A 55,129-nucleotide genomic window follows, 5' to 3' on the forward strand; every position below is an offset into this window, starting at 1 on the left:
CGATCGGCTCGCTGGAGACGGGCAAGCGGGCCGACCTGGTCGTGCTCGACTCCGAGGGCTACGACCTGGTCGCCGTCATGCGCCGCGGCCGCTGGGTCCTCGGCGGCGAGCGCTTCGACGTGGTGAAGCCCGCCTGACGGCCCGCCGGAACGCCGACGGCCGCCCTTCCCCCACGGGGGAAGGGCGGCCGTCTCGCGTTCGGCTCAGCCGGTCGACCGGTCAGCCGGTCGCATTCGGTTCGAGGGTGATCTGGTCGATCAGGATCGAACCCGAGGGCACCGTGAAGGTGATGGTGTTCGCCCCGGCCTGGAGCTGCGGGAGTATCCAGGTGTTGAACCAGGAGGACGCCGGGTCCTTGCCGGACGCGTAGTTCTTGAAGAGCAGCCCGCTCGGCCAGTCCTTGCCGTTCACCGAGGCGGCGCCCTTCAGGTCCCCGCCGGTGTTGTTGTAGTGCACGTTCAGCTTGTAGGTGCCGGCCGCGGCGACCTCGCCGCTCCAGGTCACCGAGCCGCCCGGCTGGAGCGTCAGGTAGCTGCCGTCGGCGGACTTGGTGCCCTTGATGCTGTTGCCGGACGGCGCGTTCTGGGCCTGGAGCTGGCCCGCGTCCACGGTCAACGGGCCGGCCGGGGCGGTGGTGCTCGCCGAGGCCGAGGCGGTCGGGGACGAACTGCCGGTCGCCGGGGTGCTGGGGGGAGCCGCGGCGGTGGTCTGGGCGCCGCCCTTGGCGGTCTTGTCGCCGTCCGGGTCGCCCGTGGAGAGCGCGATCCCCGCGCCGATCGCTATGGCCGCGACCACCGCGACCGCGCCGATCACCGCGCCCTTGCTGCGGCCGCTGCTCGACCGGTCCTCCCCCGGCTGCGGCCGGGAGTGCTCGGCGTAACGGGTCTGCTGGGTGGGCGCGGTGCCGTACTCGGGCTGCTGTTGCTGCGGCGGGTACGGCTGCTGACCACCGGGGTAGCCCTGCTGCGGCCCCGCCTGCTGGCCGTACTGGGGCTGCTGCGGCCGCGGCTGGTAGGGCTGCTGCCCGTACTGGGCCCGGCCGACCTCCATCGGGCGGCTGTACGACGTCCGGGGCACGCCCTGCTGCGGCTCGGCCGGCTGCCCGGAGGCACCCTCCGCCGGGCGGTAGAGGTAGCCGAACGGGTCGTCGTCCTGCGGGGCACCGCCCTCGGGCGCTCCGTTGTTGCCGGCGGTCGTCACGGTGGTCAACTCCCCCATCCGGTTCGCGCCGCCGGGATGCGGGCCGCCGGCGCAGATCATGGACGCTGTCGTACCCGGGAACCCTACCTGTCCTTTGTGACAGCCGGAAAAGAGCCCTTGACAACCCGTGGGTAACCAGGACCGGCGGGCTCAGCCCGCCCGTCGATGCGAACGCTCGCCCCGCGCGCCGCGCACCGCGCCGCCCCGGGCCCGCTTCTCGTCGTACATCCGCTCGTCCGCGGTGTGCAGCACCTCCTCGATGCTCATCCCGCAGCCCGCCCAGCCGACGCCGAGGCTCACCCCCACCCGCATCGCCCGGCCGTCGATCCGCATCGGCGGGATGATCGCGCCCCGTAGCCGGTGGGCCAGGTCCTTGGCCTCCTCGCGGCCGATCCCGTCGGCCAGCACGACGAACTCGTCGCCGCCGAGCCGGGCCACCGTGTCGCCGTCCCGGACGGCCTGGCTCAGCCGCCGGGCGACCTCGACCAGCACCGCGTCGCCCGCGTTGTGGCCGAACCGGTCGTTGATCGACTTGAAGCCGTCCAGGTCGCAGAAGAGCACCGCGAGCCCCTTGTCCAGCGACGCCGCGACGCCGGAGCGGAACGGTGCGGACCACGCCTCGCCGCCCGGGCCCTGGTCGGCCGGGACCACCGCGTGCACGTGCTCCCCGTAGCCCGGGGCGAGACCGTACGGCGGGCCGCCCTCGGGCATCCCGTAGCCGTGCACCGGCCCGCCGTACGGGTCCGCGCCCTCCAGCCGGTCGTACGCGGCGTGCGCGCTGTAGGAGTCGGCCGGGTAGCCGTACGGCGCCGGATAGGCCGGCTCGCCCGACCCGGCGGGGGCCCCGACGGTCTGCGGCTCGGCGCAGAGCCGGCGGCCCAGCCGGGCCTTCAGTTCGGCGCCGTTCGGCAGGCCGGTGAGCGCGTCGTGGCTGGCCCGGTGGGCGAGCTGGAACTCGTGCCGCTTGCGGTCCTCGATGTCCTCGACGTGGGTGAGCAGGAAGCTCGGGCCCTCGGCCGCGTCCGCCACGATCGAGTTGCGCAGGCACACCCACTGGTAGCCGCCGTCCCGCCGGGACAGCCGCAGTTCCGCCCGGCCGCTCTCGGCGCTGGTGCGCTCCAGCAGCGCCCGGTCCTCCGGGTGCACGAGGTCGGCGAAGCTCTGCTGGCGCAGCACCGCGCGGGGGCGGCCGAGCAGGCGACAGAGCGCGTCGTTGACCCTGGTCAGCTGGCCGCGCCCGGCGCCGTGCAGTTCGGTGATGGCCATCCCGCTGGGCGCGTACTCGAAGGCCTGGCGGAAGCTCTCCTCACTGGCCCGCAGGGCCTGCTGCTCCTTCTCCAGGCGGGCCAGCGCGCGCTGCATCTCGGCCCGCAGCCGGGCGTTGCCGATCGCGATGGAGGCCTGCAACGAGAACATCTCCAGTGCCTCGCGGGTCCACGCCCCGGGCCGCTTGCCGCTGCGCGGGCGGTCCACCGAGAGGACGCCGAGCAGGTCGCCGCCGGCGCTGTACATCGGGGCGAGCAGCCCGTCGGCGGGGTGCCAGTCGTTGGCGTAGACGGGCAGCGGGCCGTCCCCGATCCAGCGCGGGATGTCGCTGGCGACGGCCCAGCCGCGGTCGTACGGCAGGAAGCGCAGGGTGCCCCAGTGGTCGCTGACGCCGAGCAGCCGGTCCCAGGACTCCCGGGAGCCGACCTGGCCGAGCAGGACGGAGGGGCCGCCCATGGTGCTCTCCTCCAGCTCCCAGACGGCCGCCACCACGAGGTCCCCGTCCGGGCGGACCAGGCTGACGGCGGCGGCGTCGAAGCCGAGCCCGTGCACCGCACCCTCGACGACGGCCTGCAGCGTGCCCGCCAGGCTGCGGGCAGCGTTGAGGTCCGCCACGACCCGGTGCAAGGTGCGGAGGGTCGCGAGACGGACGTACGGCTCCGACTCGGCTTCCATGCGGGGGCTCCCCGGCTGCTTCGGATAGTTCTTGATTGGTTATCGTCCGATTGCCAGAAGAACTGAATCACAGGGAGCACAGCGTTCGGCACGCTCGGTCAGCAATAGGCCATCACTTGTGACTTAAATCACACGACACTAATGCACCCTTAATCAGCTCATCCGCCCCATAGCGGGACATAAAGCGCTATCGGAATATTTCCCTTGGTCGACCGCATTGGCCTCGCGCTGAAGCCCGCTGCCGCCCGGCAGGCCCCTTGCTTCACTCCTGAGGGTGAGTCCCGGCCCCGGCCGCAACCCCGCCCCGTGCGCCGCTGGTCCTACGACCTCGGCCCGATGCCGATTCCGGCGGCCGCCGACTACCGTGCGGTACGTGTACTCGTCCCCGCAGCCCGAAGCTGCCTCCCACGCCACGCCCGACGAGTTCCGGGCGGCACTCTCCCAGCTCGCCTCCGGCGTGAGCCTGGTGACCGTCCACGACCCGGAGGACGGCGAGGACGTCGGCATGACCGCCACGTCCTTCCTGTCCGTGTCGCTGGAGCCGCCGCTGGTCCTGATCTCGGTCCGCGAGGACTCCCGGATGGACGAGGTGCTCTCCCGCACCGACACCTGGGCGGTCTCGCTGCTCACCGAGGGGCAGAAGGCGCTCGGCTCCCGCTTCGCCATGAAGGGCCGCCTCAGCGACCGGCTGCTGTTCGCGGACACCCCGCACCACCGCGGCCCGCGCTCCGGCGCCCCGCTGATCGACGGCGCGCTCGCCACCGTCGAGTGCCGCACCGAGCAGCGGATACCGGCGGGCGACCACACCCTGCTGCTCGGCCGCGTCCTGGAGGCCGCGGTACCCAGCCCGGCCGGCCGTCCGCTGCTCTACTTCCGCGGCGGCTACCGCGCCCTCGGCTGAACCGCCCCGGCTACTCGCCGCCCCGCGGTGACTGCCGACCCTGCTTCAGCTCGGAGCGGCGCCGCTTGTTGGACAGCCGGCGCTCGACCATCCCCCGGCTCGGCCTGGTCGCCCGGCGGGACTTCGGCGGCGGCGCGCACGCCTCGGTCAGCACCGCCGACAGCCGGGCCGCGGCCGCCTCCCGGTTGCGCCACTGCGAACGGAACTCCGAGGCCTGGATCACCAGCACCCGGCCGTCCACCAGCCGCCCGGCCAGCCGCTCCAGCGCGCGCTCGCGCCACACCTCGGGCAGCGCCTTGGACGCCGCCAGGTCGTAGCGCAGCTCGACCTTGCTGTCGGAGGTGTTGACGTGCTGGCCACCGGGGCCGGAGGAACGCGAGAAGCGCCAGACGAGCTCGGCGTCGGGGACGACCACCGACCCCCGTACGCGGATGGGCTCGGGCATGTGTCCATCATCCCGCGCCCGCACCACCCGGTCACCCGGTTATCCGCGACGGCCGGCGGCCCGGTTCCGCACCACCGCCCGCAGCCCGGACAATGGCGTACGTGATCGAGCTCGGCTACTCCCTCTCCAACCGCTTCCCCGACCCCCCGCAGACGGACTACCGCTCCGCCCCGGTGCGGTCCCTGCGGTACGACCTGTTCTGCGGCGACGTCTACCTGGACGCCGAGGGCGCCGAGCTGTCCACCGGCTGGGGGTGGGTGCCGGTGCTCGACTTCGCCTGGGCGCTGTGCGACATCGTCGAGGAGCTGGACCGCGACCCGGACGGCGGCCGGGCCGCCCGGGTGCAGACCGCGGACCTCGACTTCACCCAGAACACCGAGCTGCTGCGGTTCGCCCGCCGCTTCAACTGGGTCGAGATCACCGCGACCTGGCTGCCGGACGAGCCGCCCGCCGTGGTCCGCCACGGCGAGCTGCGGCGCGAGGCCCGGGACTTCCTCCAGGACACCCTCGCCGATCTCTTCGATATGCACCCCGAGCTGGCCGACAATCCGAACATCTGGTCGCTGCAGGGCCGGTTCCCCCGGATCTGACCAGGACATTGTCCGGCCTTTGCCAGCGGATTGACGTCCACGAAGAATTCACGGACTTCGCGGAACCAACCCACCGGAGTATTGCGTTGTCCCGGAAAAAGCGAACGAAGGGACTGCAATCGCCATGCCAGTGAGCCTCTCCAAGGGTGGAAACGTCTCGCTGACCAAGGAGGCCCCGGGCCTGTCCGCGGTCAGTGTCGGCCTGGGCTGGGACGTCCGGACCACGACCGGCACCGAATTCGACCTCGACGCCAGCGCGATCGTCCTGAACGCGGACGGCAAGGTGCTCTCCAACGGGCACTTCGTCTTCTTCAACAACACCAGCAGCCCGGACAACACCGTCGTGCACACCGGTGACAACCGCACCGGTGAGGGCGCCGGCGACGACGAGTCGATCAACGTCAACCTGGCCGGTCTGCCGGCCGAGGCCGTCAAGATCACCTTCCCCGTCACCATCTACGACGGGGTCGCCCGCGGCCAGAGCTTCGGCCAGGTCCGCAACGCGTACATCCGCGTGGTGAACGCCGCCGGCGGCGCCGAGATCGCCCGCTACGACCTCTCCGAGGACGCCGCCACCGAGACCGCCATGATCTTCGGCGAGCTCTACCGCAACGGCGGCGAGTGGAAGTTCCGCGCCGTCGGCCAGGGCTACGCCTCCGGCCTGGCGGGCATCGCCCAGGACTTCGGCGTCCAGCTCTGACGCCCCGCCGGGCCCCTCCCGGCCCGGCAGACCGCCGGAAACGAAGCGGCGCGGGACATCGGTCACCCGACGTCCCGCGCCGCTTTCGCGTACCCGGCCCGGACTCAGCGCGAGGCGCGCAGCTCCGGCAGCTGGATCAGCTCGGTCTCGTCCTCCGGGGTCAGGTCCACCACCGCGGGCGCGCCCGGCGCCGGCTCGGCCGCCGGCTGCGACGCCTGCGAGTCGGTCACGGCCTCCTGCACCTCACGAGCCTCCTGCGCCTCCTGCGCCTCGGCCTTCGCCTGCGCGGCCACCGCCTCGTCGCCCACCACGTCGGCCAGGTCCGTGCGCTCGCCCAGTTCGGCGACGCTGCCCACCGCCGGCGCCGGGGCCGCCGCCCGCACGGCCGCGCCCGCGCCACGGCCGAAGAAGCTGAAACCCGGCCCGCGCGCCGCTCCGGACTGCGCCGAGCGCGGCCGCTGCCGCTCCACCGGCGCGGGCGCCGGGACCGGAGCGGACGACGCCCCCCCGAGCTGCCCGACCGTGGCGGTCAGCGCCGGGCGCACCGGCGCGGGCCGCACCGGCGCCGGGGCCTGTGCCTGTGCCTGTGCCTGTGCCTGTGCCTGTGCCTGTGCCACCGGAGCCTGCCCCGGAGTGGGCACCGCGGGGGCCACCGGCGCCGGCACCGAGGGCGCCACCGCAGCGGGCGCGGGCGCCGGGGCCGCAGCAGCCGGCGCCGTACGCGCCCGCAGCGCGACCGCCGAGCCCGCCGCCCGCTCCCGCCGCGCCTCCTGCTCCGCCGCCCGCCGCTCCAGCACCCGCAGCACGGACGCGGCACGGACGAACGCGGCCGGGCTGGCCGGGTACTTCGGGCGGCTCGCGGCGAGCGCCCGCTGGGCCGCCTCGGCCTCCTTGAGCGCCTGCTCGGCCACCGTCACGGCCCGCTCCCGCAGCAGCCGGGCGATCTCGGTCTCGGCCTTCGCCAGCCGCGACTTCTCCGCCGTCAGCCGCCGCCCGAACCGGGTGGCCCGCTCCTCGGCGACCTCCGCCGCGTACTCGGCCTCCGCCAGCTGCTCCTCGAAGCGCTCCTCGGCCCGCAGCCGCTGCGCCGCGGCCATCTCGGCGGCCGCCCGGGCCGCCTTGTCCCGCTGCCGCAGCAGCAGCGCGAAGCCGAGCGTCGCGACCACCGCCGCGACACCCACCGAACGCACCAGGACGGCGTCCTGACTGAAGAGCAGAGCGGCCAGCGCGGCGACGAGCAGCACGCCGGCGGCGGTGGGGGGGAAGATCCGGCCGAGGACGGAGGAATGACGGTGGCGTCCGCGAGACATGCCAAGAAACTAGCGTGCGAATTGGGGCCGTGTCAGCCCAGGGTCCTCTTCCGCCCTTGACAGTGCGCAAGTTTTACCGCACGTACCCGGCGTTTCACTCAAGATCACGAAAAAAGACCTGTTCAGCGGGGCGAGGGTGCCGGGCCGCTCGGATCGTCGTGGTTCTCCGGCAGCTTGCACACGTGCTGCAGCCAGAGCGCCGCCGCGATCACCGCGGCCCCCGCCAGCACCGCGAGCCCGGCCGTGACGGCCTGGTCCTTGCGCGCCGACACGTCCAGCTCGCCCAGCAGGAAGATCCCCGCGCCCGCGTAGACGCCGGTGACCACCGCCGAGACCAGCGCGCTGGCCTGCCCCAGCACCACCGCCCGGGCCGCCAGCAGCGGGTCGACGCCCTTCGCGCCGGGCTGCCGCTCGCGCACCGCCTTCAGCCGGGACCGCAGCGAGAGGGCGGTCGCCAGCAGGACCACCGCCACCGCGGCCAGCACCACCGGCGCCGCGACCGGCACGGCCGGCAGCGTGTCCAGGGAGGCCCAGAGCTTGGCACCGGCCCAGGACAGCGCCGTGGTAGCAGCGGTGATGCCGACCAGCAGGCGGAGGCGAAGCAGCTTCACTCGGAGGAGGTCCTTCCCGGGGTTACCAGAGCCGGCCGCCGCCCGGTGGCCCGGCACGGCGGCGCCAGGCCACCGTACCGGGCCCGACCGGGCGGGCACCCGCGCGAACGGCGGACACCTACTCGTACGGCCGGGCCCCCCGGTCGAGTTCCCCGGCCGCCCTCACCGGGCCGCCGGGCCGGGGCCGGTCACTCCGGCAGCGTCAGCCGGATGTCGTCCCGCCGGCGGACGCCCTGCGCGCCCGGGCCGCCGAGCGCGTCCAGCAGTTCGCCGACCTGCCCGTGCCCGGGCACCTCGGCCTCCGGCTGGGCGTCCAGCCAGGGGGCGAGCACGAAGGCCCGCTCGTGCGAGCGCGGGTGCGGCAGCAGCAGCTGCGGGTCGTCGCTGAGCACGCCCTCGTAGGCCAGGATGTCGACGTCCAGGGTCCGCGGACCCCAGTGCACCGTCCGGACCCGCCCGAAGGCGTCCTCGATGGCGTTGCCGCGCTCCAGCAGGTCGCGCGGCGGCAGCGAGGTGCGCAGCACGACGACCGCGTTGTAGTAGTTGGGCTGCTCGCCCGGGCCGCCGACGGCCTCGGTCTCGTAGACCGCGGAGACGGCCTTGATCTTGAGCCCGGGGGTGTCGGCGAGCGCGTCGACGGCGCCCTGGAGGGTGTCCAGGCGGTTGCCCAGGTTGCTGCCGAGTGCGATCACCGCGCAGCGCTGGCTGTGCAGTGTGGTGTCGGCGGAGTCCACCCGGCTCTCCAGGTCGAACGTGGTCGGCGAGGCGGTCGGGTCGCTGGTGCTCATCGAGATCCCTCTGCAACTGGAACGGGGCGCACGGCGGCGGTCATGCGCGGCCCCGGTGAATGGTCACGGTCACGTCGTCGAACGGCACGGTGATCGGGGCGTCGGGCTTGTGCACGGTCACCTCGACCTCCTCGACCGCTTCGTGCTTCAGGCACTGGTCGGCGATGCGCTGGGCCAGGGTCTCGATCAGGTCGACCGGCTCCCCCGCGATGATCGCGGTGACCTCCTCGGCCACGAGGCCGTAGTGCGCCGTGCGGGTGAGGTCGTCGCCGGACGCGGCGGGGCGGGTGTCCAGGTACAGCACGAGGTCGACCACGAAGGTCTGGCCCTCGATGCGCTCGCGCTCGAAGACGCCGTGGTTGCCCCGGGCGCGCAGCCCCCGCAGGGTGACGCGGTCCAGCAAACGAATCACTGCTCCCAGTCGGACGGGCCCCACCCGGAGAATGGCATGGACGAGCGGGGCGAAGGCGGGCAGCACACCCGCCACTCCGTTTCGAATCTACCCGCGGGCGCTGACAACGTCTGACCGTCCTACCCGGCACGAACCGTCGCCACGCGCACCGGAATGGCGATTGACGTGAACGTTCGGTGACCACTCGGGAATTCCCGGGCGACCTCCAGGCCGCGTTTTCCGAAGGCCGCCCGAATCAGTCCTCGTCCTCGTCGTCACCGCTGGTCAGAACGGGTGAACCGTGGTGCGACCAGAGCTTCCACCCGCCCGGGGTACGGCGGAACAGATTCGTCGACACGACCTTTCCGCCGACCAGCGGACCGAGTTCCCCCTCCTCCTCCGCCTCGCCGCCGGAGAGGATGTTCTCGGTGCACGTGACAAGGGCCACATCTCCGTGGACCTCGGCCTCGACATCGGTCAGGAAGAACTGGATGTACTCCGTGTTCATCATGATCAGCATGTACGAGCGGGTCACCTGCGCCCGCCCGCGCAGCACCGGCCAGCCCGGGTGCACGCACACCACGCCGCCCTTGTCGTCCGCGTCCGCGGCGCCCAGCCAGGCGTCCTCGACCGCCTCCAGGTCCCCCTCCTCCAGCGCCTGGTAGAGCGCCTGGTTCGCCGCGAGCACCGCCTCCAGGTCCGCCTCGCGGGCCTGGCCGGCCGTTCCGCCGCTCAGCCTGCCGTCACCTGTCACAGACCCTCCCTCACCCCTTGCCGGGCCGCGTGCTGCCAGGCCGCGACCACTCGGACGGCATCCGCCGTGCCGGACACGTCGTGCACCCGCACCGCCCAGGCGCCGGCCTGGGCCGACAGCACCGACACCGCGGCGGTCGCGTCGTCGCGCTCCCGGGCCGGGCGCAGCGCCCCGGTTTGCGGGTCGGCCAGCAGCGTACCCAGGAACCGCTTGCGCGATGCGGCGACGAGGACGGGACGGCCGAGCGCGGTGAGCGCGTCCAGCCGGCCGAGCAGCGCCCAGTTGTGCTCGGGGGTCTTGGCGAAGCCGAGGCCCGGGTCGAGGATCAGCTGGTCCTCCTTGACCCCGGCCGCCAGCAGCGCGTCCACCCGGACGGCCAGCTCGGCGACGACGTCCGTCACCACGTCCCGGTAGACCGCCAGCCGCTCCATGTCCGCGGACTGGCCGCGCCAGTGCATCACCACGAACGGCGCGCCGGTGTCGGCGACCACCCGGGCCATCGCCGGGTCAGCGAGCCCGCCGGAGACGTCGTTGACGAGCGCGGCACCGGCCGCCACGGCCTGCTCGGCGACGGAGGCCCGCATGGTGTCGACCGACACCACGACCCCGGCGGCGACGAGCTCGCGCACCACCGGCAGCACCCGGCGCAGCTCCTCCTCCTCGGGCACCCGCTGCGAGCCGGGCCTGGTGGACTCGCCCCCGACGTCCACCAGGTCCGCGCCGCGGGCGCGCAGGGCGAGCCCGTGCGCGATCGCCTTGGCGGGGTCGTGCCAGAGGCCGCCGTCCGAGAAGGAGTCGGGCGTGACGTTGACCACACCCATCACGGCGCAGCGGTCGAGCCGCGGCAGTCCGGCCGGCAGCGAGAAGGACGGGGAGTTGCTCATGCGCCCATTATCGAACGGGGCCCCCGCCGAGGATTCTCGGCGGGGGCCCCGTTGGCCGCGGCGGTGCCTCAGGCTGCCTCGGTGACGTCGCGGGCGCCCGGGGTGGGCATCAGGCCCTCCCGCTGGCGCCGCCGGCCGAAGCGCGGCATGCCGAGGGTGATGAAGGCCTCGGCCTGCATCGCGGCGAAGCCGATCCGCGGCAGGTCCCGGGTGTTCGGGAAGACCAGGAAGCGCGGTTCCCACTCGGGCTGGAACTTGGCGTTGAACTTGTACAGCGACTCGATCTGGAACCAGCGCGAGAGGAACACCAGCAGTCCGCGCCAGGCCCGCAGCACCGGGCCGGCACCGATCCGCTCGCCGCGGGCCAGCGCCGAGCGGAACATCGCGAAGTTGAGCGACACCCGGCGCACGCCCATCGCGGACACGGCCTGGAGGGCGGCGACGATCAGCAGCTCGTTCAGGCCCGGGTCGGCCGCGCGGTCGCGGCGCATCAGCTCCAGCGAGATGCCGTCCGGCCCCCAGGGCACGAAGTGCAGCACGGCCTTCAGGTCGTCGCCGCTCTCGCCCTCCTCCGGGGCCTTGTGGGCGGTGACCACCACGCAGTCGTCGTCCAGCGGGTCGCCGAAGCGCCCGAGGGCCATCGAGAAGCCGCGCTCGGTGTCGGTGCCGCGCCAGCGGGCGGCGGCGTCGGCGATCCGGTGCTTCTCCTCCAGGCTGAGGTCGCGGACCCGGCGCACCTGGCAGGAGTAGCCGTTGCGCTCGATCCGCTTGACCATCTGGCGGACGTTGCGCATGGCCCGGCCGGCGAGCGAGAAGGTGGCGGTGTCGACGATCGCCTCGTCGCCCAGCTCCAGCGCGTCCAGGTCCGCCTCGCGGGTCCAGACCTCGCCGCCGACCTCGCTGCAGCCCATCACGGCCGGCACCCAGGCGTGCTCGCGGGCCTCGGCCATGAACACCTTGATCGCGCCGGGCCAGGCCTCGACGTCGCCGACCGGGTCGCCGGAGGCCAGCATCACGCCGGAGACCACCCGGTAGGAGATCGCGGCCTTGCCGGTGGGCGAGAACAGCACGCTCTTGTCGCGGCGCAGCGCGAAGTAGCCGAGCGAGTCGCGCTCGCCGTGGCGGGTGAGCAGCTCGCGGACCTTCTCCTCGTCCTCCGGGGTCAGCTCCGGCTTGGGCTTGCCGGGGCGCAGCGCCAGGTAGGCAGTGGTGAAGGCGGTCAGCAGGCCCAGCCCGCCGAGCAGGTAGGCGACCAGGTCGGACATCCGGACGTTGTTGTACCGGATCGGCCCCTCGAAGCCGAACAGCCCGTACACGACGTGCTGGAGGCGCTCGGGCAGGGCCGGGTAGCCGATCTCGTACTTGGTCCGGGTGCTCACGATCAGCAGGCCGAGCAGCACGCTGACGGCGCCCATCACGATCAGGTTGACCAGCGCCCGCCAGCGGGTGCGCGGGTCGGCCTTGGCGTAGAACTCGCGCTGGTGCACCAGCATCACCACGAAGACCGCCAGCGAGACCACCGCCGGGCCGATCTGGTGCCAGCGCACGATGTGCAGCGCGGCGCCGACCGGCAGCAGCACGCACACCGCCCGCCAGGCCCGCCGCTTGCGCCGGCGCAGCGCGTGCGCGAGCAGCACCAGCAGCAGGCCGACCATCATCGTCCCGACCGCGGCCAGCGAGGTGGTGCCGCCGGGCAGCTGCCCGGTGAAGGTGTGCATCTTGGAGTGCCGGAGCTTGGGGAACACCGCGCTGGCGATGTCGACCAGGCCGATCAGCAGACAGGCGTACCCGACCGCGCGGGGCAGCCAGGCCCTCGGAACGGCCGCCGCCTGGGTGCGAAGCGTCTGCAGGCCGCGTCGGCGACGCGGCTGCTCGGGGCTCGGCTCAACGGACACGGGAACGCTCATGGAAGCTCAGCGTAGAGGCTGCGGGAAGCCGTCCGGTCACTCCGGGGGAGCACGTGTGATGGACCTTCAATGCCTTTTCCTTCATCAGGCAATGCGCATACCAAGGACCCGGAAACGGTCGGTAAACCGGTGCCGTGGGCGCGCTGCGGTGGAGCCGGGGACGGAGCCGAGGGCCTGCCGCCGCGTGGCGCGGCAGGGTCCTCCGGTAGGCCGTACGTACGGTGGACGCCGCATTCTAGGGCGCCGGTTGCCTGCGGTTCCCCCCGCCCTCCCAGCTCGCCCGGGCATCCGGACAGCCTAGCCGCGGTGGCCGGAGCTGACGGACCGCCAGATGATGAGGCGTGCACCGACAGTGTCCCACCGGAAGGCCGACGGCATGGAACTGACCAGCGAAGCGCTGGTGAACTCGCTGCTCGCACTCGGCGCTGCGGCTCTCGTCACCACCCTGTGGCTCTGGCCGCGACTGGCGCGCCAGCGCCCGCTGCCCGTCCTGGGCCGGATCGGCCTGCTGACCGTCACTCAAGTCGCGGTCGTGGCCGTGCTGGCGCTGGCGGTGAACAACTCCTTCGGGTTCTACACCTCGTGGGACGACCTACTCAGCCCCGGCAGCGCCAAGCTCGCGCTGACCAGCAACGAGAACCACGAGGGCGGCGCCCCGGCCTCGGACACGCAGCTCCAGCCGACCGACGAGGGCGGTCTGGAGACCGTCACCGACCTGCCCAAGGGCACGCCCGAGGAGGTCGGCAAGGTCGAGTCGGTCCGGGTCACCGGCAAGGAGACCGGGCTGTCCGACCAGCTGTTCGTCTACCTGCCGCCCGAGTACTTCGACCCGAAGTTCGCCCTGGTCCGCTTCCCCGTCCTGGTCGCCATCTCCGGCTTCCCCGGCACCTCGCTCAACCTGATCAAGGAGCTGCCGCTCCTGCGCACCGCGGCCGACCTGCAGAAGTCCGGCAAGATGCCGCCGACCGTCGTGGTCATGACCCGCCCGACCGTCGCCCCGCCGCGCGACACCGAGTGCGTGGACGTCCCCGGCGGCCCGCGCGCCGAGACCTGGTTCACCAAGGACCTGCCGGAGGCGCTCCGGACCAGCTACCGGACCGGCCGCTCGGCCGCCTCCTGGTCCGTCTTCGGCTACTCCACCGGGGGCAGCTGCGCGCTGCGGCTGGCGATGCGCTTCCCGAACGTCTACGGCATCGGGGTGGGCCTGCACGGCGAGTACAAGGTCAAGGCGGACCAGTTCACCGGCGGTGACCTGTTCGCCGGCGACGCCGCCCTGGCCCAGCAGAGCGACCTCGACTGGCGGCTGGCGAACCTCCCGGCCCCCGCCCTGTCGCTGCTGGTGGTCTCCTCCCGCAAGGAGGGCGACTTCGCGCAGACCCTCCAGTTCGTCGACCACGCCCAGCAGGTCGCCGCGGCCAACCCGCAGTTCAAGATCGACTCGCTCTACCTGGACGACGGCGGCCACAACTTCGACAGCTGGACCCGTGAGCTGCCGTCCTCGCTGGAGTGGATCGGCGAGCGGCTCGGCTGACGCGGACAGGCGACGTGGCCGGGCGACGTGGCCGGGCGACGGCCGACCGGTCCGAGCGGACCGGCCGGCCGTTGCGCTATCGGCCGATGATGAGGCTCATCGCCTCGGCCCGGGTGGCCGGGTCGCGCAGCTGGCCGCGGACGCACGAGGTGATGGTCTTGGCGCCGGGCTTGCGGATGCCGCGCATCGACATGCACATGTGCTCGCACTCGACCACGACGATCGCCCCGCGCGGCTCCAGGATCCGCATCAGCGCGTCGGCCACCTGGCTGGTCAGCCGCTCCTGCACCTGGGGGCGGCGGGCGTAGACGTCGACCAGCCGGGCCAGCTTGGACAGGCCGGTGATCTTGCCGCTGGCGGACGGGATGTACCCGACGTGCGCCACGCCGCGGAACGGCACCAGATGGTGCTCGCAGACGGACGTCAGCTCGATGTCCTTCACGAGCACCATCTCGTCGTGCCCGAGGTCGAAGGTGGTGGTGAGGACGTCCTCGGGCTCCTGCCAGAGGCCCGCGAATATCTCCTTGTAGGCGCGCGCGACCCGGGCCGGGGTCTCCAGCAGCCCCTCGCGGTCCGGATCCTCACCCACCGCGAGCAACAACTCGCGGATGGCGTTCTCGGCCCGCTTCTGGTCGAAGGTCCCGACGGTGGGTGGACCGTCGAGCGTCACCGGGTCGATCATGCGGGCCTCGCTTACTTGGGACGACTTTGCTGTACAGCACGGATGCCGCGTCTCCAGGGTACAAACCCCGGTGACGCGGCATCCATTCCGTACGGTGCGCGGGATCAGCCCTCGGCGGGCGGCTCCGCGGTCGGCAGCGGCGGGAGCTTCACGATGTCCACCGGGGCGGTGTCGATCGCGGCGGCGCCGTTGGTGAGCGCCAGCTCCTTCGGGGACTGCACCGGGGGCCGGGTGGACGGCGTGCGACGGGACGAGCCCGTCCAGGCCGGCCGGGCCGGGCGCTTCACGATCGTGGCGAAGATCTCCGCGATCTGCTCCTTGTTCAGGGTCTCCTTCTCCAGGAGCTCCAGAACCAGGTTGTCGAGCACGTCGCGGTTCTCGACCAGGATCTCCCAGGCCTCGTTGTGCGCGTTCTCGATGAGCTTCTTGACCTCTTCGTCCACCAGCCCGGCGACCTCTTCCGAGTAGTCGCGCTGGTGGCCCATCTCACGGCCCAGGAACGGCTCCGCGTTGTCCGAGCCGAACTTGATGGCGCCGAGCCGCTCGGTCATGCCGTACTGGGTCACCATGGCCCGGGCGGTGGCGGTGGCCTTCTCGATGTCGTTCGACGCCCCGGTGGTCGGGTCGTGGAAGACCAGCTCCTCCGCCGCGCGCCCGCCCAGCATGTAGGCCAGCTGGTCGAGCATCTCGTTGCGGGTGGTGGAGTACTTGTCCTCGTCCGGCAGCACCATGGTGTAGCCGAGGGCCCGGCCGCGCGAGAGGATCGTGATCTTGTGCACCGGGTCGCTGTTGGGGCACGCCGCCGCCACCAGGGCGTGGCCGCCCTCGTGGTACGCGGTGATCTTCTTCTCCCGCTCGGACATGATCCGGGTGCGCTTCTGCGGACCGGCCACGACGCGGTCGATCGCCTCGTCCAGGATGCCGTTGTCGATCAGCTTCTTGTCCGAACGGGCCGTCAGCAGAGCGGCCTCGTTGAGGACGTTCGACAGGTCCGCGCCGGTGAAGCCGGGGGTGCGCTTGGCGACGGCCGAGAGGTCGACGTCGGGCGCGATCGGCTTGCCCTTCTGGTGCACCTTGAGGATGTCCAGCCGGCCCTGGAGGTCGGGGCGCTCGACCGCGATCTGGCGGTCGAAGCGGCCCGGGCGCAGCAGCGCCGGGTCCAGGATGTCGGGGCGGTTGGTGGCCGCGATCAGGATCACGCCACCCTTGACGTCGAAGCCGTCCATCTCGACCAGCAGCTGGTTGAGGGTCTGCTCGCGCTCGTCGTGACCGCCGCCCAGGCCCGCACCGCGGTGCCGGCCGACGGCGTCGATCTCGTCGACGAAGACGATCGCCGGGGCGTTCGCCTTGGCCTGCTCGAAGAGGTCGCGGACGCGGCTGGCGCCGACACCCACGAACATCTCGACGAAGTCCGAGCCGGAGATGGAGTAGAACGGCACCCCGGCCTCGCCCGCGACGGCACGCGCCAGCAGGGTCTTGCCGGTACCGGGCGGGCCGTAGAGCAGCACACCCTTGGGGATCTTGGCGCCGACGGCCTGGAACTTGGCCGGCTCCTGGAGGAACTCCTTGATCTCGTGGAGCTCCTCGACCGCCTCGTCGGCACCCGCGACGTCCGCGAAGGTCGTCTTCGGGGTGTCCTTGGTGAGCAGCTTGGCCTTGGACTTGCCGAACTGCATGACCCGGGAGCCGCCGCCCTGCATCTGATTCATCAGGAACAGGAAGACCAGGACGATGATGACGATCGGGAGCATCGACAGCAGCAGGCTGACGAAGGTGCTCTGCTTCTCGGGGCTGATGGTGTAGCCCTCGGCGAGCGTGCTCTGGTCGTTGTCGTTGATCTGGGCCTGGAGCTTGTCGGCGATCGCAACACCCTGGTCGCCGATGTACGAGGCCTGGAACTTGCTGCCGGACGGCGTCTTGCCGGTACCGGCGTTGGACAGCGTGGCGCCGTCCTTCAGCTGGATCTTGATCGTGTTCGAGTCACCAGTGGTGATCTGCGCCGACTTGACCTGCTTCGCGTCGATCGCCGCGACGACCTGACCGGTGTCCACCGTCTTGTAGCCGTTCGAATCCGAAACGACCTGCATCAAGACGATGACGGCGAGGACGGCCAGCACGATCCACATGATCGGCGCACGGAAGTATCGCTTGACGTCCATCCATGCGGGGCGTTGCCGCCCCGTCCCTCCTGCCACTCAGCGGCGCCGCGGGCTGGGTGCCGCCGGCGCATCCTGGTCGGTGCTCATGTGAAGAGCGGTTTTAATGGACCGTACCGCAGTCGCACCCGCCCTTGGCGGGAGCACAGCGACACGGCCGTCGTTCTTGGTCCCCCCGGTCCAACGGGCGGGAACCGGCTCCTGTTCCCACCCGTAGCCCGAACGGAGCCCTCAGCCCCCGTAGACGTGCGGGGCGAGCGTCCCGATGAAGGGCAGGTTACGCAGCTTCTCCGCGTAGTCCAGGCCGTAGCCGACCACGAACTCGTTCGGAATGTCGAAACCGACGTACTTCACGTCGATCTCGACCTTAGCCGCGTCCGGCTTGCGCAGCAGGGCGCAGACCTCCAGCGAGGCCGGGCCGCGCGAGCTCAGGTTGCCCAGCAGCCAGGACAGGGTCAGACCGGAGTCGATGATGTCCTCGACGATCAGGACGTCCCGGCCGGCGATGTCGGTGTCCAGGTCCTTCAGGATGCGGACCACGCCGGAGGACTTGGTGCCCATGCCGTAGGACGACACCGCCATCCAGTCCATGGTGACCTGCGAGTGCAGGGCCCGGGCGAGGTCGGCCATGACCATCACAGCCCCCTTGAGGACGCCGACGATCAGCAGGTCCTTGCCTGCGTAGTCCCGGTCGATGCGCTCGGCCAGCTCCAGGAGCTTGGCGTCGATCTCGTCCTTGCTGATGAGCACCTTCGCGAGGTCAGCGCCCATGTCGTTCTGGTCCACCGGGGATACGTCCTCAAACGTTCGGGGTCTGTGTGGCCGGCGGCCGACTACCCCGGGACATGCCCGCCCGTCAGTCGCCCTGCCGCCGAAAGACCAGCGTGCCACACCTGCGGGTGGCCTCGACGCCCCCGGGTAGGTGCAGCGGCCCCTGGCCGCGCCATCCGGTGACCAGCAGGTCGATCGTCTCCAGGTGCCGCGCGAACAGGTCCCCGGCCGGGCAGCCCGCCCGCAGCGCGGCCCGGCGCAGCACCCGGCGGCGGACGGCGGGCGGGAGCTCGGCGAGTTTCACCGCGTCCAGGGTGCCCTCACCCGTCCGGAGGTCGCGTTCGGCGAGCGAGGCCCACTGGTCGAGGGCGTCCGCGTCGTCGCGGAACAGCCGGGCTGTGCGGGCCAGCGCCTCGACCACCCCGCCGCCCAGGTGCTTCTCCAGCACCGGCAGCACCTCGTGCCGGACCCGGGAGCGGGTGTAGGCGGGATCACAGTTGTGCGGGTCGTCCCAGACCGGGATCGCCTGGGCGGAGCAGGCCTGCCGGGTGGCCGCCCGGTCCAGCTCCAGCAGCGGGCGGCGGTAGCGGCCCTTCTGCGCCGGCATCCCGGCCAGCGAGCGGGAGCCCGAACCGCGCGCCAGGCCCAGCAGCACCGTCTCGGCCTGGTCGTCCCGGGTGTGGCCGAGCAGCACCGCGACCGCGCCGAGCCGCTCGGCGGCCGCGTCCAGGGCCGCGTAGCGGGCGTCCCGGGCGGCGGCCTCGGGGCCGCCGGACCGGCCGACGCGCACCGGGATCGCCTCGACCGGGTCCAGGCCGAGCGAGCGCAGCCGTTCGGCCACCTGGGCGGCCCGGTCGGCGGAGCCGGGCTGCAGGCCGTGGTCCACGGTGACGGCGCCGACCCGCAGGCCGATCTTGGGGGCTTCGAAGGCGGCGGCGATGGCCAGCGCCATCGAGTCGGCGCCGCCGCTGACGGCGACCAGCACCAGCGGGGAGCCGGGGGCGGCCGGGGTCCGGGGCAGTCCGGACGGGTGCCGGGCGGCGTTGCCGATCAGGGTGGTGCCGACGGCGGCGCCCACCAGGGGCGCCCCGGCCGGGCGCTCGCGGGGCTCGCGCACGGGCGCGGTGAAGGTGGTACCGGCCTCGGCGGCGAGGTCGGTGAGCGTGCGGCGGACGGCCAGGCGTATCGCTGCGACTGCGGGGTGTGGACCCACGGCGGACGACTCCTCGACGGAGGGGACAGGACGGCGGCTCGCGCGGCCGGGCCGCGCGGCTTCATGAGCGCCCTGTTACCGGGCGCTCACAGATGGTGGCAGAAAGGAGCACCCCGCTACGCCACCCGCGCCACCGGTACGACCACCGTCCCACGTTCGGGTGAATGGAGAAACGTATCTTCACCCTCCCCCTGCCCGATTGGACCACTCGTACGAGCGGGTTTGACCACCACCGACCACCGCACGGCACTTGGGGTCCGAGCCCCGTCCGCGCCCGCCTCAGCGAGCGACGCGGGCGACCCAGGCGGCCGGATCGTGGATCTCCTCCTTGGTCGGCAGCGTGTTCGGGGAGGTCCAGACCCGGTTGAAGCCCTCCATGCCGACCTGCTCCACCACCCCGCGCACGAACACCGCGCCGTCCTGGTACTGGCGCAGCTTCGCGTCCATCCCGAGCAGCCGGCGCAACAGCAGGTCGAGCCGGTTCGCCCCGCGGTCCCGGCGCTGCTGGAACTTCTCCCGGATCTCCGCCACCGTCGGCACCACCGCCGGGCCGACCCCGTCCATCACCACGTCCGCGTGGCCCTCCAGCAGCGACATCACCGCCGTCAGCCGGCCCAGGATCTCGCGCTGCGCCGGCGACTGGACGACCTCGATCAGCCCCGCCGACGGCATGCCGTCCCGGCTCCCGGCACCCGGCAGCCCGCCACCGAGCGAACCCGCCGCGTCCCGCAGCCGCTCCAGCAGGGCACCCGGGTCCACGTCCGTCTCCGCCAGGAAGGACTGCACCTCGGACTGGATGTGGTCGCGCAGCCACGGCACCGCGGTGAACTGCGTCCGGTGCGTCTCCTCGTGCAGGCAGACCCAGAGCCGGAAGTCGGACGGGTCGACGTCCAGCTCCCGCTCGACGTGCACGATGTTCGGCGCCACCAGCAGCAGCCTTCCCGGCCCCGGGCCCTCCGGGCCCAGCCGCGGCTTGTCGAAGAGCGCCGCCGGGCTGTCCGGGGCCTCCAGCGAAGGCTCCGCCGGGGCGAAGGTCTCGTACTGGCCGAGCACCTTCCCGGCCAGGAACGCCAGCAGCGCGCCCACCTCGATCCCGGTGGCCTTCTCCCCCACCGCGCCGAACACCCCCGCCGTCGGGCTGCTCGCCCGGCGCGCCTGGAGCTTCTCCACCAGCGGCTGGACCACCGTGCGGAAGCCGGCCACGTTCGCCCGCACCCAGCCCGGGCGGTCCACCACCAGCACCGGCGTCGCGGTGGCCGCCGTCAGACTGCTCGACCGCATCCCCGTGAACACCCGGACGTGCTCCTCGGCCTCCAGCGCGTGCCGGCGCAGTTCGGCGACCACGGCCGCCGCCTCCGCCCGACTCACCTCCGGCCCCGGCCGCACCAACCTGGTCGCGGTTGCGACCGCGAGATTCCAGTCGACCATGCCAGCACCGCCACTCGCGCTCGTCATGCCCTCACCGTACGTGCTCCCACCCACCAGCGGCAGCCACCCGCCACGAACACCCTCACCCCGCCCCCGGCGGGGCGGGGGTCGCGGGCGGGCGGGGGCGGGTCAGTGGCAGCCGCAGGTGGCGAGGCGGGCGGCGACGCGGTCCATGGCGGCGCGTGCGGTGTCGGCGGGGGCGGTGGTGCGGGTCATGACGGCGAAGGCGAGGAGGCGGCCGTCGGCGTCGACGACGGTGCCGGCGAGGGTGTTGACGCCGCTGAGGGTCCCGGTCTTGGCGCGGATCAGGCCGGCCGCGTCGGCGGCGCCCGAGCCGGTGCCGTAGCGCTTGCCGAGGGTGCCGGTGAAGCCGGCGACGGGCAGGCCGGTGAGGACCGGGCGCAGGGCCGGGTGCTGCTCGGAGGCGGCCAGGGCGAGGAGTCGGACGAGGACGGCCGGCGGGACGGCGTTGCCCGGGTGCAGTCCGCTGCCGTCGTTCAGGGACACGCCCGTCATCGGCACGCCCAGCTTGGCGAGTTCACGGGTGACGGCGGTGGCCGCGCCCTCGAAGCCGGCCGGCTGGCCCGCGGCGAGCGCCGCCTGACGGGCGATCGCCTCGGCGAGCTGGTTGTCGGAGGTGGTGAGCATGCGTTCGACCAGCCGGGCGACGGTCGGCGAGTCCACCCGGCCGAGGACGGTGGCGGCGGGGGCGGCCGGGGCGGCGGCGGGCTTGGCCGTGCCGTCGACGGTGACGCCCTGGGCCTTGAGCAGGGCGGCGAAGCTCTCGGCGGCCTTCCCGGCCGGGTCGGCGACCCGGGCCGGCGCCTCGTCGCGGCTTTTCGGGTCCACCCTGCCCTCGTCGGCCATCAGCGGGACGACCAGGGCGATGTTCTGCGCGTCGTGGTTCTTGTGCTGCGGGTTGCCCGTGTACATCGACAGGTCGTAGTCGAGCTTGACGGTGGTGGTGCCGGCGGCCTTGAGGGCGGCGGCGGTCTGCCGGGCCAGGGCGTCGAGCGAGGCGGGGGCGGTGTCGGCGTCGGCCGCCTGGCCGCCGATCTGGACCTGGTCGGCGGGCAGCGCGGTGAGCGTCGGGTCGCCGCCGCCGACCAGGGTGATCGTGCCGGGGTCCGCGCCCCGGACCACCCGGGTGGTCAGCCGGGTGTCGCCGGGGATCAGCGACAGGGCCGCGATCGCGGTGGCCAGTTTGGTGGTGGAGGCGGGGGTGCCCGGGGTGTTCTCGCCGGAGCCGTACAGGAGTTGGCCGCTGGCGGCGTCCGCGACGGCGAAGGTGACGGTGCCGAGGTTCTTGTCGGCGACGGCGGCGGCGAGCGCCTGCTGGAGGCCCTGGGCGCTGGGTGCGGCGGCGGAGCCGCCGACGTCGACGGTGGCCAGGACGGCGCCGGGGGCGGGGGCCGGGCGGGCGCCGCCGCCCGGGGCGGGGGCCGAGCCGGTGGGGCCCGTGGAGCCGGTGCCGGTGGGCGCGGAGCCGGCGGCGGTGCCGAAGGTGGCGGGCTGTTCGCCCGGGCGGGTGGCCGGGGTGTCGCCCGGCCTGGACTTGCCGTCGCCCCTCCCCCGGCCGCCCTTCCCGCCGTCGTGGCCGTCCCGGCCGTCACCCCGGCCGTCGCCCTCGCCGTGCCCGGTGCTGTGGCCGCCGGGGCCCGGGGAGGGCTGCGCGTACGCTCCGCCCGAGGTCAGGACCGTTCCGGCGACCAGCAGGGCCGCTCCGAACAGCCCAGCGGCCGTCCCCCTGCGGCGGCGTGCCGCCCCGACCCCTGCTCCCACCGACCGGCCCCTTTCCTGAGCACTCACTCCCGTAGGAGACACTTGGATTCTGTCAGTCCCTACCTTGGAGGAACCGTTGGAATTCGACGTCCTTATCGAAATCCCGAAGGGCTCTCGTAACAAGTACGAGGTCGACCACGAGAGCGGCCGGCTGCGGCTCGACCGGATGCTCTTCACCTCGACCCGCTACCCGGCCGACTACGGCTACGTGGAGGGCACGCTCGGCGAGGACGGCGACCCGCTGGACGCGCTGGTGATCCTGGACGAGCCGACCTTCCCGGGTTGCCTCATCAAGTGCCGTGCCATCGGCATGTTCCAGATGACCGACGAGGCCGGCGGCGACGACAAGCTGCTGTGCGTCCCGGCCACCGACCCGCGCTGGGAGCACCTGCGGGACATCCACCACGTGTCGGAGTTCGACCGTCTGGAGATCCAGCACTTCTTCGAGGTCTACAAGGACCTGGAGCCCGGCAAGTCCGTCGAGGGCGCCAACTGGGTCGGCCGCGCCGAGGCCGAGGCCGAGGTCACCGCTTCGATCAAGCGTCTGGCGGAGCAGGGCGGTCACTGAGCCGTCGTTCCGATCTCGTTCGATCAGATCGTTCTGAGCAGTTCGAGGTAGGTCGGGGCAGCCGGAGGCCGGGGTTCGCGGATTCGTCCGCGGGCCCCGGCCTTCGCCATGTCCGGGGCCGGGTGCGGCCGGTTTTTCCGACAGCCTGTCGGCAAGACGGAACGTTAGGTTAGGCTAACCAAAACAGTCGGGGCCGAATCCGATCCTGGAGGCCGCATGCCCACGCCCGAACCCGTCCCGTTCTCCACCGCGCTCCGCACCGCCAGCAGCGAGGAGCACGAGGCTGCGGAGCAGTCCTCGTTCATGAGCCACCTGCTGGGCGGACGGCTCGGGGTCGAGGCCTACGCCGACCTCACCGGCCAGCTCTGGTACGTCTACCGGGCCCTGGAGGACCGCGCCGGACACCTGGCGGAGCACCCGCTCGCCGGGCCCTTCATCGACCGGGCGCTGCTGCGCACCGCCGCCATCGAGCGCGACCTGGCGCACCTGCGCGGGCCGGACTGGCGGGACGGCCTGGCGCCGCTGCCCGCCACCGCCGCGTACGTCGCGCGGGTGGAGGAACTGGCCGAGACGTGGCCGGCCGGATACATCGCGCACCACTACACCCGCTACCTGGGCGACCTGTCCGGCGGTCAGATCATCCGCGGCATCGCCGAGAAGACCTGGGGCTTCGAGCGCAAGGGCGACGGCGTGCGGTTCTACGTCTTCGAGGAGGTCGACAACCCGGCCGCCTTCAAGCGCGAGTACCGGGCGCGACTCGACGCCGCCGGGCTGGCGATGGACGAGGTGGAGCGGCGCCGGGTGGTCGAGGAGTGCAAGCGGGCCTTCGTGCTCAACGGCGCGGTCTTCCGGGACCTGGACGCGCGCTACCCGCTGAGCGCCTGAACGTTTCTCCATAGGGCGCACCCACCCGGGTGCGCCAACGGATCGGCCCCGGCGAGCGGTTGCTCGCCGGGGCCGCCGCGCGTCCCGGGGGTGCGTCAGGAGCGCGCGCCGCGACGGTTGCGCACCAGCACGGTGGCGCTGCCGCCGACCAGCAGCAGACCGGCCGCGGTGGCCAGCAGCGGGACCACCGGGGTCTGCGAACCGGTGGCGGCCAGCACGCCGCCCGCACCGCCCGCGCTGCCCGCACCGGTCAGGCCGCCGCCGGTGGTCAGCGAGGCGCCGCCGACCGTGCCGGTGCCCGAACCCTGGCCTCCGGCGGGCTGGTCGGCGCCACCGGCACCGGACCCGGACCCGGAGGTCGGCGGGGTGGCCGGCAGCTTGGCGTCCTTGTCGAACGCCAGGGTGGCGCTGACCGGGTCCAGGGCCGTGCCCGCCGGGTAGTTGGAGAACACCGGGACGCCCTCGGCGGTGAGCGTGGCCGGGACGCCGGAGAGCGTCACCACGCCGTCGACCGGCTTCAGGGCGGAGGCGGGCACGTCCAGCTTGGCGATCCGCGCTCCGCTCAGCGACGTCGCCTTGCCGTCAGGGGACTTGCCGTTCACGTCGGCGGTCAGGAAGGCCCCGCCCTGGTCGATCGTCAGGCCCAGCTTGGAGAGCGTGGTGTCGAGCGCCCAGCCGTCCTTGCCGGGGTGGCCGAGGAAGCGGACCGAGCCGTCGAACGCGGCGGTCAGCGAGTGGTCGGTGGTGTTGTAGCCGCCGGTGGCGTTGCCGAAGCGGTAGTCGGCCGCGCCGCCGCCGAACTCGACCTTGCCGCTCGCCATCGGGGTGGCCAGGTACGCGCGGAAGCTCTCCTTGACCTTCCAGTCCAGGGTGCCGTTCAGCACGGGCAGCCGGCCGGGGGCGCCGGTGGGCGCCGGGGTCCCGGTCGCGGACGGGGTGGAGCTCGCGGACGGCGAGGCGGTGGCGCTCGGCGACTGCGTCGCGGACGGCGTCGAGGTGGCCGACGGCGTGCCGGAGGGCGTGGCCGACGGCGTACCGCTGGCGGACGGCGAGGCGGTCGGCGTGCCCGTGGCGGACGGCGTCGACGTCGGGGTCGGGGCCGTCGGCGAAGCGGTGGCGGTCGCCGTGGCGGTCGGCGACGGCGTCGCCGGGCTCTGCTTCAGCAGCAGCGACAGCGGGTCCATGTCCGTCCCGGCCGCGTAGAAGCCCGCGAAGGCCTTGGCGCCCTGCTCGGTCAGCTTCGCCGCCGTCGGCACCCCGGTGGTGGTGTCCCGCCCGACGGTGAACGTCACCAGCGGCACGTCGTCCCGTCGGGTGACCTCGGTGGCGCCCATCGACTCCTTGGAGGCGGTGTCGGCGGTGAGCGTGCCGGTCGTCCCGGCGGTGGTGACCTTGAGGTCGCTGAGGGCGACGTCCAGCGCGCCGTGGTGGGCGGTGAAGCGGACCCCGCCGGTGAAGGAGGAGCTCAGCGCGTGGGTGGCGAGGTCGTAACTGGCGCCCGCCAGGCCGAAGTGGAAGGTGCCGTCGGCGTTGGTGGTGGCGCCGCCGGTCAGTTCGATGGCGCCGCCCTGGGAGGCCGGGCCGCTGACGTAGCTGCGGAAGCTGGCCTTCACACCCCAGTCCAGCGAGCCGGTGTCGTACGTGACGCTGCCGGGACCGCCCGCGCCGAAGGCCAGTGCGGGGGCGCCGAGGGCGGTCAGGCCGAGGCCGGCGGTGGCGGCCGCGAGGGCGGCCAGCCGGGTGCGGTTGCGGGACATGGTGGGTACTCCGTTCGGATGGGGCGGGGGGAGGGAGCGGGGGGACGCTCCGGGGTGTCAGGCCGCGTCGCCGGGGCCCGGCGCGGCACCGGGGCCGTCGCCGGGACCGCCGTCGACGGCCGCGCCCGACGCGGCGGCCGCGCGGCGGCGCCGCAGGAGCAGGCCGCCGGTCACGGCGAGCGCGGCCACCAGCACGGCGCCGCCGGCCACGGCCGCCACCGGGAAGCCGCCCGGGGAGGAGGCGGCGGCGACGGGCGCGGCGGAGGGGTCGCCGGTGGGGGTCGCGGTGGTGCTCGGCGCGGTGGCCGGGGCGCTGCCGAGGTCGGGCAGCGGGGGCAGCGCGGCGGCCGGGTCGAGCGCGACGGCGAAGCTCAGCGGGTCCATCTCGGTGCCGGCCGGGTAGAGGCCGCCGAAGGCCTTGGCGCCGCCCTCGGTGAGCTTCAGCGGCACCTCGACGGCCTTCAGCAGGCCGCCCTCGGGCTTGAGGCCGGCCGGGTCGAACGCGGCCAGCTCGACGCCGGTGAGCTGCTGGGTGGCGCCGTCCGGGGTCCGGCCGGAGACGTCCGCGACCAGTCGGCCCTGGCCGCCGGCCACGGTGACGCCCGGGTTGGCGAGGGTGAGGTCCAGGCCGTAGCTGTCGCCGCTGCGCAGGCCGGTGAAGCGCACGGTGCCGGTGAAGGCGGCGGTGAGGTCGCCGTTGGCGGGGTCGTAGCCGCCCTTGGCCGGGGTCCAGCGGAAGTAGGCGCCGCCGTCCGCCGCGCCGGCGCCGAGTTCCCAGCGGCCCTGGGCGATCGCGCCGGTGACGTAGTCGCGGAAGGTGCGGCGCACGCCCCAGTCGAGGGCGCCGTTCGCGAACTCGGTCCTGGCGGGGGCCTGGGCGACGGGCGGGGTGGTCGGGGCCTCAGCGGTCGGGGCCTCGGCGGTCGCCGACGGCGTCGGCACGGCGGCCGCCGAGGGGGTGGCCGCGGCGGTCGGCGACGGGGCCTGCGAAGTCGGCTGCGCGGCGGGCAGGTTGACCGAGAGGGTGAGCGGGTCCAGGGCCGTCCCGGCGGGGTAGAAGTTGCCGAAGGCCTTGGCCCCGGCGTCGGTGAGGGTGCCCGGCACGTTGCTGAGCGTCAGGGTGCCGGCCGCGCCGCGCAGGTCGACGCCGGCCAGGGAGAGCTCGGCCAGTTTGGCCTGGCTCGCGCTGCTGACCTGCCCGGTGTCCTTGGACTTGCTGCTGACGTCGGCGTACAGCCCGGCCGCGCCGCCCTGGACGGCCCGGACGGTGAGCCGGCCGAGGCTCAGGTCGAGCGCGTTGGCGCCGTTCTCCTGGTGCCCGGTGAACCGGACCCCGCCGGAGAAGGCGGCGGTCAGCGCACCGGTCGCCGGGTCGTAGCCGCCGGTCGCGGAGTGGAACCGGAAGGTGCTGCCGCCGACCGTGGCCGCGCCGCCGTTGAGCGTCCAACTCCCCTTGGCGATGGGCCCGGTGATGTACGTCAGGAAGGACTGCTTGATGCCCCAGTCCAGCCGTCCGCCGGCGACCTTGCCCTCCGCCGCGTGCGCCGGGCCGGGTGACGGGCCCACCGCCAGCAGGGCGGCGAGGGCGGCCACCAGGGTGGCGGCCAGACGGCGGAGCCGGCTGGGCAGGGGCACGGCGGATCACTCCTCGGCGGGGTGCGGTCAGTGGCGGTGAAGGGCGCGGCAAGGGAGGGGTCTGGCGCGATGCCGACCCCCTTGCGAAACCTAGGTAAGGCTAACCTAATATATGAGTCAAGAGTCCCGCCGCAACCCCTCCACCAGGACCGGAGCGGCGACAACTCCCATCGAAGGGAAGCGCGTTGAGCAGCAGTACGATCCGAACCGGGGCGGCCCGCGGGCCCGCCCTCCTGCTGCTCGCCCTCGGCCTGCTGCTCGCCCTCACCGCCTGCGGCCCGTCCGGCACCACCGGCGGAGCGACCGCGGCGAGCTCCTCCCGGGCCCCCGACGCGGTCGAACCACTGCCCGTCGAGCCCGTCCCGCAGCTCCCGGCCACCACCGCCTCCGTCGACGGCCGCCAGGTCACCGTCACCAGCGCCGAGCGGATCATCCCGCTCAACGGCAGCCTCTCCGAGCTGGTCTTCAGCCTCGGCCTCGGCCCCAAGGTCGTCGCCCGGGACGTCTCCACCACCTTCCAGCAGGCCGCCGCCCTGCCGGTGATCACCCAGGCCCACGACGTGTCCGCCGAGGGCGTGCTGTCACTGCACCCCACCGTCGTCCTCGCCGACCGCTCCACCGGCCCGGCCGAGGCCATCGCGCAGATCCGCGCGGCCGGCGTCCCGCTGCTCGTCCTGGACGACGCCAAGCGGCTCGCCGACGTCGGCCCGCGCATCGACACCGTCGCCGCCGCCCTCGGAGTCCCGGACTCCGGACGGCAGTTGAAGGAGCGCACCGCACAGCGGATCGACGAGGCCAGGGCCGCCGCCCCGGCCGCCGCCCGCCACCCCAAGGTCGCCTTCCTCTACCTGCGCGGCAGCGCCTCCGTCTACCTGCTCGGCGGGCCCGCCTCCGGCGCCGGCTCGCTGATCGAGGCGGTCGGCGGCCAGGACGCCGGCACCGCCGCCGGCCTCACCGGCGACTTCACCCCGCTCACCAGCGAGGCCCTGGTCAAGGCCGCACCCGACGCCATCCTCGTGATGAGCAAGGGCCTGGACTCGGTCGGCGGCGTCGACGGCCTGCTCAAGCTGCCCGGCGTCGCCCAGACCCCGGCCGGCCTCGACCGCCGGATCGTCTCGATCGAGGACGGCCAACTGCTCAGCTACGGCCCGCGCACCCCCCAGGTGCTCCGCGAGATCGCCGCCCAGCTCTACCCGGCGGACGCCAAGTGACCACCGCCGTACGGGCGAAGACCGCGCCCACCGTCAGCAGGACCACCCTGATCACCGCCGGGCTCGCCGCCGCCCTGGTGCTCTGCGCCCTGCTCGCCGCCGGCATCGGCGCCTACCGCATCCCGCTCGGCGACATCCTGGCCTCCGCCGCCCACCGGCTCGGCCTCGGCGGGCACGCCCTGGACCGGGTGCCCGAGTCGGTGCTGTGGAACGTCCGGCTCCCCCGGGTGGTGCTCGCCCTGCTGGTCGGCGGCTCGCTCGGCTGCGCCGGGGCGCTGATGCAGGGCGTGTTCGGCAACCCGCTGGCCGAACCCGCCGTGATCGGCGTCTCCTCGGGCGGCGCGGTCGGCGCGGTGGCCTGCATCGTGCTCGGCCTGGACACCCTCGGCAGCTGGACGATCACCGCCTTCGCCTTCGCCAGCGGCCTGCTGACCGTCTACGCGGTGTACCTGATGGCCCGCGCCGGCGGACGCACCGAGGTCGTCACCCTGATCCTCACCGGGGTCGCCGTGAACGCCTTCTGCGGTGCGCTGATCGGGATCTTCCTGTTCACCGCCGACTCCGCCGCGATCAGCCAGGTCACCTTCTGGCAGCTCGGCTCGCTCTCCCAGGCCACCTGGGGCAAGGTGCTCGCCGTCCTGCCGTTCGCCGCCGTCGGCCTGGCCGTCGCCCCGCTGTACGCCCGCAAGCTGGACCTGCTGGCCCTCGGCGAACGCCCGGCCCGCCACCTCGGGGTGGACGTCGAGCGGATGCGGCTGGTGCTGATCACCGTCGTCGCGCTGCTCACCGCCGCGGCCGTCGCGGTCAGCGGCATCATCGGCTTCGTCGGGCTGGTCGTCCCGCACCTGCTGCGGATGCTGGCCGGGCCCGGCCACCGCTTCCTGCTGCCCGCCTCGGCACTCGGCGGCGCGCTGGTCCTGGTGGCCGCCGACCTCGCCGCCCGCACCGTCGCCGAGCCGGCCGAGCTGCCGCTCGGGGTGCTCACCGCACTGATCGGCAGTCCGTTCTTCTTCTGGCTGCTGCGCCGGACCAGGAGCCGGCAGGGAGGCTGGGCATGAGATTGCGAACCCCCCGGGAGGTGCCCGAACGGCCCCTACCCGGAAGCGAGTTGCTGACCGCCGAGACCGTCCGGCTGACCATCGGCGGGCGCGCCCTGCTGGACGGCGCGTCGGTGCGGGTCGCCGCCGGGGAGGTGGTCGCGCTGCTCGGGCCGAACGGCGCCGGCAAGTCCACCCTGCTGTCCGTCCTGGCCGGCGACGTCCGTCCGGACGGCGGCGAGGTCCGGCTGCGCGGCCGCCCGCTGGCCGGCTACGGCGCCGCCGAGCTCGCCCTGCACCGCGCGCTGCTGCCGCAGTCCGCCGCGTTGTCCTTCCCGTTCCCCGCCGACGAGGTGGTCCGGATGGGCCGCGCCCCCTGGACCGGCACGGCGGCCGCCGCCGAGGACGAGGCCGTGGTCGCCGAGGCGATGGCCGCCACCGAGTCCACCGCCTTCGCCGGGCGCCCGTTCACCGCGCTGTCCGGCGGCGAGCGGGCCCGGGTGGCGCTGGCCCGGGTGCTGGCCCAGCGCGCCCCGCTGCTGCTCCTGGACGAGCCGACCGCCGCCCTCGACCTGCGCCACCAGGAGCTGGTGCTGCGGGTCGCCCGGGAGCGCGCCGCCGCCGGGGACGGCGTGGTCGTGGTGCTGCACGACCTGTCCCTGGCGGCGGCCTACGCGGACCGGGTGGTGCTGTTGGACGCCGGGGCGACGGTCGCGGACGGGCCGGTCGCCGAGGTGCTGCGCGCCCCGCTGCTCAGCGAGGTGTACGGCCACCCGGTCGAGGTGCTGGCGCACCCGCGCACCGGGGTGCCGCTGGTGCTGCCCGAACGCTGACCGGGCGCGGGGCCGGCGGCGGCGGAGCGGCGGGGCTGTGAGCGGGCCGCGGAAGCGGGCTCAGTCCTCCAGCCGGAAGCCGAGCTTCAGTCCGACCTGGTAGTGCTTCACCCCGCCGTCCTCCAGGTGGCCCCGGACCTGCGTCACCTCGAACCAGTCGAGGTTGCGCAGCGTCCGGGAGGCCCGCTCCACCCCGTTGCGGATCGCGGCGTCGACGCTCTCCGTCGAGGATCCGACGATCTCGGTCACCCGGTACACGTGGTCAGTCATGGCGGACTCCCTCAGCTGTGCGACGGCCCCCGGTCCACCGTGCACCGCCGCCGCTCCGCCCGCACGCCGACGGCCGCCTCCCCGGCCTCCCCGCCTCCCCTGGAAGGCCGCCGGCAGGCCCCTTGCGGGCCCCGAAGAGGCCGCGGGAAGGGCGCCGGCACAGCCCGGGGCGGCCGCAGGAGGCCGCTAGAAGGCCGCCCGCACCTGCCCGACCGTGGCGCCGCCGCCCAGCAGCGGGGCCGCCCCGATCCGCTCGACGGTCGCGTCCGCGCCGGTCACCCCGAGCCGGCGCAGCGCGGCCGCCAGCACCGGGCCGCGGGCCCGCTCGCCGCCGTCGTCGATCTTGAAGGCGAGCGCCCGCCCGTCCGGCAGCGCCACCACCTGGACGGCCTCGGCGCCCATCTTGGACAGCGCGCCGGGGACGGCCCGCATCAGCCAGGTGTCGGCCCGGCGGGTGCCAGCCACGTACTCGGGGTGGGCGCGCATGGCGTCGGCCACCCGGCGGGGCGCCGTGCCCTCGGCGGCCAGCACCAGGCCGCGGTAGCCGCGGGCCAGGCCGGTCAGCGTGACGGCCAGCAGCGGCGCGCCGCAGCCGTCCACCCCGGCGTGCGTGGCGGTCTCGCCGGTGCCCTCCTCCAGGGCCTCGCGGGCCAGCCGCTGGATCGGGTGCCCGGGGTCGAGGTAGCTCGCGGTGTCCCAGCCGTTGGCGACGCAGGCGGCCAGCCAGCCGGCGTGCTTGCCGGAGCAGTCCATCAGGACGGGGGCGCGGCGGCCGCCGGAGCCGAGCAGCAGTTCCGCCTCGGTCTCGTCGAGCGGGAGGTCGGCCGGGGTGCGCAGGGCGGACTCGTCGAGCCCGGCGGAGCTCAGGATGGTCCGGACACCGTCGAGGTGAAACGATTCCGCGGAGTGGCTGGAGGCGGCCAGCGCCAGCAGTTCGCCCTCGATCGCCAGCCCGGCCCGCAGCGTGGCCACCGCCTGGAACGGCTTGGCGGTCGACCGGGGGAAGACCGGCGCGTCGGGGTCGCCGAGCGCGAACTCCACCGAGCCGTCGGCGGCGAGCAGCACCAGGGAGCCGTGGTGGCGGCCCTCGGTGAAGCCCGAGCGTATGACCTCGGCGAGGACGACGGGCGGGGTGGCGGACTGGGACATGGCGGGAGCCTTCCGGGGGTGAGGGTGGACCGGGCCCCGCCCGCCCGTGGTACCTCACCCGGTCAGAGCGGCCCCCCTGCGAGCAGGTCCTCGACCCGTGCTTCCCCATCACGGTACCTGCGGGTGATCTCCGCGCTGCAACCGTCGGCCGTCCGCAGCAGCCGCTGCCGCCGCCCGGACACCTCGCGCTCGTGCGCGCGCAGCCGCTCCAGCGCGGCCATCAGTTCCTCCGCCGGGTGCGCGGCCAGGTCGGCGAGCTGGACGTCCCCCATCAGCTCGGCCGCCTCCAGCTGGGACTCGTGGCCGCGCGGCGGCCCGAGCGTGACGTGCCGGGCCGAGCGCCGCACGGTGGAGGGCGCGTCGGTCAGGATGGCCGGGAGGCGGTCCAGCAGGTCGCCGGGGGGCCCGTCGGCGCCGCCCGCCCCGGCCGGCCCGACCGCCCGGACCGGACCGCCGGGCCGGCGGTCGAGTTCGGCGCGCAGGATGTCCATCCGCCCGTGCAGCAGCCGCCGCAGGTAGGAGAGGTCGGCCTCCTGCTCCAGGGTCTCCCGGCGCAGGATCCGCAGCTGGTCCAGGCCCAGCCGTTCCAGGTCGGGCTCTATCGCCGTGCCCAGGGCCCCGGCGCCCCCGGCGACCTCCGCCACGTGCCCGGACCGGTCCCACGCCGCGCTGCTCGCGTCCATCAACCAACCCACCTGCCGTCGTCCGATCCCGCCCGCTCGCGGCACTGCGTCCCTGCCGCCGGTCCGACCCGTCCCCCGACGGGCTCACGCGTCCCGTCCGTTGGCACGCCCGGCCGCCCCCGAAGGTTCCGGTTCCCGGCCGGAACCACCCACCGGGGCGATGCCGCCGGAACGCCTGACCTACGGGCTCGACCGCCCGGCCGAGCCCGGCCCGGTGCGGCGGACCATATGGCGCGCCGGGCCCTCCGTACGGTCCACCAGCGTGCCACCCCGCCCGGCGAGGGCGCACCGCCCGTGCACCCGAACGGCCCCCTGGCGAACGGGGGTGGCTGATATGACCGGACCTTTCCGCAGGAAGAGCGGCGCCCGACCCTGCGCAGGCGCGCACCACCCAGCGTGCACCACCTGCACACGCGCCCCTCCCGCACGCCCCGGGTGCCGCCGAGCACGGCACCGGGTGCCCCGCGAGCACGGCGCCGGGTGCCCGTCGGGCACGCCCCGGGCCTCCGGCACAATGGCGGCATGCGAGCAGTGGTGCAGCGAGTGACCGAGGCCAGGGTGACCGTGGCCGGAGAGACCGTCGGCGCGATCGAGGGGCCCGGGCTCTGCGTCCTGGTCGGCGTCACCCACGAGGACACCCCGGCCAAGGCGGCCCAGCTGGCCCGCAAGCTGTGGACGCTGCGGCTGCTGCCCGCCGACGACGAGGGCGTCGAGCAGTCCTGCTCCGACCTCGGGGCCCCACTGCTGGTGATCAGCCAGTTCACCCTCTACGGCGACGCCCGCAAGGGCCGCCGCCCGACCTGGAACGCCGCCGCCCCCGGCCCGGTCGCCGAGCCCCTGGTGGACGAGGTGGTCGCCCGACTGCGCGCGCTCGGCGCCAAGGTGGAGACGGGCCGGTTCGGCGCCGACATGCAGGTGGCGCTGGTGAACGACGGCCCGTTCACCGTCCTCGTGGAGGTCTGACCGCGGCCGGGCGCACGGGCTACTGCGGGACGATCACGTCCTGGGTGCCCGGCACCGTCCCGGCCAGCAGCACCGCGTCCACCGGGACGTTCCGCTTGACGATCGCCAGCGCGATCGGCCCCAGCTCGTGGTGGCGGGCCGAGGAGGTGACGAAGCCGAGCGGGCGCCCGTCCGGCTCGGCCGCCAGCCGCACCTGCGTCCCGTGCGGGGGCAGCGTCTCCTCGGTGCCGTCCAGGTGCAGGAAGACCAGCCGGCGCGGCGGCCGGCCCAGGTTGTGCACCCGGGCGACGGTCTCCTGTCCCCGGTAGCAGCCCTTCTGCAGGTGGACGGCGGTGCGCAGCCAGTCCACCTCGTGCGGGATGGTCCGGTGGTCGGTCTCGAAGCCCAGCCGCGGCCGGTGGCCCTCGATCCGCAGCGCCTCGTACGCCCAGACCCCCGCCGCCGGGCCGTACCCGGCGGCCAGCTCCGCCAGCTCGGCGCGCGGCACGAACAGGTCGCGCCCGTACGGGAGTTCGCGCACCGCAGCGGCACCCTCGACGGCGGCGGTGGAGCCCGCCGGCAGGTGCACCACGGCGTACTCGGCGGTCGCGTCGGCGACCTCCACCCGGTAGAAGAACTTCATGCTCTCCAGGTAGCCCAGCAGCGCCTCCTGGGTGCCCGGCTCGACGTGCGCCCAGGTGGTGGTGCCGTCGTCGACCAGGTAGAGCGCGTGCTCGACGTGCCCGTTCGGGGAGAGCACCAGCGCCTCGGTGGCCTCCTGCGGTGCCAGCGCGCTGACGTGCTGGGTGAGCAGCAGGTGCAGCCAGGCCAGGCGGTCCTGGCCGGTGACGGTGAGCACGCCGCGGTGCGAGAGGTCCACGAAGCCCGTGCCCTGCGCGAGGTTGCGTTGCTCGCGGAAGATGTCGCCGTAGTGGGCGGCGACGCCCTCGTCGGCGCCTTCGGCGGGGACGGCTCCGGGCAGGCTCAGCAGCGGGCTCTTCATACCGGCCAGCTTACGACCGGCCGTCCGCGAGCTTGGCGGTGCAGTCGGCGCAGCGGCCGAAGATGGCGAAGTGCTTGAGGTCGGTGTCGAAGCCGTGCTGTTCGCGCAGGCTGCTGATCAGCGGCTCGGCGATCTCGGTGCCGGTCTCGGAGACCTTGTCGCAGTCCCGACAGACCAGGTGCAGGTGGTGGTGGCGGCCGGCCAGGTGGTAGGTCGGGGCGCCGTGGCCGAGGTGGGCGTGCGAGACCAGGCCGAGTTCCTCCAGCAGCTCCAGGGTCCGGTAGACGGTGGAGATGTTGACGCCGCTCGCGGTCTGCCGGACGTGGCAGAGGATGTCGTCGGGGGTGGCGTGGTCGAGGCGGTCGACGGCTTCGAGTACGAGCTGCCGCTGCGGGGTCAGCCGGTAGCCGCGTTCACGCAGGTCGGCCTTCCAGTCGCCGGAGAGCTGCCAGTCGGTGGTGCCGGTGTCCGCCACGGTGCTGTCCCTGCCAAGGTCGGGGGTCCTGAGGCAAGTGTAGGGACCGGCCGGCGGCCGGTCCCTACCTCACGCGAAAGCCGTACCGCTCAGCGGAGCGCCGGGCTCACTTGAAGAACGCGATGCCGTCGTCCGGCAGGTCGTTGATGTCCTTGATCAGCTGGGCCGGGCTGAGCACCTTCTTCAGCTGGGCCGACATGTACGGGCGCAGCGGCACGTTCGGGGCGGCCTTCTCGCCGACCCAGAGCAGCTCCTCGTTGACGAAGCCGTACAGCCGCTTGCCGCCCGAGTACTCCGGCGAGCCCTCGATCCGGGCGACCGCGTCCGTGGAGACGTCGATCTGCGGCTTGCCGTCGGCCAGCTCGCCGTACCAGATCTCCACGGTGCCGTCGTCGCGGACGGACGAGATCTCGATCCCGCGGACGCCGCTGGTGCCGTCGTGGTTGCTGGTGATGCGCCAGAACGCGTGCTCGTTCTCCAGCGGGCGGACCTTCTCGCCCTCGTTGTCCAGCACCCAGGTGCGGGAGCGGAACTCCAGGAAGGGCCGGCCGTCGTGCCGGATCACGATCTCCTGGCCGAAGTTGCACTTCTCGGTGCCAGGGCCCTCTTCAGCTGGCAACGGGGCGTAGACGCCCGCGCCCTCCCAGGTGCCGAGGAGGAAGGCGAGCGGGACGACGTCCTTGTGGAGGTCGGAGGGGATCTCGATCATGTTCCTGGTCGCTGTCGTCGTCGGTGTGGGCTGCCTCAACCGTACGGCAGGATCAGCGCTGGCCCTGGTAGAGCTTCATCACCGAGAAGATGGCGAACCAGGTGATCAGCACGGCCATGAGGGCCAGCAGACCGTCGAAGAAGATTTCCAGACCGGACACGGGTGGCTCCCAGGCGGCGACAGTGTGGTGGATTTTGCTGCCGCTCACTCTATCCGCCGGTCATCGGCCGGTCGCGGTGAGCCCCACCACGTCATCGTTCGCGCCGATTTTCCTCCGCCGTCCAAGGTTTCCCCAAGGGATCCCGGGATGACGGCGAGCGGGGGCCGCGAGCCCTCTAAGGTGGCGCCATGTCGAAGAAACTCGTCATCAAGGTCACCGCCGGGGCCGACGCGCCGGAGCGGTGTTCGCAGGCGTTCACCGTCGCGGCGGTGGCCGTCGCCAGCGGGATCGAGGTCTCGCTCTGGCTGACCGGGGAGTCCTCCTGGTTCGCCCTGCCGGGGCGGGCGGCGGAGTTCGAACTGCCGCACGCGGCACCGCTTCCGGACCTGCTGGAGGCGATCCTCGCGAGCGGCTCGGTGACGCTGTGCACCCAGTGTGCGGCCCGCCGGGGGATCGTGCAGCAGGACACCGTCGAGGGCGTCCGGATCGCCGGCGCGCAGGTCTTCGTCAGCGAGATCATGGCGGACAACGTCCAGGCACTCGTCTACTGACGGCTACGGGTGCTCCTCGTGGTCGGGGCGGTCCCGGTCGTGGCCGGGCTCGTCCCACTTCGGGTCGTCCCAGCGGGGGTCGTTCCACCAGTCGTCGTCCGGGTCCCGTTTGTTGGCGAACACGGCTGCGGCCGGCGGGATCACCATCGCGACCACGCACATGCCGATCGCGGCGGGCACGGAGAAGAACCTCACCACGCCCCAGGCCAGCACGAACAGGCCCAGGCAGACGCCCATCAGGGCGAAGTAGTAGTGCCGCCGCCGCCTTGTCTGCACGTCTCCACGGTACGACCGAGGGCCCTGCCGCGGCAGGGCCCTCGGTGCAACTCCGCCCGTGGATCAGGCGGATCGGGTACCGGTCAGACCGCGATCGCGACCTCGACGGCGGTGCCCTGGGAGGCCACCACCTGACGGTCCACGGTCTGGCCCGGCACCAGCGCGCGCAGGGTCCACTTGCCCGGGCGGGCGAAGAACCGGAACTGGCCGGTCGCCGAGGTGGGCACCTCGGCCGTGAACTCGCCCCCCTCGTCGAGCAGCCGGACGTAGCCGTTGACCGGCTCACCGTCGCGGGTCACCGAACCCTGGATGATCGTCTCGTTCGCCACGTCAACTCCTGCCAGGTCCGGGCCGCCGGCCTTCGCACCGCACATGTCTTGTCTTCCCTTCTGACGACGGTCGAGCCGCGGGCTCAGTTGCTGCCGAGCTCGATCGGCACGCCGACGAGGCTGCCGTACTCGGTCCACGAACCGTCGTAGTTCTTGACGTTCTCCTGGCCGAGCAGCTCGTGCAGGACGAACCAGGTGAGCGCGGAGCGCTCGCCGATGCGGCAGTAGGCGATGGTGTCCTTCGCCAGGTCGATGCCCTCGGCCTCGTACAGCGCCTTGAGCTCGTCATCGCTCTTGAAGGTGCCGTCGTCGTTGGCGTTCTTGGCCCACGGGATGTTGCGGGCGCTCGGCACGTGGCCGGGGCGCTGCGACTGCTCCTGCGGGAGGTGCGCCGGGGCGAGCAGCTTGCCGGAGAACTCGTCGGGCGAACGGACGTCGACCAGGTTGAGCTGGCCGATGGCCGCGAGCACGTCGTCGCGGAAGGCGCGGATCGAGGAGTCGGCGGCCTGCGCCCGGTACTCGGTGGCCTCGCGGGCCGGCACCTCGGCGACCAGGTCGCGGGAGTCCAGCTCCCACTTCTTGCGGCCGCCGTCCAGCAGGCGGACGTCACCGTGGCCGTACAGCTTGAAGTACCAGTAGGCGTACGAGGCGAACCAGTTGTTGTTGCCGCCGTAGAGCACGACGGTGTCGTCGTTGGCGATGCCCTTGGCGCTGAGCAGCGCGTCGAAGCCGGCCTGGTCGATGAAGTCGCGGCGGACCGGGTCCTGGAGGTCCTGCTTCCAGTCGATCCGGACGGCGTTGCGGATGTGGTTCTTGTCGTACGCGGAGGTGTCCTCGTCGACCTCGACGATGACGACCTTCGGGTCGTCCAGGTGGGCCTGGACCCAGTCGGCGTCGACCAGGACGTCGCTGCGGCTCATGGTGGTGTTCTCCATCCGAGGGCGGTGTGCGGAAGGTTCTGCTCGGGAGGTGCTGCTGGGTGCCCGGGCGACTGCGGTCCGAATTCCTGTCCGAATACTGGGACGGGGGTGGCGGTCCGGGCCGACGGGCGAGGAGCTGCGGGGTGCGGCGGCGACGGCCGGCCGGGGCGGCCGGGCAAGGTCACCGGGAAAATCGGCGGCGGGCTTCAACTGCCCAGCAAAAACACCGAGTTAGCGCATTCGACACAGACAGGCGGCCACGCGGCACAGGTCGACCGCCCGCCGCTTCGTGAGATCCGTCTGTCGCTTCATGTCGACGATGCTAGGGACACCGGAGGCCCGCTGTCATCAGCGTACCGAATGTCGAGACTGAATAGCCCGAATGCCGAGATTTGACCCTTCCATGGCCTGCGGGGCAGCCGTCCCGCCCCGGACCGGCAGCCCCGGGCGGCCCACAACAGGCGGAAACGACACCGCTCCGCGATCCGCGCCGGACGGCGCGTCTCGCGGAGCGGAACGCGGGAGGCGGAAGAAACGGAAGGAACGGAGGGAGGGGACGGACGGAGGGAGGGGACGGACGGAGGGGACGGCACGGGAGCGGAAGTGACCGGCCGGTCAGCCCAGCAGCTTGACGCCCTTGCCCTCGAAGGTCAGCTGCAGGCCCTCCGGCTGCGGCGTCGCCCCGTCCTTGTCGGCCAGCTTCAGCCCGGCCGGGAGCGAGTCGAGGGTGAAGCTCATCGGCTTCAGCCGCTGGTCGGTGACCCCGGCGAACATCCCGGCGAGCGCGCTGAGCTGGAAGCCGTCCGCGGTGACGGTGCTCCCGCTGCTGTGCACCGAACCCTCACCGACCTCGATCGGCCCCAGCGCGGCCTTGATCCTGCCCGGCCCGCCGTACGACAGGGCCAGCCGGGTGTTGCCGCCCACCGGCAGCTTGCCCGCCCCCGACACCAGCTGGGAGGCCGGCGGCAGCAGCTGCGCGAGGTCCGCGTACGAGATCAGGCCGCTGCCGGTGCCGCTGTCCACCGTGGCGCTCCTCAGGCTGTCGCTCACCGTGACGCCGGACAGCCGGGCCTTGAAGGAGCGCAGCGCCACCTGGCGGCCGCCGTCGCCGACGGTCAGGCCGTCGGAGGAGATCCGGACGTCGTCCAGCTTCATCGACAGCGCCTGGGTGAGAAACGGGAAGCCCTCGATCGAGATGTCCGGCCGCTGGCTCATCCGGCCGCTGCTCACCATCCGGTCGGCGGCCTGGTCCTCGGCCACCCCGACCGCGATCCGGTCGGCGCCGACCAGCAGGCCGGAGAGCACCACCAGGCCGATCGTCGCCTTCAGCCATCCGCGCATCGCACTCCCCGTCGTCGCCGGTCGCCGTCGCCGTCCGCTGTCCTCGTCCGGTGTTCCTCGCCCGGCGTTCCGTGGCGGCCCCGGCCGAGGCCGTTCCCGCCCGACCGTACGACGTCCCGCCCCGGAACATGGTTCCGGAGCGGGACTCGCCGGTCGTCTCCCGGGCCTCAGCCGGCCAGCAGGTCCGTGGCGATCCAGATCAGCGGCGAGGCCACCGCCAGCGGCAGCGCCACGCCCGCCGTCATGTGCACGAACCGGGACGGGAAGTCGTACGCCGCGACCCGTCGGCCGACCAGCGCACCCAGCCCCGCCAGCACCCCCAGCGCCGGCGGCGCGCCCACCAGCAGACCCAGCAGCACCGCCGCCGCCAGACCCAGCACCGGGCCCAGCAGCTTCGGGCCGGGCAGCGGCGCCGCGGCCAGCACGGTGGCCAGCGCGACCGCGCCCACCCCGGCCGGCACCCAGTCGGCCACCAGCAGCGAGGTGCACAGCGCCGTCACCACCGTGGCCGAGCCGAGCACCGTCAGCGCGTAGAACCGCTCCTTCGGGTCCGAGGGGCGGAACGTCTGCAGCACCAGGACCAGCAGGAAGAACCCGCCCAGCGTGCCGACCACCGCCGCCACACTGCCCTCGGAGTCCGCCAGCAGCACCGCCGCGTCCGCGGTCAGCCCGGCCAGCGCGGCGAGCGCGATGCCCTGGCGGGCCGGCCACATGCCGTTCAGCCGGAACCAGCCGGCCGCCGTCAGCACCTGGAGCAGCGCCACCACCAGTGCCAGCGCCACCTGCCCGAGCGCGGCGCCGCCGGCCAGCAGGGCGGCCACGCCGGCGGTGATCAGCGCGGGCTGAAGGCCCGGGTCGATGATCGGCGAACCGGTCCGGCCGCGCGGGGCGGCGGACGGCGCGGCCGGCGCGGGCTGCGCCGGGACGGCCGCGTACGGCGGCACGGCCGGGGCGCCCGCCGGGCCGCCGGGGGCGACCGGGCGCTTGAGCGTCATGGTCGGCGAGTCGAGGGCGGGCGCTCCCTGCTGCGGGGGCGCCGTCGGCGGGGTCACCATCGGCGGGGCCGCCTGCTGCGGGCCCGGCGCCGGAGCGGCGTGCCGGGCCTGCGGCGGTGCGGCGTGCCGGGCCTGCGGCGGCGGGGCGGGCGTCCAGGCCGGCGGGGCGGTCGGCATCGCGCCGGACACGACCACCGGCGGCAGCAGCGTCGTCGCGGCCGCGTCCTCCATCGGGGGGACGGGCGGCAGCAGCGTGGTGGCCGCGTCGTCCATCGGCGGCACGGGCGGCAGCAGCGTGGTCGCCGTGGCGTCGTCCATCGCGGGGACGGGCGGCAGCAGCGTGGTCGCCGCGTCGTCCATCGGCGGCTGCCCGTACCCCGGGTAGCCGTACGGCGGCTGCTGCCCCGGCTGCGGCGCCTGGGCCTGCGGGTACGGCGGCTGCGGGTACGGGGGGTGGGGCTGCTGCTGCTGCGGATGCCGGTAGGGCGGCTGGGGCGGCGGGGGCTGCTGCGGCCACTCGCCGTAGCCGCCCTGGTTCGCGTTGTTCATGTCCGTCACGCCGCTCAGCCTCCCGCGAACGGCGGCAGCACCTCGACCGTGCCGCCCTCGGTGAGGGCCACGGTCGTGTGGTCCCGGCCGCCGACCTGGGAGCCGTCGACCAGGTAGGAGCAGTGCCCGAGCAACTGGACGAGCTTCGGCCGGTCCGCGTGCCGCCGCCTGGCCTGCGCCAGCGCCTCCGCCAGGGTCACCGCCTCGTACGGCTCCTCGGCCAGCCCGGCCTCGGACTTCGCGGCCGCCCAGTAGCGGATCGTCCCGCGCGCCCGGGCGCCGCTCGCGGGCTCCGTGGTCGCACCCATCGGGCCACCCCTTCTCGTCGTCCTCGCCCGGCCCCGGTGCCCCGGTCCGGCTCGCCACCGGGCCGCCCGACCACCCGAAAGATGGACTCGTACGGCGCCGCCGATGTGCGTCCCATGATGGCGTGTCCGCCGCCACGAGGGGCAATCGCCCTGGCCGAGGGGGCCCGGAGGGCGGCTCGAAGCTGTGTCCAGGCTCACCCGGCGCGCGCCCGGATTGGGCGAACCGCCGGATTCGAGCCCTCCCGGCGCGCAGGGCCGTCGGCTATTCTCGACGTCCAAGAGGGATCCGGGCAGAGTCGCCCCCGGGTCCTTTTGTGCTTTCAGGACGCCAGTACGGACATTCTTGCGATTCGTCGGCCCACCCCCGGCGCGTCGCGGGAACCGCCCCGCCCCACGCGGCACGACGACGTGCCCCGACCGGCCGGGGTGTCCACCCGGCACCCGGGCCGCCGCCCGGGACCGGAACGAACCGGAGGATTCGCGGGATGAACAGGGCAGAAACGGTGCGCCAGGGGTTGCGGGACCCTCGGCGCGTGCGCCGTCGCGTCCTGCTCGCCGGCCGGTCCTCCGGCGCTCCTCGGGCGTCCGTCCTCCTCCCCCCGACCTCAGCACGTGCGCCATCCGGCTGTGGCGGCAGCCGTAACGCGACCGCGACGACCCGGAAAGGGGACTACCGGGTATGAGTTCTCTCCTCCTCCTCACCAACGCTCTGCAACCCTCCGCGGAGGTGCTGCCGGCCCTCGGCCTGCTGCTGCACAACGTCCGGGTGGCCCCCGCCGAGGGATCCGCCCTGGTGGACACCCCCAGTGCGGACGTCATCCTGGTCGACGGCCGGCGCGACCTGCCGCAGATCCGCAGCCTCTGCCAGCTGCTGCGCTCCACCGGCATCGGCTGCCCGCTGATCCTGGTGGTGACCGAGGGCGGCCTCGCCGCCGTCACCGCCGAGTGGGGCATCGACGACGTCCTGCTGGACACGGCCGGCCCGGCCGAGGTCGAGGCCCGGCTGCGGCTCGCACTCGGCCGGCTCCACATCAGCACCGACGACAGCCCGATGGAGATCCGCAACGGCGACCTCTCGGTCGACGAGGCCACCTACTCCGCCAAGCTCAAGGGCCGGGCGCTCGACCTCACCTTCAAGGAGTTCGAGCTGATCAAGTACCTCGCCCAGCACCCCGGCCGGGTCTTCACCCGGGCCCAGCTGCTGCAGGAGGTCTGGGGCTACGACTACTTCGGCGGTACCCGGACGGTCGACGTGCACGTCCGGCGGCTGCGCGCCAAGCTCGGCGTCGAGCACGAGCAGCTGATCGGCACCGTGCGCAACGTCGGCTACCGCTTCGTCGTCCCGGAGAAGCCGGAGAAGGGCGAGCGCCCGGAGCTCGCCCAGCGCCCCTCGGCGCCACTGGAGGCCTGACCGACGGCCGGGCGGGCCGCCCCGCCCGGCTTGTCCGGTTCGCTCCGCGACACCTGCCGAGCACCGGCGGAAAAGCCCCAGGTCCCACTGCCGACGCGCACGCCACACGCGTAGACTCCCCCCGTGGCCAAAGTGACGCGCGACGATGTAGCCCGGCTGGCTGGTACCTCGACCGCGGTCGTCAGCTACGTCATCAACAACGGGCCGCGCCCGGTCGCGCCCGCGACCCGGGAGAAGGTCCTCGCCGCGATCGATCAGCTCGGCTACCGGCCGAACAGCGTCGCCCAGGCGATGGCCTCCCGCCGGACCAACCTGATCGGCATGGTCGTCCCGGACGCCCGCCAGCCCTTCTTCGCCGAGATGGCGCACGCCGTGGAACGGGCCGCCTCCGAGCGCGGCAAGCTCGTGCTGATCGGCAACTCCGACTACGTGGACGACCGCGAGGTGCACTACGTCCGGGCCTTCCTCGGCATGCGCGTCTCCGGCCTGATCCTGGTCAGCCAGGGCCCCTCGCAGCGCGCCGCCGAGGAGTTCGCCGCGATGGAGGGCGCCAAGGTCGTGCTGCTGCACCGCCGCCCCGAGGCGATCGACGACGTCGCGGTGGTCACCGACGACGTGGGCGGCGCCGAGGCCGTCGTCCGCCACCTGCTGGAGGTGCACGGGCACCCGTACGTGGCGTGCTTCGGCGGCCCGGTCGAGTCCCCCGCCCCCGGCGACCCGGTCATCGACCACGTCGAGGGCTGGCAGCGCGCCATGGACGCGCACGGCCTGCCCACCGAACCCCACCTGATCGACGCGCCCTTCCACCGCTACGGCGCGTACGAGGTCGCGCTCGGGGTGCTGCGCTCGCCGGACCGGCCGCGGGCGATCTTCTGCTCCACCGACGACCAGGCGATCGGCGTGCTGCGGGCCGCCCGCGAGGTCGGGCTGAAGGTCCCGGAGGACCTCGCGGTGGCCGGCTTCGACGACGTCCCCGAGGCCGCGCTCGCCGACCCGCCGCTGACCACCGTCGCCTCCGATCGCGACGCGATGGCCCGGGCCGCCGTGGACCTGGTGCTCGACGACTCGCTGATGGTGCCCGGATCGGACACCGAGCGGGTCCGCAAGTTCCCGTCCCGCCTGGTGATCCGCCGCTCCTGCGGCTGCGGCGGCGCCGCGCCGGGCCCGGCCGGGGAAGCGGAGTAGCGCACTCCGCTCCGCCCGCCGCCGTACACCGCCTGACCAGGCTTTATGAGAACCCAACGGGCTTCTCGGACCCTTCTGAGCCGGTTCTCATGCCATCCTCATCCACCAGGCGGAATTTGGTCGGCATGAGCGAACAGCAGCAGCACCACGACGAGCAGTACGGCCCGTACGAGCCCCGCGTGGTCGAGGGCACCGTCCTCGGCAGCAGCGCCGCCACGACCGCCTACGGGTACCGCGAGGACCACTCGGCCGGCGGCTTCGACTCCCCGCCCCCGCCCATGCCCCCCGAGCCGCCCACCGCCGGCCAGCCCGGCGGCCACGGCGGCCACGGCAAGCGCGCCCGGCGCGGCCTGCTGCGCGGGCGGCTCGCCCTGGTCACCGCCGTCGCCGCGGTCGCCGCCGTCATCGGCGGCGTCACCGGCGGGTTCGTCGCCGCCGAGCAGCACGGCTCCGCCACCCGCACCAGCACCGTCGCCAGCCCCGTCTCCGCCCGCTCCGACGGCGGCGCCGACGTGCCGGCCATCGCCGCCGCCGTCTCGCCGAGCGTCGTCCAGATCACCGTCAAGAACGGCAACGGCACCGCCACCGGCACCGGCGTCATCCTCAACACCAACGGGCAGATCCTCACCAACTACCACGTGATCGACACCGCCGCCGACGGCGGCCAGATCACCGTCACCTTCAAGGACGGCTCCACCGCCCCCGCCACCGTCACCGGCACCGACAAGTCCCTCGACGTCGCCGTGATCACCGCCGGTGGCGGCAAGAACCTCACCCCCGCCACCCTCGGCGACTCCTCCGCCGTGGCCGTCGGCGACCCCGTCGTCGCCATCGGCAACCCCGACGGCCTCACCGGCACCGTCACCTCCGGCATCATCAGCGCCGAGAACCGCGACGTCACCGTCCAGCTCGACGAGGGCACCACCAGCAGCAACGGCGGCTTCGGCTTCCCCAGCCTGCCCGGCCTGCCCAACCTGCCCGGCACGCGCGGCAACCTCCCGCAGCAGAACAGCGGCAGCACCACCACCTACAAGGCCTTCCAGACCGACGCCGCCCTCAACCCCGGCAACTCCGGCGGCCCGCTCATCAACGCCAACGGCCAGGTCATCGGCATCAACTCGGCGATGTACGCCCCCAGCGGCGCCAGCTCCACCGCCGGCGGCGGCGGCAGCAGCGCCGGCAGCGTCGGCCTCGGCTTCGCCATCCCGATCAACGACATCAAGCAGGTTCTGCCGAAACTGGAGGCCGGCCAGAACCTGTAAGACGGACAATTACCCCGGTACTCCCAGCAGGCCCTCCACCCGACGAGAAAGGGCAGCAGCCCATGACCCCGTCCGCCGACGACCGCACCCCCGCCGAGGCCGGCCACCCCTCCGCCCGGCTCCTCGTGGTCGACGACGAACCCGCCCTCCGGGACGCCCTGGAGAGCAGCCTCGCCTTCGAGGGCTACGAGGTCGCCACCGCCACCGACGGCTACGAGGCCCTGGAATCCGTCGAACGCGACCGGCCCGACCTCGTCCTGCTGGACATCATGATGCCCCGGATGGACGGCCTCACCGCCGTCCGCCGGATGCGCTCCCGCGGCGACACCGTCCCCGTCCTGATGCTCACCGCCCGCGACGCCGTCGGCGACCGCGTCACCGGCCTGGACGTCGGCGCCGACGACTACCTCGCCAAGCCCTTCGAACTCGACGAACTGCTCGCCCGCGTCCGCGCCCTGCTGCGCCGCAACGCCCTCGCCACCGAGGCCGCCGCCCGCGCCGCCGCCGAGGACGAGAGCGAGGTGCTGGCCTTCGGCGACCTGCGGATGAACACCGCCACCCGCGAGGTCACCCGCGCCGGCAAGCCCGTCGAACTCACCCGCACCGAGTTCATGCTGCTGGAGATGTTCCTCGCCCACCCCCGCCAGGTCCTCACCCGCGAACAGATCCTCAAGGCCGTCTGGGGCTTCGACTTCGAACCCTCCTCCAACTCCCTGGACGTCTACGTGATGTACCTGCGCCGCAAGACCGAGCAGGGCGGCATGCCCCGCCTCATCCAGACCGTACGCGGCGTCGGCTACGCCCTGCGCCCGGCCGCCGGCGCCACCACGTGACCTCCCCCACGCCCTACCCGCCCCCGCCACTGGCTCCACCCGGCGCCCCCCGCCGCCGGCGCCTCACCCACTGGCTCCGCTCCCGCTCCCTCCGCAGCCGCCTCACCTTCCTGAGCGCGGCCGCGGTCGCGGTGGCCATCGCCCTGTCGGCGCTGGCCTGCTGGTTCATCGTGGAACAGCGGATGTACGGGCTGATCCGCAGCGACCTCCAGAACATCCGGGTCCAGCTCCCCCCGATCAACATCAGCGACTGCGCGGCGACCCCCCAGTCCGCCCTCCGGAACCTCCAGAGCAACGTCCGGCAGCCCCCGGTCGGAGCCTCCGTCCCCCGGGACACCCAGTACGTCCTGCTCGGCCCGACCCGGCCCCCGCTGGTCTGCCTGCCGATGAGCGCCAGCAAGGCGATCCTGGTCCAGACGGACGACAGCAAGGTCCTGAACCTCAAGCCCGGCCAGTCGATCATCCGGGACGGCCACTACACCAACGGCAAGCCCGCCATGGTCCTGGTGACCAGCGCCCCCTCGGAAGTCCTCGGCTATCCGACCGCACTGGTGCTGGTCGCCACCTCCACACAGGCCGCCGGGGAGTCCCTCCGGCAACTCGCCTTCATCCTCGGCGGCGTCGCCCTCGGCGGGATCATCCTCGCCGCCATCGCCGGCCGCGTGGTCGCCCGGTCCGCGCTCAAGCCCGTCGACCAACTCACCGACGCCGTCGAGCACATCGCCCGCACCGAGGAGGTCGGCACCACCATCCCCGTCCAGGGGGACGACGAGATCGCCCGGCTTTCCACCTCCTTCAACTCGATGAGCACCGCCCTCGCCAACTCCCGCGAGCGGCAGACCCGTCTGATCGCCGACGCCGGGCACGAGCTGCGCACCCCGCTCACCTCGCTGCGCACCAACGTCGACCTGCTGATCCGCAGCAACGACACGGGCCGCCCGCTGCCCGCCGCGACCAAGACCAAGCTGCTGGGCAACATGAAGGCGCAGATGCAGGAACTCACCGTCCTGATCGGGGACCTGCTCCAGCTGTCCCGCCCGGACTCCCCCAAACCGGTCCACAACCCCACCGTGGTGGCCCTGCACGAGATCGCCGGGCGGGCGGTCGAGCGGGCGAAGCTGCGCGGCCCGGGGCTGGTCTTCGAGACCGCGACCGACCCCTGGTTCGTGCACGGCGACGCCCCCGGGCTCGAACGCGCGGTGATCAACCTGCTGGACAACGCGGTCAAGTACAGCCCGCCCGGCGGCACCATCGAAGTCCGGCTCCAGCAGGGCGTGCTGACCGTCCGCGACCACGGCCCCGGCATTCCGCCGGAGGAACTGCAGTACGTGTTCGACCGGTTCTGGCGTTCGCCGTCCTCGCGGCAGCTGCCCGGCTCCGGCCTGGGCCTGTCGATCGTCGCGCAGAGCGTCCGGGAGGCGGGCGGCGAGGTGTCGCTGGGCCCGGCCGGGGACGGCGGCCCGGGCGCGCTGGCGACCGTCCGGCTGCCCGGCGGCCCCACCCCCGAGTAGAGCGGGACGGGCGGACAACGCAGGACGGGCGGGGCGCCCCGACAGCGCCCCGCCCGTCCTCCACCGGCTCACGGTCAGTCGATGTCGACGCCCGGGCCGATGACCTTGATCCGGTCCTGCGCCGGGGCCTTCAGCGGCGAGGCCGCCGAGCTGTGGGCGCCCAGGTAGGCGGCGAAGACGTCCAGGTCGGAGGCGCCGACGAGCTTGTCGGTGCCGGCCGCGAAGGCCGGGAAGCCGTCGCCGCCGCCGGCCAGGAACTCGTTGGCCGCGACCCGGTACTTGGCGGCCTGGTCGATCGGGGCGCCGTTCAGCCGGATCGAGTCGACGACCACCCGGTCCGCGCCGGTCTTGCGCATGTCCAGCGTGTAGTGCAGGCCCGAGGACGCCTGGAGGATCTTCGGCGCGGCCTCGTTGGAGCCGCTGACCTGCTGCTGGAGCAGCTGCACCAGCTGGGCGCCGGTGAGCGTCTTGACCTGCATCATGTTGGTGAACGGCTGGACGGTGAACGCCTCGCCGTAGGTCACCACGCCGTCGCCCTCGGCGCCGGAGGCCTTGTAGACCAGGTCGGCGCGGATGCCGCCGGGGTTCATGAAGGCGATCTGCGCCCCGCCCTTGGCGGCCGGGGCGAGCCCCTCCACCTGCGCGTCGGCGATCAGGTCGCCGAGCGGCTTCTCCAGGTCGCTGTTGCCGCGGCCGTTGATGTCCGAGGCGATGTAGCCGATCGGCCGGTTGGCGATCGGCGCGGCCAGCTTGGAGTAGTGGTCGACCAGCGCCGTCATGTCGGGCGCCTTCTCGACGGTGCGGCGCACCACGTGGTTCTCGGCCTTGACCGTCGGGCGGACGATCTCGCCGGTGGTCTTGTCCAGCTTCATGTCGATCTCGGTGTACAGCCGGCCGAAGGAGGCGGCGCTGGTGACCGAGCGCGGGACACCGTTGGGGTCGGGGATGGTGCAGGCGTACGCGTTGTGGGTGTGGCCGGTGACGATGGCGCCGATCGACGGGTCGAGCTTCCTGGAGATGTCGACGATCGGACCGGAGATGCCCTGGCCGGCCGGGCCGCAGTCGTAGTTGTAGACGCTGCTGGCCGGGTAGCCGCCCTCGTGGATCAGCGCGACGATCGAGTTGACGCCCTTGGCCTTGAGCTCGGCGGCGTACTTGTTGATCGTGGTGACCTCGTTGGCGAACTTCAGGCCCTTGACGCCCTCGGCGGTCACGATGTTCGGCGTGCCCTCCAGGGTGACGCCGATGAAGCCGACCTTCACGCCCTGGGACTTGGTCACCCAGTACGGGGCCAGCAGCGGCTTGCCGGTCTTCTCGTCGGTGACGTTGGCCGACAGGTAGTTGAAGTTGGCGCCCTTGAACGTGCGGCCGGGCTCGTAGCAGCCGTCGACCGGGTGGCAGCCGCCGTCCTGCATGCGCCGCAGCTCCTGCGCGCCCTCGTCGAACTCGTGGTTGCCGACCGAGGTGACGTCCAGGCCGAGCTTGTCCATCGCCTCGATGGTCGGCTCGTCGTGGAAGAGCGCCGAGGTGAGCGGGCTGGCGCCGATGATGTCGCCGGCCGCGACGGTGATCGAGTCGTCGGCCGGGATCCGCGCCTTGCGCAGCTCGGTGGCCAGGTACTCGATGCCACCGGCCGGGGTCGAGACCTCCTTGCCGGTGGCCGGGTCGATCTCCCGGATGGTGCCGGACGAACCGGCCGGGGGCTCCAGGTTGCCGTGGAAGTCGTTGATCGCCAGCAGCTGGAGGTTGACGGTCTTGTGACGCTTGGCGTTGGCGTCGGCGGCCTGCGCGGCCGTCGGCACGGCCACCGTGCCGAACAGACCTGCGGCGGCGACGACGGCGAGCGCCGCGCGTCGGGATCTGACGGTGAGCATGAGGGTCCCCTGCACCTTGGAGGAGCGCCCGCTGTGGACTTGACCGGGCGTCTGGGCGATGTGTTTCGCCTGTGAAGCCTAGAGTCAACGCGCGTAGCTGTCAGGACGTCGAACGTAACGAGAGGATTACCTCCTGACGAACCGTCGCCGTCCGACCAGGGCCGCTGCCCCCGTCCGGGCCCCCCGGCCCCGCCCGGCAGAACCGCCCGGGCCACCTGGCGGAACCGCCCGGATCCCCGACCGGCCGCTCAGACCCCCGGCTCGGCCGCCAACTGCCGCTCGGCCCGGTCCCGTTCGGCCACCGCGTCCTCGGTCATCGCGCGGTCGGTGTACACCAGCGGCCGCTCGGCCTCGGTGATGATGTGCTTGACCACCTGGACGTTGCCGTTGACGTCCCAGACCGCGATGCCCGGCGACAGGGTGGGGATGATCTCCACCGCCCAGCGCGGCAGGCCCAGCACCCGGCCGGTGGCCCGCGCCTCCTCCGCCTTCTGCATGTAGATCGTCCGGGTGGAGGCCATCTTCAGGATCGCCGACGCCTCCTTGGCCGCCGCGCCGTCCACGACGTCCGACAGGTGGTGCACCACCGCGACGAAGGAGAGCCCGAGCCGGCGGCCGAACTTCAGCAGCCGCTGGAACAGCTGTGCCACGAAGGGGCTGTTGATGATGTGCCAGGCCTCCTCGACCAGGAAGATGCGCTTCTTCCGGTCCGGCCGGATCCAGGTGTGCTCCAGCCACACGCCGACGATCGCCATCAGGATCGGCATCGCGATCGAGTTCCGGTCGATGTGCGAGAGGTCGAAGACGATCAGCGGCGCGTCCAGGTCGATGCCGTCGGTGGTCGACCCGTCGAACATGCCGCGCAGGTCGCCGTCGACCAGCCGGTCCAGCACCAGCGCCACGTCCAGGCCCCAGGACTGCACCTCGTCCACCGCCACGCCCAGCGACTCCACCGAGGACAGCTCGGGGCTGCGCAGGGTGTCGATGATGTCGTCGAGCACCGGCTGACGATCCTTCACCGTCGCCACCACATGGGCGTGCGCGGCCTTCAGCGCGAACCCGGCCCGCTCCTCCAGACCCCGCCCCATCGCCACCTCGACGATGGTGCGCAGCAGCGACAGCTGGCCGGTCTGGGTGATCGCCGGGTCCAGCGGGTTGAGCTTCACCCCGCCGTCCCGGGCGGCCATCGGGTCGAGCCGGATCGACTTTATGCCGAGCGCGTTGGCGATCAGGTTCCACTCGCCGACGCCGTCCTCGCCCTGCGCGTCGAGCACCACCACCTGCCGGTCGCGGAACCTCAACTGCCGCAGCACGTACGTCTTCTCCAGCGCCGACTTGCCGTTGCCGGACTCGCCGAGCACCAGCCAGTGCGGGGCCGGCAGCTGCTGCCCGTACAGCTGGAAGGGGTCGTAGACGTACCCCTTGCCGCTGTACACCTCGCGGCCGATGATCACGCCCGAGTCACCCAGCCCCGGTGCTGCGGTGGGCAGGTAGACCGCCTGCGCCTGGCCGGTGGAGGTGCGCACCGGCAGCCGGGTGGTCTCCACCTTGCCGAACATCAGGCTGGTGAACGCCTCGGAGAGGTTGCCGAGCGCCATGTACGGCCTCCTGGTCTGGTCGACGGGCGGTGGTGGAGCGGTGCGGACCGGGTGTCAGCGGCGGATGCCGGTCGCGAACGGCAGGGTGTTGACGAAGGCCCGGTGGTGCTCGCGGTCGCACCACTCCAGCTTGAGGTAGCTCTTGCCGGCCGAGGCCCGGATGGTGCGCTTGTCCCGGGCCAGCGCGTCGGGATTGCGCGAGGACACCGTGATGTAGCCGACCAGGTTCACGCCGGCCGCGCCGGAGGCCAGGTCGTCGCCGCGCTGGTCCACCCGGCCGGTGTGGGCCAGGTCGCGCGGGTCGACCGTCCGGTTCATCTTGGCCGCGCGGCTGGCCTCCGCCTCGTCGTTGGTCTTCTCGGTCAGCATCCGCTCGATCGCGACGTCGGTGGGCTCCAGGTCCATCGTCACCGCGACCGTCCGGATCACGTCCGGGGTGTGCACCAGCAGCGGCGCCAGGAAGTTGACCCCCACCGGGGTCAGCGGCCACTCCTTGATCCACGCGGTGGCGTGGCACCACGGCTCCCGGGTCGCCGACTCGCGGGTCTTCGCCTCCAGGTGCTGCGGGTTGGTCGCGTCCAGTTCGGCCGGCCAGGCGTTGCGCCGGGACATCGCCTGGATGTGGTCGATCGGGTGGTCCGGGTCGTACATCGAGTGCAGCAGCGAGGAGAGCCGGGCCTGGCCCAGCGGCTGGCGCACCCGGATGTCCGCCTCCGCCAGCCGGGCGCAGATGTCGGTGAGCTCGCGCGCCATCACGGCCGCCAGCCCCTCGTCGTCCCGGGCCCGCCGGCCGGTCGCCGTACGGCCCATCGCGTGCGCCTCGGCCGCCAGATCGCGGGTGTAGTGCATGCACGCCACCAGGTACGCCCGGTGCTGCTCCGAGGAGGTCGACACCATCGACTGCAACTGGTCGTACGAGTCCTGCAGCCAGCGCGGCGCGTCGTGGTCCCCGCGCCGCTCGACGTCCTTGGCGTGCGCGTCCGGGTCGGCCGGCAGCGTCCGGGCCAGGATCTGCAACCGGGTCACGAAGCCGTCCCCGTTGGCGACGTGCTTCAGCAGCGTGCCGAACCGGTCGACCAGCGCCTCCTGGTCCTCCGAGTCGCGCAGGCCGACACCCGGGCCCTCGATCTCGATCGCGGCCGTCACCGTCCGCCGCTCCAGGTGCATCAGCACCCCGACCTCGTCCGGCCCGAACGGCGCGGTCAGCCAGCGCAGCCGCCCCACCCCGGGGGGCGGGCCGACCTCCACCTCACGGCCGTCCATCCGGGTCCCGGCGTCCATCACGTCCGAGCGCCACACCGACCGGCCGCTCCGCACCGTCCGGCGGTAGGTGCGGTTGATCTCCGCCCACTTGTAGAACGTCCGCCTGCGGTACGGCACGTACACCGCCGCGATGGCCACCATGGGCAGGCCGATCAGGCCGCCGATCCGCAGCGGCAGGACCGGCATCAGCAAGCCCCAGAGCATGCCGAGGAACGCCCCGAAGATGATCAGGACGATCTCGCCGGACTCCCGGTTGCGGCCGATCGGCGCGTTCGGGCGGGCCTTGCCGATCAGGTAGGTGCGGCGCTGGTGCACGTACGGCTGGGCGTACTGGGCTCCGTACTGGCCGAGCGGTTCACTGCTCACTTACCCGTCACCCTCCCTTCGCTGAGTTGCTGTCCCGGATCGGAACCGAGGTCTGCGGCGGCCCGGCCTGCGGTGGTGGCGCCGGCGTCCGTCCGGCGTGCGCGGCGATGCCCGGCGCGACCGAACCGCCGCCCGCACCCCCGCCGCCACCACCCGCACCGACCGGCCCGCGGTCACCGTGAGTGGTGATGCCCTGCTTCATCAGGTTCGCGGTGCCGTTGATCATCGCCGATCCGGCCGACACCGCGCTCGCCCGGGCATGGCGCATGTTCATGATCTCGTCGCCGAAGCCCGGCACGAAGCGGTACACCGCGGCACTCGCGAAGATCGACAGGAACAGGATCGCCAGCCCCGACAGCACCCTTGCGAAGTCGTCGCTGGCCCCGGCCCCCGACGCCACCGCGCCCGCCAGGCCCAGGATGACCACGATGATCGGCTTCGCCAGGTCCACCGCTACCATCACCCCCGCCCACCGGCGCACGTGCTTCCACAGCTGCTTGTCCACCAACCCCGCGTACACCGCCGTACCCAGCAGCGCGCCCACGTACAGCATCGCCGCCCGGATCAGCAGCTCGATCCAGAGCACCGCCGCCGCCAGCACCGCCACCAGCGACACGATGATCAGGATCAGCGGGCCGCCGCCCATGTCACCCTTCTCCAGGGTGTCGGCGAACGCGCCCAGGTACGACCCGGTGTCCGACTTCGTCCCCACCGCGATCCCCTTGGTCAGCCCGTCCGTCACGCTCACCACGGTGTAGAGGATCAGCGGCGTGAACGCGGACGCCACGACGGTCAGCCACAGGAAGCCGATCGCCTCCGTGAACGCCGTCGCCAACGGCGCCCCCCGCACCGCCCGCTTCGTCACCGCCAGCAGCCACAGCACCAGCGTGATCACCGTCGACACGGCGAACACCACCGCGTACTGCTGCAGGAACGACGCGTTGGTGAAGTCCACCTGCGTCGTCCCGTCGATCGCGCTCGACAGCTTCCGCACCACCCAAGCCGCCGCCTGGGCACACCCCTTGGCCAACGACCCCAACGGATCGGCCACACTCCCGATGGCCCCACCGCCCGGGAGCGCGCCGGAGCCCGGCTTGTCCACGCAGAGGATGCCGTTGCCGGAGATCGGCAGGTCAGGGCAGTTGGCGCTCGGCATCGTGGTCGGCGTCGGCGTGGCCGTCGGTGACGGCTCGGCGAAAACCCGCTGGGCCGCCAGCAGCGCCGCGACCTGCAAGGCGGCGAACGCGCCCGCCAGCGTGCCCGCTCGGCGTGCGGTGGAACGGTGTGAGGTCTGGTCAACGGGCATAGCGGAACCCCCCGAACTGCTGGACGGCGCCGGTGATCTCGTCGGCGGTGGCGGCCTGCTGGTCCCCCGGCATCGGCGCGGGGCCCTGCTTGCTGGTGAAGTCGGTGAGCTTCCAGTCGCTGCCCGTCCAGTGGAGCGAGAGCGTGAGGGTGAACCAGTTCGTCGTCACGGGCTGGACCGAGCGTTCGCCGGCGAGGCCGGTGAGGCCGGTGCACCAGACCTCGACCTTGGCGTCGCCGTCGCTGTAGCCGGTCGACTTGGCGCCGACCGGGACGGTGCGGCTGACGAACGTGAGGCCCTTGGGCGCGTGGCCCTGGGCGTCGAGGCCGTAACGGGCGGCGGTGTCACCGCCGAACCCCTGGTCCAGGCGGCTCTGCAGGGCCGAGACCGCGCCCGGGTCGGCGATGGTGGCGACGATGGTGTGGCGGCTGTCGGCGCGGAACATGTCGGCGGAGCCGATCGCCACCGCGTAGTTGGCGGCGGCGGACTGGGCGCCCTGGTCGGTGTGCGGGTAGCCGGATCCGATGCCGTTGGTAGTGGTGCCGACGGGCTGGTCGCCGCTGGGGGCGGGGCCGGCGCCGGCGGGCGCGGTGGGGGCGGCGTGGTCGGCGGAGCTGCCGGTGCTGCCGGGGTCGGGTTTGTCGCGGTTGGCGATGGCGATGGCCACAACGAGCAGGGTGACGACGACGAGGACGGCCAGCAGGGTGCGGAGCGGTCGGGCCTGACGCTGGGTCGGCTGGGAGGAGGGCTGTTCGCCGACCGGCAGCCGCGTACGGGTGTGCGGCTGGTCGTCGGACAACGGCACGGCGGCCCTCCTGGTGCGGGGAGCCGGGGGGCTCCGGGGGCCCTCCGCCGGGGGCGGGCGCGGACGGAGGGTGGGAACGGGGGGTGGACTGCTGGCGGGTGGGCTCGGGGCGGTCCGGACGGGGACCTGGCCCCGGGGCGGGCGGGCCTGGCTACTGCTGTCCGATCGTCAGATCGCCATGCCGTAGACAATGGTGAACAGAGTGCCGAGTGATCCAATGATGAACACGCCGGTCAGACCGGCGACGATCAGCCCCTTGCCCTGTTCGGCACCGAAGCTGTCGCGCATCGCGGTCGCACCGATTCGCTGTTTGGCCGCCCCCCAGACGGCGATGCCGAGGCAGATGAGGATGGCGACGGCCATGATGACCTCGACCATCACCCTGGCCTCCGACCCGAGGGTCGCGAACGGGCCCCAGTCCGGGGCGATCCCGCCGATGATGGTGTCGATATTCGGCTTCTTTGGAGGGTCTTCGGCCAGGTGGCCGATCGCGTTCGTGTGCACGCTGCTCAGGTTCATTTCCATCTCACCGCCCGATCAGGCAAATTCAAGGGCCCTGACCCCGCCCGCGCGAAGGGTCGGTACCTATTCTTGGCCAGATCTGATGTCGACTTGGCTACTTCTCGCGGATTGGTCGTGAGGCACCGGGCACGTACGCGAGGATGTCCACCGTACGAAGGATAGCGCTCACTCTTTGTATCTCTGATGATTGCGGTGAGCAACGCCTTCCGGAACACTTCGACTGACGATTCGTCGGGATGGTGCTGATGGTACTCCGGAAGGCCGGTACGGCCGCCGCCGCTGCGGGAGTTGTGACGTTCGGGTTGCTGGGTTTGGTGACGGTGGGGACGTTCGCGGCGAGTGGGACGCCGCAGCCGTCGGCGAATCGCGCCGCACTCTCGCCGGGGACGGTCCCGGCGGCGTTCCAGGCGCCGATCCAGCAGTGGGGCGCGCTCTGCCCGGAGATCTCGCCGCCGATGCTCGCGGCACAGCTCTACCAGGAAAGCGGTTTCGATCCGAAGGCCCAATCGGGCGTCGGGGCACAGGGAATGGCGCAGTTCATGCCCGATACCTGGGCGGCGTACGGCACGGACGCCAATGGGGACGGCAAGAAGGACGTCTGGGACCCGCTGGACGCGATCGC

At 73.1% G+C, this 55,129-nt stretch carries 54 protein-coding genes (1 of these 54 cut by a window edge); 17 read left to right on the forward strand and 37 right to left on the reverse strand.

The annotated features are described in order from the left end of the window. Positions 1-219: 219 nt before the first annotated feature. Both ACIQVZ_RS34860 and ACIQVZ_RS34865 read right to left on the reverse strand, forming a co-directional pair. A complete protein-coding gene (locus tag ACIQVZ_RS34860; protein WP_402455690.1) occupies positions 220-1,260 on the reverse strand; it encodes a hypothetical protein in 1,041 nt (346 codons plus the stop codon). Between the two features lie 90 nt (positions 1,261-1,350). Continuing rightward, on the reverse strand, positions 1,351-3,141 hold the full coding sequence (locus ACIQVZ_RS34865) for a diguanylate cyclase domain-containing protein (RefSeq protein WP_350885222.1): 1,791 nt from the start codon (positions 3,139-3,141) through the stop codon (positions 1,351-1,353). A 364-nt stretch (positions 3,142-3,505) separates the two neighbouring features. On the opposite strand from ACIQVZ_RS34865, the gene ACIQVZ_RS34870 reads away from it, so the two are divergent. Continuing rightward, on the forward strand, positions 3,506-4,042 hold the full coding sequence (locus tag ACIQVZ_RS34870; RefSeq protein ID WP_380341611.1) for a flavin reductase family protein: 537 nt from the start codon (positions 3,506-3,508) through the stop codon (positions 4,040-4,042). Positions 4,043-4,052: 10 nt separating this feature from the next. Here the strand turns inward: ACIQVZ_RS34870 and arfB are convergent, their stop codons facing one another. After that, a complete protein-coding gene (gene arfB / locus ACIQVZ_RS34875; protein WP_063348241.1) occupies positions 4,053-4,487 on the reverse strand; it encodes an alternative ribosome rescue aminoacyl-tRNA hydrolase ArfB in 435 nt (144 codons plus the stop codon). Positions 4,488-4,579: 92 nt separating this feature from the next. Here arfB and ACIQVZ_RS34880 point away from each other — a divergent pair, with 92 nt between their 5' ends. Beyond that, entirely contained in the window at positions 4,580-5,077 is a 498-nt protein-coding gene (locus tag ACIQVZ_RS34880) for a hypothetical protein (RefSeq protein ID WP_380380883.1), read from the forward strand. A gap of 124 nt (positions 5,078-5,201) precedes the next feature. Then, entirely contained in the window at positions 5,202-5,777 is a 576-nt protein-coding gene (locus tag ACIQVZ_RS34885; RefSeq protein ID WP_350885215.1) for a TerD family protein, read from the forward strand. 104 nt (positions 5,778-5,881) lie between these two features. Here ACIQVZ_RS34885 and ACIQVZ_RS34890 read toward each other — a convergent pair whose 3' ends face one another. The 7 genes from ACIQVZ_RS34890 to ACIQVZ_RS34920 all read right to left on the reverse strand — a co-directional run bounded on the left by ACIQVZ_RS34890 (position 5,882) and on the right by ACIQVZ_RS34920 (position 12,422). Continuing rightward, entirely contained in the window at positions 5,882-7,087 is a 1,206-nt protein-coding gene (locus ACIQVZ_RS34890; RefSeq protein ID WP_402455692.1) for a hypothetical protein, read from the reverse strand. 122 nt (positions 7,088-7,209) lie between these two features. Further along, positions 7,210-7,698, reverse strand: a complete 489-nt coding sequence (locus ACIQVZ_RS34895) for a DUF3180 domain-containing protein (RefSeq protein WP_063348244.1) — start codon at positions 7,696-7,698, stop codon at positions 7,210-7,212. 188 nt (positions 7,699-7,886) lie between these two features. After that, a complete protein-coding gene (gene folK / locus ACIQVZ_RS34900; RefSeq protein WP_350885211.1) occupies positions 7,887-8,486 on the reverse strand; it encodes a 2-amino-4-hydroxy-6-hydroxymethyldihydropteridine diphosphokinase in 600 nt (199 codons plus the stop codon). 40 nt (positions 8,487-8,526) lie between these two features. Beyond that, positions 8,527-8,886 (reverse strand): dihydroneopterin aldolase, encoded by a 360-nt coding sequence (gene folB, locus ACIQVZ_RS34905; protein ID WP_063351209.1) that lies wholly within the window; start codon positions 8,884-8,886, stop codon positions 8,527-8,529. 247 nt (positions 8,887-9,133) lie between these two features. After that, complete coding sequence (locus ACIQVZ_RS34910) at positions 9,134-9,631, reverse strand: nuclear transport factor 2 family protein (protein ID WP_063348246.1); 498 nt, start codon at positions 9,629-9,631, stop codon at positions 9,134-9,136. Next, positions 9,628-10,515, reverse strand: coding sequence for a dihydropteroate synthase (folP, locus tag ACIQVZ_RS34915; protein WP_350885208.1), 888 nt, complete (start codon positions 10,513-10,515; stop codon positions 9,628-9,630). Before folP ends, ACIQVZ_RS34910 begins: the two co-directional genes overlap by 4 nt. 68 nt (positions 10,516-10,583) lie before the next feature. Next, positions 10,584-12,422 carry a phosphatidylglycerol lysyltransferase domain-containing protein gene (locus ACIQVZ_RS34920; RefSeq protein WP_350885206.1) on the reverse strand — a complete coding sequence of 613 codons (1,839 nt, stop codon included), beginning with the start codon at positions 12,420-12,422 and terminating at the stop codon, positions 10,584-10,586. Between the two features lie 376 nt (positions 12,423-12,798). Between ACIQVZ_RS34920 and ACIQVZ_RS34925 the strand changes: the two genes are divergently transcribed. After that, on the forward strand, positions 12,799-13,953 hold the full coding sequence (locus ACIQVZ_RS34925; RefSeq protein ID WP_350885204.1) for an alpha/beta hydrolase-fold protein: 1,155 nt from the start codon (positions 12,799-12,801) through the stop codon (positions 13,951-13,953). Between the two features lie 76 nt (positions 13,954-14,029). Here the strand turns inward: ACIQVZ_RS34925 and folE are convergent, their stop codons facing one another. The 6 genes from folE to dacB form a co-directional block, all read right to left on the reverse strand. Further along, complete coding sequence (gene folE, locus ACIQVZ_RS34930) at positions 14,030-14,635, reverse strand: GTP cyclohydrolase I FolE (protein ID WP_063348250.1); 606 nt, start codon at positions 14,633-14,635, stop codon at positions 14,030-14,032. A gap of 104 nt (positions 14,636-14,739) precedes the next feature. Next, a complete protein-coding gene (gene ftsH / locus ACIQVZ_RS34935) occupies positions 14,740-16,794 on the reverse strand; it encodes an ATP-dependent zinc metalloprotease FtsH (protein ID WP_350885202.1) in 2,055 nt (684 codons plus the stop codon). Positions 16,795-17,022: 228 nt separating this feature from the next. After that, positions 17,023-17,577, reverse strand: a complete 555-nt coding sequence (gene hpt, locus ACIQVZ_RS34940) for a hypoxanthine phosphoribosyltransferase (protein WP_063348252.1) — start codon at positions 17,575-17,577, stop codon at positions 17,023-17,025. A 70-nt stretch (positions 17,578-17,647) separates the two neighbouring features. Then, the gene (gene tilS / locus ACIQVZ_RS34945) at positions 17,648-18,775 is read right to left on the reverse strand and encodes a tRNA lysidine(34) synthetase TilS (RefSeq protein WP_350885199.1); all 1,128 of its coding nucleotides are present in this window, start codon (positions 18,773-18,775) and stop codon (positions 17,648-17,650) included. 279 nt (positions 18,776-19,054) lie between these two features. Beyond that, positions 19,055-20,230: a zinc-dependent metalloprotease gene (locus ACIQVZ_RS34950; protein ID WP_350885197.1), complete on the reverse strand. Its 1,176-nt coding sequence runs from the start codon at positions 20,228-20,230 to the stop codon at positions 19,055-19,057. Positions 20,231-20,332: 102 nt separating this feature from the next. Continuing rightward, positions 20,333-21,985 (reverse strand): D-alanyl-D-alanine carboxypeptidase/D-alanyl-D-alanine-endopeptidase, encoded by a 1,653-nt coding sequence (gene dacB, locus ACIQVZ_RS34955; protein ID WP_402455698.1) that lies wholly within the window; start codon positions 21,983-21,985, stop codon positions 20,333-20,335. Between the two features lie 76 nt (positions 21,986-22,061). Here dacB and ACIQVZ_RS34960 point away from each other — a divergent pair, with 76 nt between their 5' ends. Together ACIQVZ_RS34960 and ACIQVZ_RS34965 are read left to right on the forward strand one after the other, a co-directional pair. Next, positions 22,062-22,553 (forward strand): inorganic diphosphatase, encoded by a 492-nt coding sequence (locus tag ACIQVZ_RS34960; RefSeq protein ID WP_063348256.1) that lies wholly within the window; start codon positions 22,062-22,064, stop codon positions 22,551-22,553. Positions 22,554-22,769: 216 nt separating this feature from the next. Further along, positions 22,770-23,438 carry a biliverdin-producing heme oxygenase gene (locus ACIQVZ_RS34965; RefSeq protein WP_350885193.1) on the forward strand — a complete coding sequence of 223 codons (669 nt, stop codon included), beginning with the start codon at positions 22,770-22,772 and terminating at the stop codon, positions 23,436-23,438. 95 nt (positions 23,439-23,533) lie between these two features. Here ACIQVZ_RS34965 and ACIQVZ_RS34970 read toward each other — a convergent pair whose 3' ends face one another. Together ACIQVZ_RS34970 and ACIQVZ_RS34975 are read right to left on the reverse strand one after the other, a co-directional pair. Continuing rightward, positions 23,534-25,195 carry an HtaA domain-containing protein gene (locus ACIQVZ_RS34970; RefSeq protein WP_402455701.1) on the reverse strand — a complete coding sequence of 554 codons (1,662 nt, stop codon included), beginning with the start codon at positions 25,193-25,195 and terminating at the stop codon, positions 23,534-23,536. 57 nt (positions 25,196-25,252) lie between these two features. Further along, the gene (locus ACIQVZ_RS34975) at positions 25,253-26,830 is read right to left on the reverse strand and encodes an HtaA domain-containing protein (protein WP_402455704.1); all 1,578 of its coding nucleotides are present in this window, start codon (positions 26,828-26,830) and stop codon (positions 25,253-25,255) included. Between the two features lie 185 nt (positions 26,831-27,015). Between ACIQVZ_RS34975 and ACIQVZ_RS34980 the strand changes: the two genes are divergently transcribed. The 3 genes from ACIQVZ_RS34980 to ACIQVZ_RS34990 are packed head-to-tail and all read left to right on the forward strand — an operon-like array spanning position 27,016 to position 29,911. Next, complete coding sequence (locus tag ACIQVZ_RS34980; RefSeq protein WP_402455706.1) at positions 27,016-28,041, forward strand: hemin ABC transporter substrate-binding protein; 1,026 nt, start codon at positions 27,016-27,018, stop codon at positions 28,039-28,041. Further along, a complete protein-coding gene (locus ACIQVZ_RS34985; protein ID WP_402455708.1) occupies positions 28,038-29,099 on the forward strand; it encodes a FecCD family ABC transporter permease in 1,062 nt (353 codons plus the stop codon). The genes ACIQVZ_RS34980 and ACIQVZ_RS34985 overlap by 4 nt, the downstream gene beginning before the upstream one ends. Next, complete coding sequence (locus ACIQVZ_RS34990; protein WP_402455710.1) at positions 29,096-29,911, forward strand: heme ABC transporter ATP-binding protein; 816 nt, start codon at positions 29,096-29,098, stop codon at positions 29,909-29,911. Before ACIQVZ_RS34985 ends, ACIQVZ_RS34990 begins: the two co-directional genes overlap by 4 nt. Positions 29,912-29,971: 60 nt before the next feature. Here ACIQVZ_RS34990 and ACIQVZ_RS34995 read toward each other — a convergent pair whose 3' ends face one another. From ACIQVZ_RS34995 to ACIQVZ_RS35005, 3 genes are all read right to left on the reverse strand, one after another. Continuing rightward, positions 29,972-30,181 carry a dodecin gene (locus ACIQVZ_RS34995; protein ID WP_063348261.1) on the reverse strand — a complete coding sequence of 70 codons (210 nt, stop codon included), beginning with the start codon at positions 30,179-30,181 and terminating at the stop codon, positions 29,972-29,974. Positions 30,182-30,367: 186 nt separating this feature from the next. Further along, the gene (locus ACIQVZ_RS35000) at positions 30,368-31,330 is read right to left on the reverse strand and encodes an asparaginase (protein ID WP_402455713.1); all 963 of its coding nucleotides are present in this window, start codon (positions 31,328-31,330) and stop codon (positions 30,368-30,370) included. A 62-nt stretch (positions 31,331-31,392) separates the two neighbouring features. Further along, positions 31,393-32,013 carry an ABC transporter substrate-binding protein gene (locus tag ACIQVZ_RS35005; RefSeq protein ID WP_402455716.1) on the reverse strand — a complete coding sequence of 207 codons (621 nt, stop codon included), beginning with the start codon at positions 32,011-32,013 and terminating at the stop codon, positions 31,393-31,395. Positions 32,014-32,535: 522 nt separating this feature from the next. Here ACIQVZ_RS35005 and dtd point away from each other — a divergent pair. After that, positions 32,536-32,976: a D-aminoacyl-tRNA deacylase gene (gene dtd, locus ACIQVZ_RS35010; RefSeq protein ID WP_363586563.1), complete on the forward strand. Its 441-nt coding sequence runs from the start codon at positions 32,536-32,538 to the stop codon at positions 32,974-32,976. A 19-nt stretch (positions 32,977-32,995) separates the two neighbouring features. Here the strand turns inward: dtd and ACIQVZ_RS35015 are convergent, their stop codons facing one another. The 3 genes from ACIQVZ_RS35015 to ACIQVZ_RS35025 form a co-directional block, all read right to left on the reverse strand. Further along, positions 32,996-33,958 carry a YgfZ/GcvT domain-containing protein gene (locus ACIQVZ_RS35015; protein WP_402455719.1) on the reverse strand — a complete coding sequence of 321 codons (963 nt, stop codon included), beginning with the start codon at positions 33,956-33,958 and terminating at the stop codon, positions 32,996-32,998. A 10-nt stretch (positions 33,959-33,968) separates the two neighbouring features. After that, positions 33,969-34,433 carry a transcriptional repressor gene (locus tag ACIQVZ_RS35020; protein WP_350885175.1) on the reverse strand — a complete coding sequence of 155 codons (465 nt, stop codon included), beginning with the start codon at positions 34,431-34,433 and terminating at the stop codon, positions 33,969-33,971. Between the two features lie 106 nt (positions 34,434-34,539). Further along, positions 34,540-35,142, reverse strand: a complete 603-nt coding sequence (locus ACIQVZ_RS35025) for an FABP family protein (protein ID WP_402455722.1) — start codon at positions 35,140-35,142, stop codon at positions 34,540-34,542. A 348-nt stretch (positions 35,143-35,490) separates the two neighbouring features. On the opposite strand from ACIQVZ_RS35025, the gene ACIQVZ_RS35030 reads away from it, so the two are divergent. Further along, positions 35,491-35,853, forward strand: coding sequence for a DsrE family protein (locus ACIQVZ_RS35030; protein ID WP_063348267.1), 363 nt, complete (start codon positions 35,491-35,493; stop codon positions 35,851-35,853). Between the two features lie 3 nt (positions 35,854-35,856). Here ACIQVZ_RS35030 and ACIQVZ_RS35035 read toward each other — a convergent pair whose 3' ends face one another. The 7 genes from ACIQVZ_RS35035 to ACIQVZ_RS35065 all read right to left on the reverse strand — a co-directional run bounded on the left by ACIQVZ_RS35035 (position 35,857) and on the right by ACIQVZ_RS35065 (position 40,571). Continuing rightward, positions 35,857-36,129, reverse strand: a complete 273-nt coding sequence (locus tag ACIQVZ_RS35035) for a DUF3099 domain-containing protein (RefSeq protein ID WP_350885170.1) — start codon at positions 36,127-36,129, stop codon at positions 35,857-35,859. Positions 36,130-36,212: 83 nt separating this feature from the next. Further along, positions 36,213-36,503 (reverse strand): DUF1416 domain-containing protein, encoded by a 291-nt coding sequence (locus tag ACIQVZ_RS35040; protein WP_030059605.1) that lies wholly within the window; start codon positions 36,501-36,503, stop codon positions 36,213-36,215. Positions 36,504-36,541: 38 nt separating this feature from the next. Beyond that, entirely contained in the window at positions 36,542-37,378 is an 837-nt protein-coding gene (locus tag ACIQVZ_RS35045; RefSeq protein WP_063351213.1) for a sulfurtransferase, read from the reverse strand. 231 nt (positions 37,379-37,609) lie between these two features. Next, positions 37,610-37,690 carry an Ms5788A family Cys-rich leader peptide gene (locus ACIQVZ_RS35050; RefSeq protein ID WP_350517234.1) on the reverse strand — a complete coding sequence of 27 codons (81 nt, stop codon included), beginning with the start codon at positions 37,688-37,690 and terminating at the stop codon, positions 37,610-37,612. Positions 37,691-37,993: 303 nt separating this feature from the next. After that, positions 37,994-38,719, reverse strand: coding sequence for a DUF2993 domain-containing protein (locus tag ACIQVZ_RS35055; protein ID WP_350885166.1), 726 nt, complete (start codon positions 38,717-38,719; stop codon positions 37,994-37,996). Between the two features lie 167 nt (positions 38,720-38,886). After that, positions 38,887-40,272, reverse strand: a complete 1,386-nt coding sequence (locus ACIQVZ_RS35060) for a hypothetical protein (RefSeq protein WP_402455727.1) — start codon at positions 40,270-40,272, stop codon at positions 38,887-38,889. 5 nt (positions 40,273-40,277) lie between these two features. After that, complete coding sequence (locus ACIQVZ_RS35065; protein ID WP_350885164.1) at positions 40,278-40,571, reverse strand: MoaD/ThiS family protein; 294 nt, start codon at positions 40,569-40,571, stop codon at positions 40,278-40,280. A gap of 679 nt (positions 40,572-41,250) precedes the next feature. Between ACIQVZ_RS35065 and ACIQVZ_RS35070 the strand changes: the two genes are divergently transcribed. The 5 genes from ACIQVZ_RS35070 to ACIQVZ_RS35090 all read left to right on the forward strand — a co-directional run bounded on the left by ACIQVZ_RS35070 (position 41,251) and on the right by ACIQVZ_RS35090 (position 46,773). After that, positions 41,251-41,982 (forward strand): response regulator transcription factor, encoded by a 732-nt coding sequence (locus ACIQVZ_RS35070; protein ID WP_350885162.1) that lies wholly within the window; start codon positions 41,251-41,253, stop codon positions 41,980-41,982. A gap of 123 nt (positions 41,983-42,105) precedes the next feature. Then, positions 42,106-43,167, forward strand: coding sequence for a LacI family DNA-binding transcriptional regulator (locus tag ACIQVZ_RS35075; protein ID WP_350885160.1), 1,062 nt, complete (start codon positions 42,106-42,108; stop codon positions 43,165-43,167). Between the two features lie 125 nt (positions 43,168-43,292). Then, entirely contained in the window at positions 43,293-44,429 is a 1,137-nt protein-coding gene (locus ACIQVZ_RS35080) for a trypsin-like peptidase domain-containing protein (RefSeq protein ID WP_350885158.1), read from the forward strand. A 62-nt stretch (positions 44,430-44,491) separates the two neighbouring features. Next, on the forward strand, positions 44,492-45,262 hold the full coding sequence (locus tag ACIQVZ_RS35085) for a response regulator transcription factor (RefSeq protein ID WP_350885156.1): 771 nt from the start codon (positions 44,492-44,494) through the stop codon (positions 45,260-45,262). Next, on the forward strand, positions 45,259-46,773 hold the full coding sequence (locus tag ACIQVZ_RS35090) for a sensor histidine kinase (protein ID WP_402455731.1): 1,515 nt from the start codon (positions 45,259-45,261) through the stop codon (positions 46,771-46,773). The genes ACIQVZ_RS35085 and ACIQVZ_RS35090 overlap by 4 nt, the downstream gene beginning before the upstream one ends. Positions 46,774-46,847: 74 nt before the next feature. Here ACIQVZ_RS35090 and ACIQVZ_RS35095 read toward each other — a convergent pair whose 3' ends face one another. The 6 genes from ACIQVZ_RS35095 to ACIQVZ_RS35120 all read right to left on the reverse strand — a co-directional run bounded on the left by ACIQVZ_RS35095 (position 46,848) and on the right by ACIQVZ_RS35120 (position 54,504). Further along, positions 46,848-48,647, reverse strand: coding sequence for a bifunctional metallophosphatase/5'-nucleotidase (locus ACIQVZ_RS35095; RefSeq protein WP_350885152.1), 1,800 nt, complete (start codon positions 48,645-48,647; stop codon positions 46,848-46,850). 248 nt (positions 48,648-48,895) lie between these two features. Then, entirely contained in the window at positions 48,896-50,245 is a 1,350-nt protein-coding gene (locus ACIQVZ_RS35100) for an ATP-binding protein (RefSeq protein ID WP_350885150.1), read from the reverse strand. Positions 50,246-50,299: 54 nt separating this feature from the next. Then, positions 50,300-51,874 (reverse strand): SCO6880 family protein, encoded by a 1,575-nt coding sequence (locus ACIQVZ_RS35105; protein ID WP_402455734.1) that lies wholly within the window; start codon positions 51,872-51,874, stop codon positions 50,300-50,302. A 7-nt stretch (positions 51,875-51,881) separates the two neighbouring features. Next, positions 51,882-53,180 (reverse strand): hypothetical protein, encoded by a 1,299-nt coding sequence (locus ACIQVZ_RS35110; RefSeq protein WP_402455736.1) that lies wholly within the window; start codon positions 53,178-53,180, stop codon positions 51,882-51,884. After that, positions 53,170-53,985 (reverse strand): hypothetical protein, encoded by an 816-nt coding sequence (locus ACIQVZ_RS35115; protein WP_402455739.1) that lies wholly within the window; start codon positions 53,983-53,985, stop codon positions 53,170-53,172. The genes ACIQVZ_RS35110 and ACIQVZ_RS35115 overlap by 11 nt, the downstream gene beginning before the upstream one ends. A 168-nt stretch (positions 53,986-54,153) precedes the next feature. Then, a complete protein-coding gene (locus tag ACIQVZ_RS35120; protein WP_350885142.1) occupies positions 54,154-54,504 on the reverse strand; it encodes a hypothetical protein in 351 nt (116 codons plus the stop codon). A gap of 248 nt (positions 54,505-54,752) precedes the next feature. Here ACIQVZ_RS35120 and ACIQVZ_RS35125 point away from each other — a divergent pair, with 248 nt between their 5' ends. After that, on the forward strand, positions 54,753-55,129 hold the start of the coding sequence (locus ACIQVZ_RS35125) for an NlpC/P60 family protein (protein ID WP_402455741.1). The gene runs 859 nt beyond the window's last position; only the first 377 of its 1,236 coding nucleotides appear in the window; its start codon is at positions 54,753-54,755; its stop codon lies off the right edge, out of view.

The sequence above is a fragment of the Kitasatospora sp. NPDC098663 genome (assembly GCF_044760075.1).
GTDB lineage: Bacteria > Actinomycetota > Actinomycetes > Streptomycetales > Streptomycetaceae > Kitasatospora.

What these genes read in the sequence shown, in the direction of transcription:
- ACIQVZ_RS35050 (WP_350517234.1), bottom strand. Translation starts at nt 37,690, where the DNA reads ATGAAGCGACAGACGGATCTCACGAAGCGGCGGGCGGTCGACCTGTGC.
- folE (WP_063348250.1), bottom strand. Translation starts at nt 14,635, where the DNA reads ATGATCGACCCGGTGACGCTCGACGGTCCACCCACCGTCGGGACCTTC.
- ACIQVZ_RS34925 (WP_350885204.1), top strand. Translation starts at nt 12,799, where the DNA reads ATGGAACTGACCAGCGAAGCGCTGGTGAACTCGCTGCTCGCACTCGGC.
- dtd (WP_363586563.1), top strand. Translation starts at nt 32,536, where the DNA reads ATGCGAGCAGTGGTGCAGCGAGTGACCGAGGCCAGGGTGACCGTGGCC.
- ACIQVZ_RS34965 (WP_350885193.1), top strand. Translation starts at nt 22,770, where the DNA reads ATGCCCACGCCCGAACCCGTCCCGTTCTCCACCGCGCTCCGCACCGCC.
- ACIQVZ_RS35070 (WP_350885162.1), top strand. Translation starts at nt 41,251, where the DNA reads ATGAGTTCTCTCCTCCTCCTCACCAACGCTCTGCAACCCTCCGCGGAG.
- ACIQVZ_RS34885 (WP_350885215.1), top strand. Translation starts at nt 5,202, where the DNA reads ATGCCAGTGAGCCTCTCCAAGGGTGGAAACGTCTCGCTGACCAAGGAG.
- ACIQVZ_RS35065 (WP_350885164.1), bottom strand. Translation starts at nt 40,571, where the DNA reads ATGGGTGCGACCACGGAGCCCGCGAGCGGCGCCCGGGCGCGCGGGACG.
- ACIQVZ_RS34970 (WP_402455701.1), bottom strand. Translation starts at nt 25,195, where the DNA reads ATGTCCCGCAACCGCACCCGGCTGGCCGCCCTCGCGGCCGCCACCGCC.
- ACIQVZ_RS35120 (WP_350885142.1), bottom strand. Translation starts at nt 54,504, where the DNA reads ATGAACCTGAGCAGCGTGCACACGAACGCGATCGGCCACCTGGCCGAA.
- ACIQVZ_RS35005 (WP_402455716.1), bottom strand. Translation starts at nt 32,013, where the DNA reads ATGGACGCGAGCAGCGCGGCGTGGGACCGGTCCGGGCACGTGGCGGAG.
- ACIQVZ_RS35080 (WP_350885158.1), top strand. Translation starts at nt 43,293, where the DNA reads ATGAGCGAACAGCAGCAGCACCACGACGAGCAGTACGGCCCGTACGAG.
- ACIQVZ_RS35095 (WP_350885152.1), bottom strand. Translation starts at nt 48,647, where the DNA reads ATGCTCACCGTCAGATCCCGACGCGCGGCGCTCGCCGTCGTCGCCGCC.
- ACIQVZ_RS35030 (WP_063348267.1), top strand. Translation starts at nt 35,491, where the DNA reads ATGTCGAAGAAACTCGTCATCAAGGTCACCGCCGGGGCCGACGCGCCG.
- ACIQVZ_RS34920 (WP_350885206.1), bottom strand. Translation starts at nt 12,422, where the DNA reads ATGAGCGTTCCCGTGTCCGTTGAGCCGAGCCCCGAGCAGCCGCGTCGC.
- folK (WP_350885211.1), bottom strand. Translation starts at nt 8,486, where the DNA reads ATGAGCACCAGCGACCCGACCGCCTCGCCGACCACGTTCGACCTGGAG.
- ACIQVZ_RS35025 (WP_402455722.1), bottom strand. Translation starts at nt 35,142, where the DNA reads ATGATCGAGATCCCCTCCGACCTCCACAAGGACGTCGTCCCGCTCGCC.
- ACIQVZ_RS34950 (WP_350885197.1), bottom strand. Translation starts at nt 20,230, where the DNA reads ATGACGAGCGCGAGTGGCGGTGCTGGCATGGTCGACTGGAATCTCGCG.
- ACIQVZ_RS34865 (WP_350885222.1), bottom strand. Translation starts at nt 3,141, where the DNA reads ATGGAAGCCGAGTCGGAGCCGTACGTCCGTCTCGCGACCCTCCGCACC.
- ACIQVZ_RS35085 (WP_350885156.1), top strand. Translation starts at nt 44,492, where the DNA reads ATGACCCCGTCCGCCGACGACCGCACCCCCGCCGAGGCCGGCCACCCC.
- ACIQVZ_RS35045 (WP_063351213.1), bottom strand. Translation starts at nt 37,378, where the DNA reads ATGAGCCGCAGCGACGTCCTGGTCGACGCCGACTGGGTCCAGGCCCAC.
- ACIQVZ_RS35055 (WP_350885166.1), bottom strand. Translation starts at nt 38,719, where the DNA reads ATGCGCGGATGGCTGAAGGCGACGATCGGCCTGGTGGTGCTCTCCGGC.
- ACIQVZ_RS35100 (WP_350885150.1), bottom strand. Translation starts at nt 50,245, where the DNA reads ATGGCGCTCGGCAACCTCTCCGAGGCGTTCACCAGCCTGATGTTCGGC.
- ACIQVZ_RS35000 (WP_402455713.1), bottom strand. Translation starts at nt 31,330, where the DNA reads ATGTCCCAGTCCGCCACCCCGCCCGTCGTCCTCGCCGAGGTCATACGC.
- ACIQVZ_RS34890 (WP_402455692.1), bottom strand. Translation starts at nt 7,087, where the DNA reads ATGTCTCGCGGACGCCACCGTCATTCCTCCGTCCTCGGCCGGATCTTC.
- ACIQVZ_RS35040 (WP_030059605.1), bottom strand. Translation starts at nt 36,503, where the DNA reads ATGTGCGGTGCGAAGGCCGGCGGCCCGGACCTGGCAGGAGTTGACGTG.
- ACIQVZ_RS35110 (WP_402455736.1), bottom strand. Translation starts at nt 53,180, where the DNA reads ATGCCCGTTGACCAGACCTCACACCGTTCCACCGCACGCCGAGCGGGC.
- ftsH (WP_350885202.1), bottom strand. Translation starts at nt 16,794, where the DNA reads ATGGACGTCAAGCGATACTTCCGTGCGCCGATCATGTGGATCGTGCTG.
- arfB (WP_063348241.1), bottom strand. Translation starts at nt 4,487, where the DNA reads ATGCCCGAGCCCATCCGCGTACGGGGGTCGGTGGTCGTCCCCGACGCC.
- ACIQVZ_RS35015 (WP_402455719.1), bottom strand. Translation starts at nt 33,958, where the DNA reads ATGAAGAGCCCGCTGCTGAGCCTGCCCGGAGCCGTCCCCGCCGAAGGC.
- ACIQVZ_RS34860 (WP_402455690.1), bottom strand. Translation starts at nt 1,260, where the DNA reads ATGATCTGCGCCGGCGGCCCGCATCCCGGCGGCGCGAACCGGATGGGG.
- ACIQVZ_RS34880 (WP_380380883.1), top strand. Translation starts at nt 4,580, where the DNA reads ATGGCGTACGTGATCGAGCTCGGCTACTCCCTCTCCAACCGCTTCCCC.
- folP (WP_350885208.1), bottom strand. Translation starts at nt 10,515, where the DNA reads ATGAGCAACTCCCCGTCCTTCTCGCTGCCGGCCGGACTGCCGCGGCTC.
- ACIQVZ_RS34995 (WP_063348261.1), bottom strand. Translation starts at nt 30,181, where the DNA reads ATGACTGACCACGTGTACCGGGTGACCGAGATCGTCGGATCCTCGACG.
- ACIQVZ_RS34990 (WP_402455710.1), top strand. Translation starts at nt 29,096, where the DNA reads ATGAGATTGCGAACCCCCCGGGAGGTGCCCGAACGGCCCCTACCCGGA.